A 57,010-nucleotide genomic window follows, 5' to 3' on the forward strand; every position below is an offset into this window, starting at 1 on the left:
CGCACCACGCCTTCAGTAGCGGAGCAGGAAGGACAGCTGATAGAAATGGAAGCCACTGGAGCACCTCAAAAACACCATCATACACTAAATCAGTAAGTTGGCAGCATCACCATAAAAGACACTTAATTATTGCCGAGGTATTTATCTATTACATTGACCAATCTTTTGATATACATCTCTTTAACTACCTTTTCATTAATCCCTTAATGTTTCAGGCATGAATATTAATTTTTACTTATGTTTAGCGACAACGCATTTACGTCGGCAGCACCTCTCCCTCCGCAGTGAGCAAGAAGCAGTGAATACCATTGCATCACGGCGATATAATTAGCCAATAAAACCACAATAACTAAAATTCATAGTTTTTTTAACCATCAGTATTTTTAAATCGCGTTACGTGCTTATACATTGTGCTGTATAGATAAATTGCATTTCTTCAAGCCCCATCCTTCAAATCTCGCTTAAGCAGGAGTACATTGTGGCGGTGCGCTTCCACGGCAGGACGCGAAATTAACAACAAAGGTCGAAGCTTCATGTCCCCCATCGAAAAATCCAGCAAACTTGATAATGTCTGTTATGACATCCGTGGCCCGGTACTCAAAGAGGCAAAACGCCTTGAAGAAGAAGGCAACAAAGTGCTTAAGCTCAACATCGGCAACCCCGCGCCGTTCGGTTTCGAAGCGCCGGATGAAATCCTTGTTGATGTGATCCGTAATCTTCCAACCGCCCAGGGATATTGCGACTCCAAAGGGCTTTTCTCTGCCCGTAAAGCCATCATGCAGCATTATCAGGCTCGTGGGATGCGGGATGTCACTACGGAAGATATTTATATCGGGAACGGCGTTTCCGAACTGATCGTCCAGTCGATGCAGGCGCTGCTAAACAGCGGTGACGAAATGCTGGTTCCCGCGCCGGACTACCCGCTTTGGACAGCTGCCGTTTCTTTGTCCAGCGGCAAAGCCGTGCATTATCTGTGTGATGAGAGTTCTGACTGGTTCCCGGACCTCGACGATATCCGCGCTAAAATCACCCCACGCACGCGCGGCATTGTGATTATTAACCCAAACAACCCTACCGGCGCCGTTTACTCCAAAGAGTTGCTGTTAGAGATTGTCGAGATTGCACGCCAGCACAATCTGATCATCTTTGCCGATGAGATTTACGACAAAATCCTTTATGACGATGCCGAGCATCACTCGATCGCAGCCCTGGCACCGGATCTGTTAACCATTACCTTCAACGGCCTGTCAAAAACCTATCGCGTGGCCGGTTTCCGTCAGGGTTGGATGGTGCTCAACGGGCCGAAGAAACACGCTAAAGGCTATATTGAAGGTCTGGAGATGTTAGCCTCTATGCGCCTGTGCGCCAACGTCCCTGCCCAGCATGCTATCCAGACAGCGCTGGGAGGATACCAAAGCATTAGCGAGTTTATCGTGCCTGGTGGCCGCCTGTACGAACAGCGTAACCGTGCCTGGGAATTGATCAACGAGATCCCCGGCGTCTCCTGCGTTAAGCCTCGTGGGGCGCTGTACATGTTCCCGAAAATTGACGCAAAACGCTTCAATATTCATGACGACCAGAAAATGGTGCTGGACTTCCTGCTGCAGGAAAAGGTTCTGCTGGTTCAGGGTTCGGCATTTAACTGGCCGTGGCCGGATCACGTGCGTATTGTCACTCTGCCGCGCATTGATGATCTGGAAATGTCGATAGCTAAGCTGGGACGTTTCCTCGGACACTACCATCAGTAAGCCGTTCGGGGGCATTTGCAATGCCCCCTTTCTCCCCGCACAATGACGTCACCAAGTTGTTACCGCGAGAACGTCATGAGTCAGAGCCATTTCTTTGCCCACCTCTCCCGCCTGAAACTGATTAGCCGCTGGCCACTAATGCGGAATGTCCGCACCGAGAACGTGTCTGAACACAGCCTGCAGGTCGCCATGGTTGCCCACGCCCTTGCCGCTATCAAAAATCGCAAGTTTAACGGCAACGTAAATGCCGAACGTATTGCGCTGCTGGCGATGTATCACGACGCCAGCGAGGTGCTGACCGGGGATCTCCCCACGCCGGTAAAATACTTCAATTCGCAAATCGCACACGAATACAAAGCCATTGAAAAGATTGCGCAGCAGAAGCTGATCGAGATGGTGCCGGAAGAGCTGCGTGATATCTGGGCGCCGCTGATTGATGAGCACAGCTACAGTGAAGAAGAGAAAGCGCTGGTGAAGCAGGCCGATGCGCTATGCGCTTATCTGAAATGCCTGGAGGAGCTGTCGGCCGGGAACAACGAGTTTCTGCTGGCGAAAAGTCGCCTGGAAAAAACGCTGGCCGACCGCCACAGCCCGGAAATGGATTATTTTATGCAGGTCTTTGTGCCGAGCTTCCAGCTTTCGCTGGATGAAATCAGCCAGGATTCGCCGCTTTAAACACGTCCATCTGCCGAAGCGAAATCAGGATAATGTTTTCCCCTTCTCCCTTACAGGGAGGAGGCCGGGATGAGGGTAAATATCAGAACGGGAACAGCATCGGTACCATCACCACGCTCACGATCATCACAATGACCGTAAACGGCACGCCGAGCTTCACGAAGTCGCTGAACTTATAGTTTCCTGGCCCCAGCACCAGCGTGTTCACTGGTGAAGAGACTGGCGTCATAAACGCCGCAGAAGCCGCCATCGCCACAATCATCGCAAACGGATACGGCGACACCCCCATTGATTTAGCCGCAGCCAGCGCAATAGGCGCCATCAATACTGCCGTGGCGGTATTAGAAATAAATAACCCGATAGCCGCACACATCACAAACAGGCACACCAGCATGATATATGGGCCGTAGCCACCGCCAAACTCCATCAGCCCATGAACGATCAGATCCACCCCGCCGGTTTTCTGCAGCGCTAAAGCGAAAGGCATCATCCCGACAATCAGAATAATGCTCGGCCAGTGAATCGCCTTATAGGCACTTTCCATATCAATACAGCGGAATTTGCCCATCAACAAACAGGCGATAATCGCGGCGATTGGATTGGGTATTTCGTCGGTCAGCATCAGCGCCACCATCAGCGCCAGGCAGAAAATCGCATGAGGTGCCTGGCTGTGGGCCGGGGAGGCATCCTGCTCTTCCACAGGCAGACTCAGCACCAGGAAATCACGGTTCTGCTGTGAAAGCTGGTTGATCAGCTTCCAGTCACCAACCACCAGCATAATGTCGCCCAACTGGATAGGTTCATCCACCAGCAATCCTGCCATGGCTTCACCCGCCCGCCGCAGTCCAACAACGTTAAGGCCGTAGCGGGTTCGGAAAGCCATTTCTCGCAAAGTCTGCCCGGTAAGCCCTGACTCTGGCAGCAGAGAAACTTCTGCCATCCCCACATCCAGCGCCTGATCGGAAAAATACTCCCCCCGCAGGATCATTGGCTCCAGCATTTGCTCCCCGCAAAACTCTCGCAAATCAACCTCTGAGGCCGACATGTCAATCAGCAGTACATCGCGGGCGCGGAATTCCGTACCGCCGGTCACGTTGACAATAACGCGCCGAAAGCGGCGCCAGCGCTCCAGGCCAATCACGTTCGCGCCGTAGCGTTCACGTAGCTTTAAATCGTCCAGACGATGGCCAACCATCGGTGAGCCAGGACGAATAGCCAACCGGCGAGCCCGCCCGGTCAGGCGATATTCTTTTATCAGATCGCGAAATGAACGGCGCTTCCAGCTCTCTTTGCCAGCCTCTTCGCCCTGGCCTTTGAGCGCAAAACGCGCCACCAGCATATAAAGGATGCCCAGCACCAGCACCGCCAGGCCAATCGGCGTCACGCTAAAGAACTGGAACCCCTCCAGCCCTTCACGAAGCAGTTCGCTGTTGATCACCAGGTTAGGCGGCGTCGCAACCAGCGTCATCATGCCGCTTATCAGCCCGGCAAAACTGAGCGGCATCATCAGCCGGGAAGGTGAGATTTTCATGCGCATAGAAACGCTGAGCACCACCGGAATAAAAATCGCCACCACGCCGGTGGAGCTCATAAATGCCCCCAACCCGGCCACCGTCACCATCAGCAGGACCAGCATTTTGGTTTCGCTGCTGCCCGCCACGTCCACCAGCCAGCTTCCCATCTTGGTGGCTACACCGGTGCGCACCAGCCCGTCGCCAATAATGAACAGCGCGGCAATCAGAATCACGTTGGGATCGCTAAAGCCGGAAAATGCTTCGCTGAGGCTTAATGTTCCGCTGAGCACAAAAACGACAATCACCAATAACGCCACCGCGTCCATACGCATTTTTCCTGTGGCGAACAGCAGAACGGCAACCGCCAGTAACGACAACACCCAAATGAGTTCCGAATTCAAAACGAGTCCCTGAATGGCTGAATATTGGTGAATTGAATGTAGACGAGAATGCCATAAAAAAACCCCGCAAATGCGGGGTTAAATCATGGGATTAGTGTTTTCTTAACACTTCGACGACTCCGTCCGGGGATTTCTGGACGAGCAGTTCGGTGAGGGACGTCAGAACGTAATCCACGTGCTCAAGCCGGGGTGTATCCGCCGGGGCATTAACGGCTATCACGTGGCAACCGGCAGCCAGCCCTGAAAGCACGCCTGCTGGCGCGTCTTCAACGACCACGCACTCTTCCGGCTCCAGGCCAAGCAGCTGCGCTCCCAGCAAATAGGCATCCGGCTCAGGCTTACCGCGTGCGACGCGTTCCGCCGTCACAAACACGTCCGGTTCTGGCAGCCCACCGGCCAAGCGACGAGCGGATGCCACCGGCACGGAACCTGAAGTGACAATGGCCCACGGAATACCCGCTTCGTTAAGATGCGCCAGCAGCTCCGCAGCTCCCGGCAGCGCGACAATGCCGTCGGTATCTTCAGACTCAAGCTTTTCCAGACGCAGGAACTCTTGCTGAATCTCTTCCTCAGAAGCTCCGGCCATGAAGTGGCGCAATGAAGTAATCGCCTGCTTGCCGTGGATGAAGCCTAATACTTCTTCCGGGGAAATATTAAAACGCTTTGCCCAGTTTACCCACGCGCGTTCAACGGCAGGAAGGGAGTCAACCAGCGTACCATCCAAATCAAACAAGAAACCTTTACACTTCACTCCGCGTCTCTCCTCAGGCGTTAATGATCTGCGCAATCTCGTTGGCGCTTAAGTGATACTGACGTGGGCAGGCGTGCCACACTTTCAGCATTCGTTGGTATTTGTCCCACATTGGGGTTTGGGCGTTGAAACCGTGGGTGTCGGCATCAAAATGGGTATAGCGGCCTTCAATATTCACCATAAAGCGAACATAGCCGAGGAAGCGGGCTTCGGTGGCGGCATCAAAGCCCATAAAGGCGACGCGGCGTTCATCGATTTCTTTGCCGTCTTTCAGGTTTGTCCAGGAGACATGCATCGCGTGATACATTTCCATGATGTCGATAACGATGCGGCATGTTTCTTCTTTTAGCTCGCCAAACTCGCGATCCAGCTCACGCATTTGCAGGCCATAGCCGCGTTCGATGATGGTCTGCAGACGACGATAGCGTTCGGCGTTATCCGGGTCCATCATCGTCATCATCTTATACTGGTTAGATAAAATCAGACGTTGCGCGTGGGTCATTTCCATTTCCTGGCTCCTTTGGTACATGGAAAAATGCAGGTTACGACGAGGATAACCTGTAAGAAAGTGTGCCTTCCTTTATATGCGCAACCGCAGGGTAATTACAAATCATCCAGGAAAGTTTTATCCAACTGCTTAAACGCGCGCTTCAGCACATCCGCCAGCGCCTGGTAGTCTGGCTTACCTTCCACCGGTGCCAGCGCCTGCCCGGCTTCCTGAAGCTTCATGCGAACGTCATAAAACCACTGTAACGTCGACGGCGGTAATGGCGTGACCGAGCGCTTACCCAGCCACCACAGCCCCTGCATCGGCAGGCTACACGCAAAGAGTGCCGTCGCCACCGCAGGACCAAGCTGGCCACCCAACGCGATCTGCCACGTCAGGGTAAATACCGCCAGCGGCGGCATAAAGCGGATGGCATAGCGGGTGGCGCGTATCACACGGTTTTCGATAAATACCGGCGCCAGACGCTTATCCAGCGGCCAGGTCTTTGAGTAGTGTTGCCCACGTCCGAACAGGCTAAACCAGCTTACATGGCTATTCTGGGGTGTCGACATGGCTCATACCTCAACTCTACGTATAAAAAATAAAATAATACTGTAACTCAACAACTCTAAATGACATCGTTCAAAAAATTTTGTCTTTCCGAGCCGCTATCTGCTACCCTGTGCCGGCCTTTGATGGCCGTAGTTGGGGAAACCACAAGCTGTCAAACATTCTTTTACATCGCCGTGACCTGCAGCTTCAGGAATATGGCGTAAACTCTGAGTAATTTTATTCGCCATGCCGAAAAACGCTTCCGGCATGACGTTAATCATAAATGTCCGCGTCATCATGCGCTACGCTGATAGACTCACTGACGTTTTTTTAGCCACGTATCAAAAATAGGTACTTCCATGTCGAGTAAGCTAGTACTGGTTCTGAACTGCGGTAGCTCATCCCTGAAATTCGCAATTATCGATGCTGTAAACGGTGAAGAGTACCTTTCTGGTTTAGCAGAGTGTTTCCACCTTCCTGAAGCCCGTATCAAGTGGAAGCTGGACGGCGCTAAACAAGAAGCGGCTCTGGGTGCAGGTGCCGCTCACAGCGAAGCTCTTAACTTCATCGTTAATAAAATTCTGGCAGAAAAACCAGAATTGTCCGCTCAGCTGACCGCAATTGGTCACCGTATCGTACACGGCGGTGAAAAATACACCAGTTCCGTAGTTATCGATGATTCCGTGATTCAGGGTATCAAAGATTCAGCCTCTTTTGCACCGCTGCATAACCCGGCTCACCTGATCGGTATCGCTGAAGCCCTGAAATCCTTCCCTAACCTGGCTGATAAAAACGTTGCCGTGTTCGACACCGCGTTCCATCAGACCATGCCGGAAGAATCTTTCCTCTACGCTCTGCCGTACAAACTGTACAAAGAGCACGGCGTTCGTCGCTACGGCGCACACGGCACCAGCCACTTCTACGTGACTCAGGAAGCCGCAAAAATGCTGAACAAGCCGGTTGATGAACTGAACATCATCACCTGCCACCTGGGCAACGGCGGTTCCGTTTCTGCAATCCGTAACGGCAAATGCGTTGATACCTCCATGGGTCTGACCCCGCTGGAAGGTCTGGTGATGGGTACCCGCTCCGGCGACATCGACCCGGCTATCATCTTCCACCTGCACGATGCCCTGGGCATGAGCGTAGAAGACATCAACAAAATGCTGACCAAAGAGTCTGGCCTGCTGGGTCTGACCGAAGTGACCAGCGACTGCCGCTACGTTGAAGACAACTACGCAACTAAAGAAGACGCTAAACGCGCAATGGACGTTTACTGCCACCGTCTGGCGAAATACATCGGTTCCTACACCGCGCTGATGGACGGTCGTCTGGACGCCGTTGTCTTCACCGGCGGTATCGGTGAAAACGCCGCGATGGTGCGCGAACTGTCCCTGGGCAAACTGGGCGTACTGGGCTTCGATGTTGATCACGAGCGCAACCTGGCTGCACGTTTCGGCAAGTCTGGCTTCATCAACAAGGAAGGCACCCGCCCTGCGGTGGTTATCACCACCAACGAAGAGCTGGTCATCGCTCAGGATGCATCCCGCCTGACCGCCTGATTCCCTCACCGCCAGCCTTAGCTGGCGGTGTTGTTTTCTGAGTCGAGTGAGCATATCTGCTCGCGAAAACGAAAGAGGTTATACCGTGTCCCGTACTATTATGCTGATCCCTACCGGAACCAGCGTCGGCCTTACCAGCGTAAGCCTTGGCGTTATCCGTGCTATGGAACAAAAAGGCGTTCGCCTGAGCGTGTTCAAACCTATCGCCCAGCCGCGTACCGGTGGCGATACGCCGGACCAGACCACCAGCATCATCCGTGCTAACTCCACCATCCCGGCCGCTGAGCCGCTGCACATGAGCCACGTTGAGTCTCTGCTGTCCAGCAACCAGCAGGACGTGCTGATGGAAGAGATCATCGCCAACTACCACAACAGCAGCAAAGATGCTGAAGTTGTACTGGTTGAAGGCCTGGTCCCAACCCGCAAACACCAGTTTGCGCAGGCGCTGAACTATGAAATCGCCAAAACCCTGAACGCAGAAATCGTCTTCGTGATGTCTCTGGGCAATGATTCTCCGGAGCAGCTGAAAGAGCGTATCGAACTGACTCGCAGCAGCTTCGGCGGCAGCAAGAACACCAACATCACCGGCGTCATCATCAACAAGCTGAACGCCCCGGTTGATGAGCAAGGCCGCACCCGTCCCGATCTGTCTGAAATCTTCGACGACTCCAGCAAAGCAAGCATCGCTAACATCGATCCTAAGCTGCTGTTTGCCGACAGCCCACTGCCGGTTCTGGGCTGCGTGCCGTGGAGCTTCGAGCTGATTGCCACCCGCGCAATCGACATGGCTCGCCACCTGAACGCAACCATCGTTAACCAAGGCGACATCAACACCCGCCGCGTGAAGTCCGTTACCTTCTGTGCGCGCAGCATTCCGCACATGCTGGAACACTTCCGCCCTGGCTCTCTGCTGGTTACCTCCGCAGATCGCCCGGACGTGCTGGTTGCTGCCTGCCTGGCCGCCATGAATGGCGTGGAAATCGGCGCTATCCTGCTGACTGGTGGTTACGAAATGGACCCACGCATCAGCAAGCTGTGCGAACGTGCTTTTGCTACCGGCCTGCCGCTGTTCATGGTTGAAACCAACACCTGGCAGACCTCTCTGAGCCTGCAGAGCTTCAACCTGGAAGTCCCAACCGACGACCATCAGCGTATCGAAAAAGTGCAGGAATATGTGGCCAGCCACATCGATGCTAACTGGATCGAATCCCTGACCGCGACCTCCGAGCGCAGCCGTCGTCTGTCTCCTCCAGCTTTCCGTTACCAGCTGACCGAACTGGCTCGCAAAGCCGGTAAACGCGTCGTGCTGCCGGAAGGCGACGAACCGCGTACCGTTAAAGCGGCAGCCATCTGTGCTGAGCGCGGTATCGCTACCTGTGTTCTGTTGGGTAACCCGGATGAAATCACCCGTGTTGCTGCGGCGCAGGGCGTTGAGCTGGGTGCAGGCATCGAAATCGTTGATCCAGAAGTGGTTCGCGAAAGCTACGTTGCCCGCCTGGTTGAGCTGCGTAAGAGCAAAGGCATGACCGAAGCCGTTGCCCGCGAGCAGCTGGAAGACAACGTTGTGCTGGGCACCCTGATGCTCGAGCAGGACGAAGTTGACGGCCTGGTTTCCGGCGCGGTTCACACCACCGCCAACACCATCCGTCCACCGCTGCAGCTGATCAAAACCGCACCGGGCAGTTCTCTGGTCTCTTCCGTGTTCTTCATGCTGCTGCCTGAACAGGTTTACGTTTACGGCGACTGCGCGATCAACCCGGATCCAACCGCAGAACAGCTGGCAGAAATCGCGATTCAGTCCGCTGACTCCGCAGCCGCCTTCGGTATCGACCCACGCGTCGCAATGCTCTCCTACTCAACCGGTAACTCCGGCGCGGGTAGCGACGTTGAGAAAGTGCGTGAAGCCACCCGTATCGCTCAGGAAAAACGCCCTGATCTGGTCATCGACGGTCCACTGCAGTACGACGCTGCGGTTATGGCTGACGTGGCTAAGTCTAAGGCACCAAACTCTCCTGTTGCGGGCCGTGCGACCGTGTTCATCTTCCCTGACCTGAACACCGGGAACACCACCTACAAAGCGGTACAGCGTTCTGCAGACCTGATCTCCATCGGGCCAATGCTGCAGGGTATGCGCAAGCCGGTTAACGATCTGTCCCGTGGCGCGCTGGTGGACGATATCGTCTACACCATCGCGCTGACCGCGATTCAGTCCGCTCAGCAAGCGTAAGCTCACTGAGACGCAAAAAAGGCAGCCATCTGGCTGCCTTTTCTTTTTCTGTCACCTTTAACCGCTACAGCAGCTCTTTCGCCGCCTGCACGATATCTGCCGCCGTCAGGCCATACTCCTGCTGCAGGAAGTCCTGAGTCCCGACCTGGCCGTAACGCTCCTTCACGCCCACTCTGCGCATCGGCACCGGGCAGGTTTCCACCAGCACTTCCGCCACCGCTGAGCCCAGCCCGTTGTGAATACTGTGGTTTTCACAGGTCACAATTCGGCCGGTTTTTTCGGCGTAGTTCTTCACCAGCATGCGGTCGATAGGCTTGAGGGTAAACATGTCGATGACCGCCGCGCTAACCCCTTCCTGCTCCAGCTGCTGAGCCGCTTTCAGCGCTTCCGCAACCATAATTCCGTTGGCGATTAGCGTGATATCCGTTCCCTCACGCAGCACATTACCTTTGCCGATGGTGAAGGTTGAACCTGCCTCATAAACCGTCGCCGCCTGCTTGCGAATAGTCCGCACCCAGTAGAAGCCTTCCAGCTCGATTAACTGACGCAGAATGTCTTTAAACATCACCGCATCAGTCACTTCCAGCACAACAGAATGCGCCAGCCCGCGAACAATGCCCATATCTTCAAACGACATATGGGTTCCACCGTTATGGCAGGCCGTCACCCCGGCGTCGGAAGCAATCACCTTGACGTTATTCCGCTGGTAATCCAGCGACATAAACAGCTGGTCAAAGCAGCGGCGGCTGGCGAAGGCGGTAAAGGTGTGGACGAACGGTTTGCGGCCGGTCAGCGACAGCCCGGCCGCCACGCCAATCACGTTGGCTTCCATGATGCCGCAGTTAATCACATGCTGCGGGTTATCTCGCTGCACGCCATCCATCGCCATCGAACTCATCAGGTCAGCTTCCAGCGCAATGATCCCGCTGCCTTCGCCAATCTGCTGCTGAACAAACCCGGCGTAGACTTTACGCATCTCAACGGCGTCCTGGCCGCCGCTCTGACTTACCTTAATCATGTGCCGCCTCCAGTTGCGCGATGGCCTGCTCCAGCGCCTGTTTTGACTGCTCCGTCAGGCGGAGATGGTGGGAGTTCCCCAGTTGCTCAAGGTACGGCACCCCCTGCCCTTTAATGCTGTCGAGGATCACCAGCAAAGGGCGCTGTTCGCCGCTGCGAACGGGTTTCACCGCCGCCAGCAAACCGGGAATGTCATCGCCTTTCACCTGCACCACGTCAAACCCGAAGGCGCTAAACTTCTCTGCCAGATCGAAAGCACAGATGATTTCGTCCAGCTCGCCGTCCAGCTGCTGTTTGTTCCAGTCCACAAACACCGTCAGATTGTTAAGACGGTGATGAGCAATAAACTGGAAAGCCTCCCAGCACTGCCCCTCGTTCAACTCGCCGTCGCCGACAATGCTGAAGACCCGGTTGCGACGCTGCGCCAGTTTGTGGGACAGCGCCATGCCGGCAGCAATCGAAATCCCTTGCCCTAACGAACCTGTGGTCGCATCCACACCGCGCGTTTTCAGGCGATCGGGGTGGCTGGGCAGGCTGGTACCGTTCTGGTTTAGCGTGGCCAACTGCTCCGCAGGAAAATACCCTTTCAGCGCCAGCGTGCTGTACAGCGCCGGGCCAGCATGCCCCTTCGACAGCACAAAGTAGTCGCGTTCAGCCCAGTCAGGGTCGCCCGGATCGATATTCATCACGTCGCCGTACAGCACCGCCAGCGTCTCGACCACCGACATGCTGCCGCCGTAATGGCCAAACCCCAGTTGGGTGAGCGCTTTCAGCGTCTCTACCCGGATGTCGCGCGCAAACCGCGTGACGTCAGCCAGTTCATTCATTATTTAGCCCCCGTCTTGTCTTCAGTATGTACGGCAGGAGTGCCTTTTCCTTTGCCCAGATAGTTGAACCCGACCAGTACCGCAAACACGGCGACCACTACTGCGGTAATCGCCGCAGGTGACAGGAAGCGTGCAAGGTTGCCGAGGATAATCCCCACCACGCCAAAATCGGCGTCGGAGAAGGTTGTGTTGGCGAAGCCCAGCGCGCCCAGAACAGGCAGCAGCAAGACCGGCAGGAAGGTGATCAGCAGCCCGTTGGCAAAAGCCCCCACCATCGCGCCGCGACGGCCGCCAGTAGCGTTACCAAACACGCCCGCTGTCGCCCCGGTAAAGAAGTGAGGCACCACGCCCGGCAAAATCAGCACCAGCTTCATCTGCCCTAAAAGGAACAAGCCCACCAGACCGCCGAGGAAGCTGAACAGAAAGCCCACCAGCACGGCATTCGGCGCATAAGGGTAAACCACCGGGCAGTCCAGCGCCGGACGTGCATTAGGTACCAGCTTCTCAGAGAAACCGGTAAACGCCGGGACGATTTCCGCCAGAATCAAGCGCACGCCCTGCAGGATGATGAACACCCCGGCCGCAAAGGTAATCGCCTGAATAATGGAGTAAACCAGGAAGTTCTGGCCGCCGCTGAGTTTCTCTTCTACATAAGCCTGGCCTGCACAAATCGCGAGGATCATGTAGATGACAATCATGGTCAGGGAGATGGAGATTGAACTGTCACGCAGGAAGCTGAGGTTCTTCGGCAGGTTCATCTCTTCCGTTGAGCGCGAACCTTTCCCGCACTTGCTGCCGATCCAGCCGGACAGGACGTAACCCAGCGTACCGAAGTGGCCAAAGCCGATATCATCGGTGCCGGTGATGCGGCGCATATAGCGCTGCGCAATGGCCGGGAAGAACGCCATTATCAGCCCGAGGATCAGCGACCCGGTGAACACCAGCGCCACGCCTTCAAAGCCCGCCACGGTCAGGATGACGCTTATCATGCACGCCATGTAGAATGTGTGGTGCCCGGTCAGGAAGATGTACTTCAGGCGGGTAAAGCGAGCCACAATGATGTTCGCCACCATCCCGAAGGCCATGATCAGCGCCGTGGATGCCCCGTATTTCTCCAGTGCGATAGAAACAATCGCTTCATTATTCGGAATAATACCCTGGATATTAAAGGCGTGCTCAAACATACCGCCCAGTGGATTCAAAGACCCCACTAATACGGTGGCACCGCCGCCCAAAACAATAAAACCTAATACGGTTTTAATTGAGCCTTTCACCACATCAGAAAATGACTTCTTTTGCGCTACCAGACCAATTAAGGCTATCAGCCCGACGAGAATGGCCGGGACCTTCAGAATATCAACAATAAAATTCAGCGTGCCAAGGATAAACATATCCGCCTCCGCTTATTATTATGATTAACGACCGGCGAAATAAGCGCTCAGCTTATTTTCCAGCTCATTGATATCGATGATGTTGTTGATCACCACCAGTTGGCTATCCGGCAGGCGCGCGCTGGCGGCAATATCTTTCGCCATCACAAACACATCCGCCGCGTCCGGCGTGGCGGAAGATAAATCCGAGTGTTCAACCTCTGCCTCAATATTGAGTTTTTTAAGCACCTTTTTAATATTCATTTCAACCATAAAACTACTGCCGAGGCCGGAACCGCAGATTGCCATTATCTTCATTTTGTGTACCTTATATTTTTAGTAGAGTAAGAGCGCATCGCATTTTTCAATGCAACGTAAAAACCTATGGTGTTAAATTAAAAAATTAGAATCGATTAATGATTTTTTGTATTTCCTCCAGGTTATTGGCCTGATGCAGTAACGCCATGTCCTCGTCGCTGGAAAATAGCTCAGCGAGCGCAGAAATCATTTCAATATGGCTATGGCTGTCCGGGGCCGCCAGCATAATAATGACGTCCACCGGGTCGTTTCCCTCAGAATGAAAGCTCACGCCCCGCTTCAGCTTCAGCAGCGACAGGCCAAGCCCGGTCGCGCCCTCTTCCGGACGCGCATGCGGCATCGCCAGGCCCGGTGCCAGCACATAGTACGGCCCAAGCTTTTGGTGCTGCTGCATAATGGCCGTCAGGTAATGGGGGGCAATAATCCCCGCGTCCAGCAGCGGCCGGGCGCTAATCTCCAGCGCCTGCTGCCAGTTTGCGACCTCGTCCTGAAGCTGAATAGTCTGCGGATGCAGCCATTGGTTGAGCACGATAACCTCTCGAAATCGACATTGATGATGGGCAAACTTTATTCAACGGCCCTGGGTTTAACTGTGATTGATATCACAAAGATAGCGCTACCAATAACTATCACTCGATTTTGTGATAGCGCTATCAAATTGCAATCATTGTGTTAAATCGCATTTAGGCGCACGATTTCAGGCGTATACTTGAGCGATATTTCCCCTTCGTTTTCAGGGGCCAACGTCAGCCTGGCGTTTTTCAGGTCGAGAATCAGGAATCACAATGTCCATAACCCGAAAGCGGCGAAGTACCGGTAAGGTGACGCTTGCAGATGTGGCTCAGCTCGCCGGAGTCGGTACTATGACCGTTTCGCGAGCGCTAAGAACCCCGGAGCAGGTTTCCGACAAATTACGCGAAAAAATCGAAGCGGCGGTTTCCGAGCTGGGTTATATGCCCAACCTTGCGGCAAGCGCGCTGGCCTCCGCCTCCTCGTACACCATTGCAATGGTGGTCCCAAGCCTGGCAGAATCCGGCTGCAGTGAAATGTTTGCCGGCCTGCAGCAGGTGCTGCAGCCTGCGGGGTTTCAGATAGTCCTGGCAGAATCCCAGCACCGGCTGGAGCAGGAAGAGAAGCTGCTGGAAACCCTACTGGCGTCCAATATCGCCGCGGCGATCCTACTGAGCGTGGAACACAGCGACACGGTGCGAGGCTGGCTGAAACACGCCAGCATTCCTGTGCTCGAAATCGGTGCCACCCGCGCCGATCCGCTGGACATGAATATCGGCATTGATAACGTCGCCGCCATGTTTGAACTGACGGAAATGCTCATCCACCGAGGCTATCAGAATATCGGGCTACTGTGCGCGAACCAGGAACAGTGGATTTTCCAGCAGCACCTTCAAGGCTGGTACAAAGCGATGCTGCGCCACCATATGTCGCCCAACAGGGTGATCAACGCTGCCGCGCCGCCGAATTTCTCCACCGGGGCCGCACAGCTACCCGAGTTTTTGCTGGCCTGGCCGGAGCTGGATGCGCTGGTTTGCGTGTCGGATGAGCTGGCCTGCGGCGCGCTGTACGAATGCCAGCGCAGGCGCATCAAAGTGCCTGACGACTTAGCCATCGTCGGGTTTGGCGACAGCGACGTGAGCCGCGTGTGCCAGCCAGCGCTGACCACCATTGCGGTACCGCATCGTAAGATTGGGATTGAAGCCGGGCGAGCGCTGTTGGCAAGAATTAACGAAGAAGAATGGGACAGAAGCCCGACTATCGCGTCATCGCTGTGTATGCGGGAGAGCTGCTGATTTTCCCTCACCCAGGTCCCCTTCTTGCTGGAAAAGGATCGGGGTGAGGGCCAACAATTACTCGCTTTCTTCGCTTTGTGACTCGTTTTTGGCGTTGCGGGTCATCCACAGCGCCAGCGCCTTCAGCGAATCAGGGGTAAATTCGTCACAGCGCGCGGTGATCTCTTCCGGGGACATCCAGCTCACTTCGCTGACTTCTTCTTCCTGCAGCGCGAAAGGCCCGTGGGACACGCAGCTAAAAAGCCCGCCCCAAACGCGGCAGCTATCGTCTTCGAAGTAGAACTGCCCGTGTTCCGCGAACGGCACGCCGGCAATACCCAGCTCTTCTTCAGCCTCGCGGCGAGCTGACTCGAGCATTTGTTCATCCGCCTGTACTACGCCGCCTGCGGTAGCATCCAGCATGCCCGGCATGAAGTCTTTAATTTCGGTGCGACGCTGCACCAGAATTTTGCCCATGCCATCGTGAACAACAATATAGGTCGCGCGATGACGCAGCCGCTGCGCACGCATTTGCTCGCGGCTTGCCTGCGCGATGACCTCATTGTCCTCATTAACAATATCTACCCATTCCGTGCCGACAAAATGACTCTGTTCCACCATCAGGGAAACCTTATTCAGGGGCGCTCTTACGGCGCGTTATTGGATTAACCTGTCAACGTTACGGGGTAATACGCACCTGTGCAATAACCCCATCACTCTCCAGCGTGCGAACGGTCAGAACACCATCATCCAGCATCCCGTAACTGGCCTCAAAACCGCCCTTCGGTATGCTGACAGAGCCTGGATTAAACAAATAGATCTGTTCGTGCTTTTCTGCAACCGGAAGATGCGTATGGCCGAAAATCAGAACATCGCCAGCGGACAGCGGCGGCAAATGCCCAGGATGATAAAGATGCCCGTGGGTCAGAAAAAGCCGCTGCTCCGCCAGCAAAACCTGCTGCCAGGGCGCGGTAATCGGAAACTGGAGCAGCATCTGGTCCACTTCGCTGTCGCAGTTTCCGCGCACCGCGATAATCTTATCGGCAACGCTATTCAGGCACTGCGCCACCGCTGGAGGATTATAGCCTTCGGGCAACGCGTTCCGAGGACCGTGATTCAGTAAGTCGCCCAGAATAACCAGCCATTTCGCGCCGCTGTGTGCAAAACGTTCGAGGACTTTTTCCGTAGCGGGTAGCGAACCGTGAAGGTCCGAAGCAAACATCAGTTTCATTTATCCCTGGCTCCAGTAATGACAATCCGCCAATGATAACGAATTCCCCGCCCGCTATCAGCCTGCGTTTTTGGCCGACTGTGCCAGCCAAAGCTGCACCGACGCGCGCTGCCACTGAAAGCTCGCATACTCTTTCAGCCGCTCAGGCACTTCATCCCCGTTCAGGATCAGACGGTTGAGCATCAGCGCCAGGTCGGTGTCGGCGATAGACCATTCACCAAACAAATTCTGCTGCCCTTGCGGGAGCAAATGCTCTGCGGTAGCGATTAACTTCTCTGCAGCCCGTTGGCCCGCCGGGCTTAGCGCCGGTTTCTTCTCGCCGGCAAAGACCACGGCCGTGGAGCGCTCTTCCCGAATGGGCATTAAGTCGCTGCGCAGCCACGCCTGCACCTGCCGCGCCCGGGCGCGTTTTTCAATGTCATGAGGATAAATGCGTTCCCACGTCGGCGGCGCAAAACGCTCTTCCAGATATTCATCAATGGCGGAGGATTCGCTGAGCACAAAATCGCCAACCGCCAGCACCGGCACGCGGCGAGTCAGATCAAACCCCTTCCAGCCAGGCTTTAAATTCTGGCCACTGGCGAGGTCGATGGTTTGCAGCGCAAAGGCGAGTCCTTTCTCTTTCAGCGCAACAAAAACGGAAAGCACATAGGGGCTGAAACACTGGCTATCGGTCCACAACGTAATGGCAGGCTGGCTCATCATATCCTCACTTATTCGCGCGACAGGTTATTGAACATAGAGCGAAAAAAGCGTTTTGTCATCCGCTTAAAACGCACCATTGCGGTGCAGAAATAGCAATAACTTCTATACTCGAAACATTTGCCAAAATGGACTAACCCCTGGAGTGACCATGATCGAACTTTATTATGCGCCTACCCCAAACGGCCATAAAATTACCCTGTTTCTGGAAGAGGCCGGCCTGGAGTACAAAATCCACCGGGTCGATATCGGCAAAGGCGAACAGTTTCGCCCGGATTTTTTGGCTATCTCGCCGAATAACAAAATTCCTGCCATCGTGGATAACAAACCGGCCGACGGCGGCGAGCCTTTAAGTCTCTTTGAGTCCGGCGAAATTTTGCTTTATCTGGCGGATAAAACCGGGTTACTCCTCAGCAAAGAACTGCGCGCCCGCCATGCCACGCTGCAGTGGCTTTTCTGGCAGGTCGGCGGCTTCGGCCCGATGCTGGGCCAGAATCACCATTTCAACCACTTTGCTCCGCAGCCCGTCCCTTATGCTATCGAGCGCTACCAGGTTGAAACCCAGCGTCTTTACGGCGTACTCAATAAACAGCTGGAGAAAGCCCCGTGGCTTGGCGGCCACGATTACAGCATTGCGGACATCGCGACTTATCCCTGGGTGGTGTCCCATGAGCGCCAGCGCGTTGACCTCGCCAATTTCCCGGCGGTAAGGAACTGGTTTGAGCGGATCCGCACCCGGCCTGCCACCGTGAAGGCTTATCAGCGGGCAGAGAAGGGATAATCCCCGGTTCAGGTTTTTTCCCGCGCTGGTGTATCCTGTGGCGGGAAAAGACTAATAAGGAACCTGCAATGTCATCCATGCAACCAGACGCCATTATTCGCATTAAAAACCTGCGCCTGCGGACTTTTATTGGTATCAAAGAAGAAGAGATCGCCAACCGGCAGGATGTCGTGATTAACGTCGCTCTCCACTACCCAGCGGGCAAAGCCAGGGAGAGTGAAGACATCAACGACGCGCTGAACTACCGCACCGTGACCAAAGACATCATCCAGCTGGTTGAGAATAACCGCTTCTCCCTGCTGGAAAAATTAACTCAGGATGTGCTGAACATCGCATGCGCCCACCCGTGGGTGACATATGCTGAAGTAGAGATCGATAAACTTCACGCGCTCCGCTACGCCGACTCGGTATCCATGACCCTGAGCTGGCGGCGATAAGCGCGTCCAGGTGGGAGGAAAGTATGGAGATCCTGATTACCGGCGGCAGCGGGCTGATTGGCCGCCACCTGACAGCTCGCCTGCTCGAGCTGGGCCATACTGTTTCGGTCGTCACACGTGAGCCGGAAAAGGCCCGCAAGCGGCTGAATAATCGCGTCGTACTGCTCAAAGGACTCGACGGCTTACAGAATCTCGACGCCTTTGACGCGGTCATCAACCTGGCCGGGGAGCCGATCGCCGATAAGCGCTGGAGCGAGGAGCAAAAGCAGCGCCTGTGCCAGAGCCGCTGGCAAATCACCGAGCGGCTGGTCGAGCTGTTTAAAGCCAGCCAGCAGCCGCCCAAAGTCTTCATTTCCGGGTCAGCCACCGGCTATTACGGCGACCTTGGCGAAGTGGTCGTTACCGAAGACGAACCTCCCCACAACGAATTTACCCACAAGCTTTGCGCCCGCTGGGAGCAAATCGCCTGTGGTGCGCAAAGTGAAAAGACGCGAGTTTGCCTGTTACGTACCGGCGTTGTTTTAGCCCCCAAAGGCGGAATTCTGGCCAAAATGCTGCCGCTGTTCCGGCTGGGGCTCGGCGGCCCCATCGGCAATGGCAGGCAGTATCTGGCGTGGATCCACGTCGACGATATGGTAAACGGCATTCTCTGGCTGCTGGATAACGACCTGCGCGGGCCGTTTAATCTGGTTTCCCCTTACCCGGTTCGTAACGAACAGTTTTCCCATGCTCTCGGCCATGCCCTCAAGCGCCCGGCGATACTTCGCGCCCCGGCCACGGCCATTCGTCTTCTGATGGGGGAATCTTCGGTGTTAGTGCTCGGCGGGCAGCGGGCGCTGCCTAAACGCCTTGAGGAATCCGGCTTTGGCTTCCGCTGGTTTGATTTAGATGAAGCTCTGGCGGATGTGATTCGCTAACGGCAAAAAGCCGGGTTTATCCCCGGCTTTTTCATTTTATTGCTCTACAGGGCTCATTTTCCCCGCGTCAGCTTTATCCTTCACCCTTTTCGGCTGCGGAACTTTGATGATAAACGTCAGCACGCCCGCGAACAGATACAGCCCGGTGTACGCCCAAACTACGCCCACAATGTCGAAAAACGGCAGGATCAGTGACGCAATAGCCGGTGCCACAAAGTTGCTCATCCCCGCCGACAGATTATAGATGGAAATGGCCGCCCCGCGATGATGCGGCTCCAGGGTTGGAAACACCGCCGTCATCGGCACAAACGCCGCGACAAAAGTGCCGAGCATGACCGCCGGGATCAGCGCCACCCAGAAGTTATGCCCCACCCACACCGGCAGGTAATAAAACGTCAGGCTGGAGATCGCCATACCTAAACAGCCGAACCAGCGAACCTGTCGGATCCAGCCGATGTACTCCCCCATGATTCCCCAAAAGATATTGGTGAAAATGGTGACGAAGAAGAACACCGCCCAGATTTGCAGCCATTCTGAAATCGTAAAACCGAGACGGTCAACAAACAACAGCGGCATCACTATCGCAAAGCCAAACAGCGACAGCGTGTTAATAATGCGGATAAGACAGGCGTAAAACACGTCACGATTGCTGAACAGAATGGTCACGGCCCGCGACATCTCCGTCATTTTCTCTTTCAGCGGCAAATTAACCCGCGAACGGTCAACCGGCACATTACGCAGGCTGAAGAAGGCGATAAGCCCCCCGCCCGTGACCCAGGCAATAGCCATCCACAGCGTCCCCGTTTCGCCAAATGCCGGGATAGTCAGGCTGGGCAGATAGCTCCCTACCACGCCGATGCCGATAGAGTACATCGCCCAGAACCAGCCCGTTGCCGCCGCCAGCCTCTCACGCGGTACCACCTGCACCAACATCAGCATGAAGGAGTAGATAAACAGCGGATAAGCCAGGCCGCGAATGCCGTAAAACAGAAGCATCAGCGGGTAGTTACGCATCCCGAGGCCAAGCGTCATAAACAATGCATGCATCACGACCCAAGTCACAAAACCAATCAGCATTGCTTTTTGCGGGGTGATAAGCTCAGCGACTACGCCGGAAGCCCAGGCCGCCAGACCTGCCGCAAGGCCATACAGAGTAAACACCATCGCCGATTCCGCGGGCGTAAAGCCCATGTCGGTAATGTGTTTAGACAAAAACGCCATCTCGAAACCATCGCCGCTCATAAAAATAGCGATGGCGACAAATCCCCACAGCAGATGTTTAGGTAAACCAAACCAGTAGTGTTTAGATTGCATCACACTCTTCCTCGTTCACGGGTACAGGGGTTTCCGGCGGTAGAGAGGCCGCCGGAAGGGCCGTCAGGGCAGCAGCTTACGAGCGGCTTTTTGTTGTTGGTAAAGCAAATGGAACACGGACAACCGCTGCTGCAGCACACTTTGCAGTTTTTTACGCGGCGTGAAGCGCTGTTGAACAGGAGGCTTGCGGCAAACAACTTCTTCTACGCCGCCGTCGGCCAACCAGCCAAGGCGAGCAGCACCGAGCGCTCCGGAGGAACTCGCCGGATGGGTCACAATCGGCACATCCAGCACGTCGGCAATCAGCTGCGCCCAGATAGCGCTACGCGCCCCTCCGCCGGTCAGGCTGCATTGGGTAATCTGGCTGCGGGACGTCTCCAGCACCGCCATGCCGTCCGCCAGGCCAAAAGTCACGCCCTCAATCACCGAATACCCCAGTAAGGCACGGCTGGTTTCATGGTTGAGTGCGAAGAAACTCCCCATGGCGTGAGCATCGTTATGCGGCGTGCGCTCCCCAGACAGATAAGGCAGGAAAACTGGCGCATGCTTTTTCTGCTCGTCGCTCAGATCTGCCATTTCCTCCATAAGCTGGCTTTCGGTGACCGACAGCAGATTGCACACCCAGCGCAGGCAACTGGCGGCGCTGAGCATTACGCTCATCTGGTGCCAGCGCTGAGGTAGAGCGTGGCAAAAAGCATGCACGCCGGATTCAGGGCGGGTTTGCAGCTCGTCGTTTACCACGAAGATAACGCCAGACGTGCCGAGCGAAATAAACGCATCGCCGCTGTTCACCGCGCCAACGCCCACTGCCGAGGTAGCATTATCGCCACCGCCGCCGGCGATATTAACGCCGGAGCTAAGCCCCCACTCGGTCGCCAGGGCGGAACGTAAAACGGCGCTGACTTCGCTGCCCTCTACCAGGCGCGGCATCTGGCTGCGGGTTAGTCCGGTCGCCGCCAGCAGTTTGTCTGACCAGTCACGTTTTGCCACGTCCAGCCACAGCGTTCCGGCGGCGTCCGACGGGTCAGAAACGAACGCGCCGCTCAGCCGCCAGCGCAGGTAGTCTTTCGGCAGCAGCACCTTATCCACGCGGGAAAAGATTTCCGGCTCGTGCTCCGCCACCCAGCGTAGCTTCGGGGCGGTAAAACCGGGCATCACCAGGTTGCCGCTGATGGTCAGAAATTTAGGGTGTTCTGCCGTGAGCCGAGCGCATTGTTCGGCGCTGCGCGTGTCGTTCCACAGAATGCAGGGACGCAGCACTTTTCCCTGGTCGTCCAGCAGCACCGCGCCGTGCATCTGCCCGGACAAGCCAATAGCGCGAATTTTCGCCCAGGCATCAGGTATTTGCTGGCGCAGCGTAGAGACCACCTGCTGCGTCGCCTGCCACCAGGCCTCAGGATCCTGCTCCGCCCAGTGCGGATGCGGGCGCTGAACGGTTAATGCCGCGTGAGCAGAGCCTAAAATTTCACCCTGCCCGTCAATCAGCAAAGCCTTTAGTTCAGAGGTGCCGATATCGATACCAAGATACATAGCGCCTCCTTAAGCTGCTGCCAAAGGCGATTGAGGAGACTTGATCCACGCCTCAAGGCGAGTGACCGTCCGCGCCATCAGCTCATGGAAAGCGGAGGAATGCGCGAGTTCAGCAAACAAAGTTTCGTCGCTGACAAAGGCTTTGAGCGGCTCAGGAGCGGCGAACAAGGCCCGAATCGCGTCGTCCTGCATGACGCCATCCTGGTACTCATAAGGCAGTTGACCTTGCACCCAGCGCTGCAGGAAGAGGAAGAACAGTGCGGGCAGAACCGCCGTGGCCGCAGGCTCCTCACCTCGCTGATAGCACTCCATCAGCGTCGGGGTAATAAAGCCAGGGATCTTGGACAGGCCGTCGGCCGCTACGCGCTGGTTGGTGTCTTTGATATAGGGATTACTAAAGCGGGCCAGCACCACATCCCGATACTCAGCCAGATCCAACGGGCTTGGCGACAGTGAAGGAATAACATCCTCCGTGACGTAGTCCCATGCCATCTGCCTAATCGGCTGCTGCACGGTACTTTCATCAATGTAGTTCAGCCCGGTCAGCGTCCCCGCCCAGGCTATGCAGCTGTGGCTGGCGTTCAGAATGCGAATTTTTGCCTCTTCATACGGCAGCACTGATTTCACCATTTCGACGCCAACGTTCTCAAGCGGCGGGCGACCGTTGATAAAGTCGTCCTCGATAACCCACTGAATAAAAGACTCCCCCATCACCGGCACCTTATCGTCGAACCCCGTCGCCGCTTTCACCCGTGGAGCAATGTCTGCCGTAGGGCGAGGGGTAATACGGTCAACCATGGTGTTAGGCGACACGGTGTGGGTGCTCACCCAGTCAAACAGCGCGTGGTCACCCTTCGCCTTCAGGAACGACAGAAAGCCGTGGCGGAAGCGTTCGCCGTTGTGGCGCAGGTTATCGCAGTTGAGCAGCGTTACCGGCTCACCGCCGTTGCTCATACGCCGATGCAGAATGCGGCTGAGCGCGCCGTAAAGCGTGGTCATGCCCCCGGCAAGATCGGCTTTGACATCCGGCTGATGAACGTCCAGCTCGTGCTGCGGCGTGAGATAATACCCGGCTTCGGTGACGGTGAAGGCGATCACGCGGGTCGACGCTCTGGCCCCCTCTTCAACCAGGGCTGTAATCTCTTTATCCCACGGCAGCACTTTTCGGATAGAGGCAATCTTTTCGTAGGCTCGGACACCTTCCGGCGTAACGGTTTCCAGCACGTATTCGCCGTGCTGCGCCGCCAGTTGACTCAGCAACTCGCCGGCATCATCGCGGATGTTGCCCAGCGAAATACTCCAGCCGTCATCGCCCTGCTCGCGCAGCTGATTGAGATACCACGCCTGATGGGCACGGTGGAAAGAACCTGCGCCAATATGCATCCATACCGATTTCGTCGTCATGATTCACCTCAGAATTAAGCATTTGTCATTTTCATGGGCATTTGCCCGATTGTTATAGTCTAGTTGCGGCAGGTGCCGTCTTTCTGAGATCAAACTCACACAGACAACATTTGCCCATCAAAAAGACTTTTGCCCAATTACCAACGAAACGCGCGCGGAGTAGAATGTGTTTCAAAGAGTCACAAGGTGTCGCCATGAGCAGAGAAGAGAAAAAACAAGAGCAAGCCGCACGCGTTGCCTGGATGTATTACGTGGCAGGTATGACGCAGCAGGATATTGCCCGCGAACTGGGCATTTCGCGTCAGGTCGCTCAGCGGCTGGTTTCTTCCGCACGCGAGCAGGGTATGGTAACGGTGAAAATTGCCCATCCGGTCGCCCGCTGCCTGAAGCTGGCGCAGCAAGTCCAGGCGCGTTTCGGCCTGGAAATCTGCCGCGTGGTGCCTTCGGAAGGGCTGGATGACGAAGCTATCCAGCAGATGCTGGCGGTGGAAGGTGCCGAAGTGATGTCACAGTTTATCGCTGACGAGCAGCCGCAGGTTTTCGGCATCGGCTCCGGGAAAACGCTGCGCTCAATCATCGACGTGCTGCCGTGGATCGAACGCCCGCAGCACCACTGCGTCTCAATGATTGGGGCGATTGCGCGCGATGACTCGGGTACGCGCTATGACATGCCGCTAAAAATGGCGGAAAAAATGCAGGGCAAATATTATTTCATCCCCGCCCCTCTGTACGCCGACAGCGAAGAAGACAGAGACATGTGGTGCCGGCATAAAGTGTACCAGCGAGTAACAGACCGGGCGCTGGCGGCCAATGTCGCGTTCCTCGGTGTTGGCGAGGTGGACATCAGCTGCCCGCTGAACGCCGAGGGTTTTATTACCGACGAGCAGGTCAACATGCTGCACCGCCAGGGCGTTGCCGGTGAAATGCTGGGGCATTTCTTTGACCACGGTGGCCAGCGCGTTTACAGCGAGCTGGATGCTCTGCTGACCAGCGTGCCGCTGCAAAGCGATAACCCACGTAAGATCATCGCTTTTTCCGGTGGAGCGCGAAAATTTGCCGCCATCAAAGCAGCATTGACCGGTCGCTGGATGTCAGGCCTGGTAACGGATGAGAGTACGGCGGTAAGGTTGTTGGCTGAGAGGTGAGGCGTTATTCACCCTGACCCCGGCCCTCTCCCCGAGGGAGAGGGGGAAAACAATGAATGCCCACTCCGATTGGGAAGGGAGAAAACCATCAGTCCCCTCTCCCTTTGGGAGAGGGTTAGGGTGAGGGATTACTTCAACGAACCAGAAAGGAACTGCTGCAGGCGAGCGCTCTTAGGGCTGCCAAACAGCTCGGCTGGCGGGCCTTCTTCTTCAATGCGCCCTTGATGCAGGAAGATAACGTGGCTGGAAACATGCCGGGCAAAGTCCATCTCGTGGGTGACCACGACCATGGTTTTACCCTCCTCCGCCAGCTTCTGCATAATGCGTAACACTTCGCCCACCAGCTCCGGGTCGAGCGCCGAAGTAGGCTCGTCAAACAGCAGCACTTCCGGCTCCATCGCCAGCGCACGGGCAATGGAAACGCGCTGCTGCTGGCCACCGGACAGATGCACCGGGTATTTAACGTACTGACGCTCGTCGATGCCGACTTTGGCCAGGTACTTAATCGCCCGTTCTTTTGATTCCTGCTTGCTCAGCCCAAGCACCTGAATAGGCGCTTCCATCACGTTTTCCAGCACCGTCATGTGGCTCCACAGGTTGAAGTGTTGGAACACCATCGTCAGGCGAGTGCGCAGCAGGCGCAGCTGGTTTTTGTCGGCCACTTTGAGCTGGCCGTCTTTGTCCCGCACCAGATTGATGTTCTGGTTGCTGACCACAATCGTGCCTTCGCTGGGTTTTTCAAGGAAGTTAATGCAGCGCAAAAAGGTACTTTTGCCCGAGCCAGATGAACCGATGATGCTGATCACATCCCCGGCGTTAGCCTTCAGAGACACCCCTTTGAGCACTTCATGTTCGCCGTAGCGTTTGTGCAGATCCGTTACGTTTAATTTAATTTCAGCCATCAGAAGTCACTCAGTGCGAAGCGGGTTTAACGTGCTGCAGCCAGCGCTTTTCCGCTTTGCGGAACAGGCTTATCAGCACATAAGAGATAATCAAATACAGCACGGCCGCGATGCCAAACGCGGTAAACGGCTGGTAGGTTGCGGAGTTGATATCACGGGCAATCTTGAGCAGATCCGGCACCGTGGCGGTAAACGCCAGCGCCGTAGAGTGCAGCATCAGGATCACTTCGTTGCTGTAGGCCGGCAGCGCGATACGCAGCGCGGAAGGCAGAATAATACAGCGGTACATTTTCACTTTTGAGAAGCCGTAAGCGCGCGCCGCTTCAATATCACCGTGCGGAACCGAGCGAATAGCACCGGCGAAAATCTCCGTGGTGTAGGCGCAGGTGTTGAGCGTCAGCGCCAGTACGGTACAGTTCAGGCCGCTGCGGAAGAACGCGTTCAGCAGCTCCGTCCCTTTGACTATCTCCAGCGTGTACATCCCGGAATAGAACACCAGCAACTGCACGTAGAGCGGCGTGCCGCGAAATACGTAGGTAAAGAGCCAGATGGGGAACGAAATAAATTTGTTGCTGGACACGCGCCCAATGGCGAGGAACAGCGCCAGAATCCCGCCCATCACCACCGACGTAATCAACAGCCACAGCGTAATGGCGACGCCCGTAAAGCGGTAACCGTCCGTCCACAGCAGCGACTGCCAGTAATCGTGAATAATATCGATCATAGCTCGGCCCTCTTGACGCCAACGGAATAGCGGCGTTCAAGCCAGAGCAGCACTCCGTTTGAAACCGTGGTAAAGACCAGGTAGATAATCCCGGCGACAATCGCAAAGTAGAACGGCTGCCAGGTGCTTTTCCCGGCGAGCTGCGTGGCTTTCACCACGTCTTCCAGGCCAAGCAGAGAAACCAGCGCGGTGGCTTTGAGGATCACCTGCCAGTTGTTACCTATGCCCGGCAGCGCGTAGCGCATCATGGCCGGGAACAGAATACGGCGGAAAGTTTGTGACCCGGTAAAGCCAAAGGCGGTGGCCGCCTCAATATGGCCCTTCGGCACGGCAAGATAGGCCCCACGGAAGGTTTCGGTGAAATAAGCCCCGTAGATAAAACCGAGCGTGATGATCCCGGCGATCATTGGGTCGATATCAAACTGCGCCATTCCCAGCGCATCTGTAATGCTGTTGAGCAGCATCTGCAGCCCGTAGAAAATTAACAGCATCAGCACCAGATCAGGCACGCCGCGAATCAGCGTGGTGTAGCCTTCAAACAGCAAAGCGAGCGGGCGATTTTTGGACAGTTTTGCGCCAGCACCGGCAAGCCCAATCAGCACGGAAAGGACAACCGAGGCGAGCGCCAGCTCAAGCGTAACCAGAGCCCCTTTGAAAATTACTTCGGAAAAGCCATACAACATGGTGCGTATCCTGTCGTCAGTGTTTGCTGCTTATTGGGCCCCGTCTGACGCGGGGCCTTTGTCACCGGTAAGGCTTATTCACCATACACATTAAAATCAAAGTACGGCTTCGCTAACTTGTCGTAGGTGCCGTCTTTACGCATCTCCGCGAACGCCTTGTTCAGCGCCTCACGCAGTTCGTTATCTTCTTTACGCAGGCCCATGCCGGTGCCCACGCCAAACAGCTTGTCGTCTTTGATGGACGGGCCACCGAACTGATAGTTTTTGCCCACCGGCTGCTTCAGGAAGCCTTCGCTGGCGGCGACTTCATCCTGGAAGGCGGCGTCAATACGTCCGGCAGCCAGGTCGGCGTAAATGGAATCCTGCCCCTGATAGGAGACAATTTCGATGCCTTTTGGCGCCCAGTGTTCATTGCCGTAGGTTTCCTGAGTGGTGCCCTGCAGCACGCCGACGCGCTTGCCTTTCAGCGACTCAAGGGTCGGCTGAATCGGGGAACCTTTGGCCACCACCAGGCGAGAATCTGCCGCGTACAGCTTGTCGGTAAAGGCGATTTCCTGCTGGCGTTTTTCGGTGATGGACAACGAAGACATGATGGCGTCGATCTTCTTCGCTTTCAGCGAAGGGATCAGTGCATCCAATGGGTTTTCAACGAAGGTACATTGGGTGTTAATGCGCTTGCAGAGTTCTTTCGCCAAATCGATATCAAAGCCGATCAGCTGGCCCTGAGCATTTTTGGATTCAAATGGCGCATAGGTTGGGTCCGTGCCAATCCGCAGGGTTTTCGGAATGGCAGCGAATGCTGTGGTCACGCTGGAAAACGCCAGCACCAGAGAAAGAGACAAAACCAGCTTTTTCATAATTATCCTCAATAGACTGTCCGTTACTTAAGGCTCACACCCACTACAAACAGGGAAAACTTACGCAACACGTTGCGAAAAAACCGTTTTCGCACCATAACGGTGCAGCCGGAACGGGGCTGCACCACTGCATAGTTATCCTGCCCGGTTAAGAATATATTCAAAACCGGGCTACAGACTAAGGGATAAACTTATTCGCCGTAAACATTAAAGTCGAAGTACTTTTTCGCCAGTTTGTCGTAAGTCCCGTCTTTACGCATTTCAGCCAGCGCTTTGTCGAACGCGGCCTTCAGCTCGGTGTCATCTTTACGCAGGCCGATCCCGGTCCCATCGCCGAAGTATTTTTTGTCCTTCACGGACGGACCGGCAAAGGCATAGTCTTTCCCGGCAGGCTGTTTCAGGAAGCCTTCGCTCCCGGCAACTTCGTCCTGGAATGCCGCATCCAGGCGCCCTGCAGCGAGGTCAGAGTAAATCAAATCCTGGTTGGCGTAGGCCACCACATCAACGCCTTTCGGGCGCCATTCAGCGTTGCCGTAGGTCTCCTGAATGGAGCCCTGCAGCACCCCAACGTGCTTGCCTTTCAGCGATTCGAGCGTCGGCTGAATCGGGGAACCTTTGGCCGCGATCAGGCGGGAATCCGCCGCGTACAGTTTGTTGGAGAAAAGGATCTCCTGCTGGCGTTTTTCAGTGATCGACAGAGACGAGATAATGGCGTCAATTTTCTTCGCTTTCAGCGACGGGATCAGGGAATCAAAGTCGCTGCCAACCCAGGTACATTTGGTCTGAATGCGCTTGCAAAGTTCGTTACCCAGATCGATATCAAACCCAACAAAATCGCCTTTCGCGTCTTTCGAAGAGAATGGCGCGTAGGTCGCGTCGGTACCAATGCGGACGTTTTGCGGAATCGCTGCAAACACGCTGGCTGCGCTGGACAGGCCGAGCAGTAAAGACAGTGCAAGAACCGACTTCTTCATACGATACCCTCAAGTTTGGCTTTCTTATTTGTGATGTCTTGTTGTGTGGTAATGCCTTTGCATACGGAGAGTTGCAGTTCTCATGCCACTTTTCCCTGCGTGGAAAAAAGCCGCTGATTTATGTTAATAAAACGTTGCAACTTCGCGCTAGTTTGAAAGATAGCAGGTCTGGGAAGCGGGACTAGAGGGGAAGGCGGTTTTCGAGGATTAAATCTTCTAAAAGCGATCGGCGTTGCAGAATTGCCCCATAATGAGGCAATCATTTTGTGATGCACCGCAGCAGTGCATTACTTGTGTTCACCCCAGCGAACGAACAGATCTTTGGGCAGCTCAAGGTCAAACTGATCCAGCACCCGGTTGACCGTCTGGTCGACAATATCCTGCAGCGTTTGCGGGCGATGATAAAAAGCCGGCACTGGCGGCATGATCACCGCGCCCAGCTCGGACGCCTGGGTCATCAGGCGCAGGTGACCGAGGTGCAACGGCGTTTCGCGAATGCAAAGCACCAGCGGGCGACGCTCTTTCAGCACCACGTCCGCCGCACGGGTCAGCAGCCCGTCCGTATAGCTGTGCACGATGCCGGACAGCGTTTTAATCGAGCACGGCAGCACCGCCATCCCCATGGTCTTAAACGAACCAGAGGAGATGCTGGCGGCGATATCCCGTGAGTCGTGCACAACATCCGCCAGGGCCTGCACATCACGCAGCGAGTAATCGGTTTCCAGCGCCAGCGTCTGGCGCGCCGCATTGCTCATCACCAGGTGGCTTTCCACCTCCGGCAGCTGCTGGAGGAGCTGCAGTAAACGCACCCCGTAAATGGCGCCGCTTGCGCCGGAAATACCGACAATCAGTCGTTTCATTCATCACCTTTTCTCACCCTTTCAGGATGACCATTTCGACTCAACTCGCAACCCGGCCGCCTGCCAGCCAGGAAAACCATCATCCACGCGCTGCACCATAAAGTCTTTCTGGCGCAGAAACGCCACTGCCTGTCTGGAAAGTACGCAGAAACGCCCGCCGCAGTAGGCCAGAATATCCCTGTCGCGAGGTAAATCAGACAGGTGCTGCTCCAGCTTCTCCAGCGGAATATTCAGCGCACCGGGAATATGGCCGGCGGAATAATCTTCCGCGGAGCGAACATCCAGCAACAACGCGCCCTGCTCCAGCCTGGCCAGCAGCGCTTCAATGGAAACCCCCTCCAGCCGCTGCGGGTTGTAGAGACTCTCCGTCGCAACGCGCTGCATTTCGCTGTGCTGCCAGGTATTAAAATTGTGCAGAGCAGAAAGCACGTTTGCCACCGGCCCTTCGCCTTCGCGGTAAAAAACCTGCTTCCCGACGCGCCGCGACTGTACGAACCCGGCCCGCCTGAGCTGCTGTAAATGCTGGGAGGTATTGGTCACGGAAAGGCCGGTTGTCTCTGCCAGTTGCTCAACTGAACTTTCGTGCTGAAAAACGGCCTCCAGCAAGGCAAGACGATGGGGATGCGCCATCGCGCGAGCAAGACCTGCCAGTATTTCTAGTTGGCCCTGCGGGCTCCCCATCACTTTTTTCATCCACGCTGCCCGTTATCCGCCAAACGCCGCCGATGTTAGCATTGCCGCCCCTAAAGTGACAGATATCACCTGGCCTGCCGACTCAGACGTATTGCTAAAAGCGTCGCACCGGCCGGCGCCAAAGCGAAGACCCCAAACAACGCCATACTGGCCGCGCTGGCCCCTTCAACCCCTCCGGGTGAAGTGATGCCGGCCCCGTTAGTAATAACCCCGGCCAGGGCGGCGGCGAGCGCCGTCGCGTAAAGCTGCACGGTAGTAATGGAGGCGGACGCCAGCGTTTCTTCCCCGGGCGGTGCCGCCTGAAATACCTTCGTTAAAAGATGAGGCCAGGCAAGACCAATCCCGAACCCAACGCCCGCCAGCGCCGTACCGCAGGCAACCACGCCCGCCGGGCCGTTAAAAGGTGTCGGCATAATAATGGACAGCGTGACCAACGACACAAGCACCACCAGCGGCCCGACGCAGATTATCCGCTGCGACATTTTTGCACTGACTGAAGCGCTACAAAGCGCCGCCAGCGTCCAGCCCCCGGCCATCATTGCCGTCAAATAACCGGCAGACAACGGGCTGAATAGATGGATGAGCTGCAGAAAGTATGGCACGTATATTTCCGTCGTCAGGCCAATGACCAGCAGCGCCATCATCGCATAAAGCAGGCCAATACCGCGCGTCGGGGAATAAGCGCCGCGAGGCAGCAATTTTGCCGCCTCCGGCCTGCTGTCCAGGCGAGCGATGAGCCACCCTAGCCCCAGACCAACAGCTATTCCGGAGATATTCAGGGCCAAAGAGCCGCCCAGCCCGGCGAGGGAAATGGCTAGCACAGACAGGACCAACAGCGAGATGGTAAGTACGGGCAATCGTGCCTCACCGGCTTCAGGCTTCGACATGCTTCTAAATTGCACCATCACAATCAGGGCAAGCACTGCGGCTATCGGCAGCAACGCCCAAAACGCAAGGCGCCATTCGCCGATCTCCGCGAAAACACCGCCGATCGCCGGGCCGCATAGGGTTGCGATACCCCACATGCCGGAAACCAGCGCCATAGCCCGGGACCATAGCGGAGCCTCAAAGGCGACGCGGATCAGCGCGTAGCTCAGCGCAAACAACACACCACCTCCGAGTCCCTGCACCACTCTCCCCAGGAGCATGACCGGCATGGAGGGTGCCAGCGCGCAGATTACCGCCCCGCAGGAAAACAGCAGCAGGGCCGACAGGTAGGCCATCGCCGCGCCCTGGCGCGCAATCAGTTTCGCAGAGATGGCGGAGCCTACAATCGACGCGGCGACAAAGAGCGTGGTGTTCCACGCATACCAGGCCAGGCCGCCAATCTCCTGAATGACGGTCGGCAAAATCGTGGTGACGATATAAATATTAATGGCATGCAGCGCCACGCCGCCGGCGAGGGCCAGGGATCGCAGCCCGTTATGGCCGCTAAGCAGCGTGGCCCAGGAGGCATTTTGACTCGTAATGTCTGACATTCACTCTTCCATCTATCATTCCATAAAGTAATGGAATGATAGAATGAAAAACCAACCACAATTTGTCTCTCTGTGCATCGGGCATAAAAAAGCCCACGGGGTAAACCGTGGGCCTGTAAACGAGGGCGGCTTAGCTTAGCCTTCGTTGTGCATCTCTAAGTTTTCCACTTCGTTCTGACGCGCCAGCGCTTTGGAGTCGTCGTTACGCAAGGATTCGAGATACTGCAGGTATTTGTGGTCAACGTCTTTCGTCACGTAGATGCCGTTAAAGACGGAGCATTCGAACTGGGTGATGTCCGGGTTTTCCACGCGTACCGCTTCGATCAGATCGTCCAGATCCTGGAAAATCAGGCCGTCGGCGCCGATGATCTGGCGAATTTCATCCACTTCGCGGCCGTGAGCAATCAGCTCGTTGGCGCTCGGCATATCAATGCCGTACACGTTAGGGAAGCGAATTTCCGGCGCAGCGGATGCCAGATAAACCTTTTTGGCACCGGCTTCACGTGCCATCTCGATAATCTGCTCAGAGGTGGTGCCACGCACGATGGAGTCATCCACCAGCAGCACGTTCTTGTCGCGGAATTCAGCGCGGTTGGCATTCAGCTTACGGCGCACGGATTTACGGCGCAGCTGCTGGCCCGGCATGATAAACGTGCGGCCCACGTAGCGGTTTTTCACAAACCCCTGGCGGTACGGCTTCTCAAGAATGCGGGCGATTTCCAGCGCGATGTCGCAGGAGGTTTCTGGAATCGGAATGACCACGTCGATATCCAGGTCTTCCCATTCACGGGCAATTTTTTCGCCAAGCTTTTTCCCCATCTCAACGCGCGCGCTGTAGACGGAAATCTTGTCGATGAAGGAGTCCGGGCGAGCAAAGTACACATACTCGAACAGGCAAGGATTGCTGACCGGATTGTCGGCGCACTGGCGGGTGAACAGCTGGCCTTTCTCGGTAATGTAAACTGCTTCGCCCGGCGCGATATCACGCAGGAATTCAAAGCCCAGAGTGTCCAGCGCCACGCTCTCGGAGGCCACCATGTATTCGGTGCGGCCATCGCCCAGATCGCGTTTGCCGATCACCAGCGGGCGGATGCCGTTCGGGTCGCGGAAGGCAACCATGCCGTGGCCGATAATCATCGCCACGCAGGCGTAAGCGCCGCGAATCTGGCGGTTAGTGGCGGCGATAGCAGCAAAAATGTTGTCTGCTTCCAGCGGATAATGGCGGAAGTTATCCAGCTCGCTGGCAAAGATATTGAGCAGGATTTCAGAATCAGAAGTGGTGTTAATGTGGCGGCGCTTTTCTTCGAACAGCTTTTTGCGCAGCTCGTGAGCATTGGTCAGATTACCGTTATGCGCCAGCGTAATCCCGTAAGGCGAGTTGACGTAGAAAGGCTGAGCTTCAGAAGCGCTGGAACTGCCGGCTGTGGGGTAACGCACGTGGCCAATACCCATATTCCCCTGCAGACGCTGCATGTGACGGGCTTCAAACACATCGCTCACCAGGCCATTCGCTTTACGCAGACGGAAGCAATTTAACGCGTCGATGGTGACGATGCCTGCGGCATCCTGGCCACGGTGCTGAAGCACCGTTAACGCATCATAAATCGACTGGTTTACCGGCATGAAACCGGCGATACCGACAATACCGCACATGTTGTCTTTTCCTCATTAAGCCACATCCCCACTACGATTAGCGGGGCAAGAAACTTGACGAGCTTTGCAGATAGTCAAAGAACCATCTGATGATGAAACTGAATTGCGGGATAAGCTGCGACTTTTGCCAGTCATCGCTTTTCGAAAAACCGGTAAAGGTATCCAGGAAGAACAGAATGGCGGAGACGATCAGTACGCCACGCAAGGCGCCAAAACAGATCCCCAACACCCTGTCTGTACCCGACAGGCCGGTTTTTTGCACCAGCGCGCTAATCACATAATTGACTATCGCACCAACAATCAGCGTCGCGATAAACAGCACCGCGATAGCTATCCCATTACGTACCAGTTCGTCTTCAAAGCCAGTGAACCAGACTGACAGATAAGTGTAGTAATGACTGGCGACAAAGAAAGCACATCCCCAGGTCACAAGCGATAACGCTTCCTTCACAAACCCACGTATTACGCTTACCAGACAAGAAAAACCGATAACCGCAATGATGGCGTAATCTATCCAGATCATGAAAAAATCTCGTGATAAATTGCCCTGACGTCCAGTTCGGGGCGAATTCTAACAGAAAAAGAAAACGTTTGCGTAGGGATTTCCTTCCCCCGCGTAAATAAATAATGGCGTTGAAAAAAGCATCAACGCCATTAAAAAAGTGCCTGTTTTGCCTTCACTCCGTTGGGGGGAAGCGACGATGTACCGTCGTTTTTCCCCTCACCCTACCCCTCTCCCCAAAGGGGCGAGGGAACAGCATGGTGCGATATTTTTCCCCCTCTCCCTTCCAGGGAGAGGGCCGGGGTGAGGCTCACTGGCGACTACCTTGGCGAATAATTCATCACCACGCCGTTCAGACCAGAAAGCGAATTCAGTTCGCCCAGCGAAGACTTCAGCTTATCTTTCGAGGCATCCGGCCCGACCAGAATACGGGTAATTTTCCCCTGCACAGGCGTGGTCGGCGAGGTGTAAACCTTGAACCCGGCCCCACGCAGTTTACCAACAATTTCATTCACTTTGTCCGCATTTTTCAATGCGCCAAGCTGCACCACATAGGCTTGCCCGGTCGGGGCTTTGTCGGCAGTTTTTTCCGCCTTCGACGCCTGTTCGGAGGCCATCGCAAGCTGCTGACCAGTGTTATCATCAGCGGCAGGTTTAGGCTGCGGTTTTTCCACCGGCTTAGGCTTTGGTTTTTCCTGCACGGGCTGCGGCTTAGGCTGTTCGCGCGCGACAGGCACTTCGTCAACGCCCGCAGAGCCTTCGTTCGGGATAGCCCCGCTGTTCAGCCCCGGCGGTACGGAAGCGCCCGCCCTTACCTCTTCCGCCGCGCCTTCCGGCGGCTGCGCTGGCAAAGCCTGAGTAGCCGCCGGCAGCATATCGGGCTCGTCGCTGTCTCCAGGTTTTGGCACCAAAGGAATGGCCGCGAACTCATCCTGATAATGTTTTTTCTGCCCGTCCAGCAGACCCGGCAGCACAATCACGCCCAGTGCGACCAGAATAATGGTTCCGACTAATCGGTTTTGAAACTTACTCGCCACCTGCTCTCCCCGCGTCCAGTACTTCCATTACATGGGCTACCGTGTGGAACGAACCACACACCAGCACGGTATCTTCTGCCGTTGCTTCCGCCATGGCGGCATGCCATGCGTCCGCCACGGTTGCAAATGCTTTGCCGTGACCAAGATGGGCCATAAGCTGCTCTGCGCTTGCGCCTCGTGGCCCTTCCAGCGGAGCACAATACCAGCTATCGACCTGAGGCGACAAACAGGCAAGCGTTCCGGCTATGTCTTTATCGTGTAGCATGCCAATCACCGCCAGCACACGACCCTGTTTTGGTAGCGCCGCCAGGCGACCCGCAAGATAAGCCGCCGCGTGAGGGTTATGGGCAACATCAAGAATCACGCGCGGTGCCTGAGACACAATCTGGAAACGCCCCGGCAGCGTGGCATGTTCGATGCCGTAGCGTATCGCGTTTTCACTCACGTTCAGTTTGCTGGCACGTAAAGCGGCCAGCGCCGTGGCGACATTGGGCTGTGGAACCAGCGGCAGCGGCAGATCTTTAAGCTCGCCGTTAGCGTCCCGGAACGTCCAGCCTGTGCCGTTAACTTCATAATCCCAGTCAACGCCGCGGCGCAGTAATTGCGCGCCCTTCTCCTGCGCCACATCGGCAATCGTCTGCGGCATATCTGGCTCGCCCACAACCGCAGGGTTATCTCTGCGGAAGACGCCGGCTTTTTCACGGCCAATGCTCTCACGGTCCGGGCCAAGCCAGTCGGTGTGATCGAGCGCAATGCTGGTGACCACAGCCACATCGGAATCCACAATATTGGTGGCATCCAGACGCCCGCCAAGGCCAACCTCAAGAATCACCACGTCTACCGCCTGCTGCTTAAACAATAGCAAGGCCGAGAGCGTTCCGTATTCAAAATAGGTTAAGGAAATATCTCCGCGAGCGGCCTCAATTTCGGCAAACGAGGCGGTATGCAGGGCTTCAGGCAACTCTTCACCCTGAATGCGCACGCGCTCGGTGTAACGCACCAGATGCGGAGAGCTATAAACCCCTACTCGATAGCCGTCGGCCATCAGCGCGGTTTCAAGCGTACGGCAGGTGGTGCCTTTCCCGTTCGTGCCGGCCACGGTAAAAACCGTTGGCGCAGGTTTCAGCACATCGAGCTTGCGCGCAACGTTGCTGATGCGCTTAAGGCCCATATCGATAGTGGTGGAATGAAGGTTTTCAAGATAGCAAAGCCACGTGGCCAGGGGCGACGTGGCTTGAGGAATAAGGTCTTTGTCCATGATGCCCACTTAACATGCACATAAAGAAAAGGGCAGAACCTGCTGGCCTGCCCTTAGTTGCGAATCAGGCCTCTTGACCCTGTTCCGGTGCTGGCGGAACCACGATAGGCTCACGCGGGGCTTCCGGGTTTGGCGCTGGCAGATTCATGAACTTCGCCAGGATGCTCGCCAGTTTCAGGCGCATTTCCGGACGACGAACGATCATGTCGATAGCGCCTTTTTCGATCAGGAACTCACTGCGCTGGAAGCCCGGCGGCAGTTTTTCACGAACGGTCTGCTCGATAACGCGTGGACCGGCAAAGCCAATCAGCGCTTTCGGCTCGGCAATGTTCAGGTCACCCAGCATCGCGAAGCTTGCGGAAACGCCGCCCATGGTTGGGTCAGTCAGCACGGAGATGTACGGCAGACCGCGTTCCTGCATTTTTGCCAGCGCAGCGCTGGTTTTCGCCATCTGCATCAGCGACATCAGCGCTTCCTGCATACGCGCCCCGCCGGAAGCGGAGAAGCACACCATCGGGCAGTTGTCTTCCAGCGCCTGCTCAACGGCACGAACAAAACGCGCGCCAACTACGGAGCCCATTGAGCCGCCCATAAAGGCGAACTCGAAGGCCGCAGCCACAACAGGCATACCGTGCAGGGTGCCTTTCATGACAACCAGCGCGTCTTTCTCGCCGGTCTCTTTCTGCGCGCTAACCAGACGATCTTTGTACTTCTTGGAGTCACGGAACTTCAGCAAATCTTTTGGCTCAAGCTCGCTCCCCAATTCCACCATTGTGCCTTCATCTAACAGGCTATGCAGGCGATCGCGGGCCGACATACGCATGTGGTGATCGCACTTAGGGCAGACACCAAGATTGCGTTCCAGCTCGGCGCGGTACAGGACCTGGCCGCAGCTGTCGCACTTGGTCCACACCCCTTCAGGGATGCTCGCCTTGCGGGTGGGAGTAATATTGCTCTTATTGAGAATTCGTTCAATCCAGCTCATTGATGACCTTTCTGCTTGAACCTGGTCGATACCAGCTTTTCTGCGGCAGTTTTCCCTGCCCCAGACCATAAATGGTGCTCATTAAAACACAACGGCCCGCTACTTTGGATAAAAAAGTGGTCGAACCGCTGCCACGTATTATTTTGACTGCCGCGACGCCGCGCGTTTGTGGCGGATAACTTCCACCACGCCAGGCAAAATCGACACCACGATAATTGCCACAATCAGCAGCTTCAGGTTTTCCTGTACCACCGGCAGGTTACCGAACAGATAGCCCGCGTAGGTGAACAGCAAGACCCACAGCAGTGCGCCGACCACGTTATAGAACGCAAAATGGCGATAGGACATGTGCCCCATCCCGGCGACAAACGGTGCGAAGGTTCGCACAATCGGCACGAAGCGCGCGAGGATAATCGTTTTTCCGCCGTGACGCTCGTAAAAAGCGTGAGTTTTATCGAGATAACTGCGGCGGAAGATTTTTGAATTCGGATTACTGAACAACTTCTCACCAAACAGCCGCCCGATAGTGTAGTTCACCGCATCGCCGATGATGGCGGCAATCACCATCAAAATGACCATGTAATGCACGTTCAGGTCGTTGGTTTCCAGCGACGCCAGCGCGCCCGCCACAAACAGCAGTGAATCACCCGGTAAAAACGGCGTAACTACCAGCCCGGTTTCGCAGAACAAAATCAGGAACAGAATAGCGTAAACCCAGACACCGTATTGTGCTACTAGCTCGGCCAGATGCACGTCGATATGCAAAATGAAGTCGATGATAAAACGGATGAAATCCATCAAAGTATCCTTTCTTAAGCAGCAATCAATCGGCTAAAAAAAGCGGCCCCATCGGCAGACGCGGCAGCGCAAAGTGGTCGGGGTAATCCACCGACACCAGGTACAGCCCTTCCGCCTTCGCGGTGGCAGCGGCCTTAGTGCGGTCCTTCATTGCCAGCAGATCGGCCATCCAGGTTTCAGCCTGGTTGCCGCAGCCGACTTCCATCAGGCTACCGACGATGTTGCGCACCATGTGGTGCACAAAAGCGTTGGCCTTAATGTCCACCACGATGTAAGCGCCGTAGCGGTTTACCGTAATGTGCATCATATTGCGCCATGGGGTGCGGGACTGGCACTGCACCGCACGGAACGAGGTAAAGTCATTTTCCCCCAGCAGGCTCTGCGCGGCGCGGTGCATTTTATCCGCATCCAGAGGCAGATGAAAATGGGTTACGCCCTGCTGCAGAATGGCCGGACGCAGGCGGTGATTATAAATCACGTAGCGATAGCGGCGAGCCGTGGCGCTAAAGCGGGCATGGAACTCAGACGGCACATCTTTTACCCAGCGCACGGCGATGTCACCAGGCAAATTCGTATTGACGCCCATCGTCCAGGCCGCATCTTTGCGCACCGCGCTGGTTTCAAAATGCACCACCTGGCCCGTGGCGTGAACGCCCGCATCGGTGCGCCCTGCGCAAAACACGTTAATCGGCTCATTGGCCACCTGAGACAGCGCTTTTTCCAGTTTTTCCTGCACGCTGCGCACTTCGTTTTGGCGCTGCCAGCCGTAATATTTACTGCCGTCGTACTCAATGCCGAGCGCGATTTTATGAAGCGGAATTTCGCTTAGCACTTCGGACATCAGTACATATACTCCTGCACGAGTTTCTCAGCGGTTTTTATCGCCATCAGCGCGCCGCCAAAGCGAACGTTATCGGCGACTGACCAGAACTGGATTTGCTCCGGCATACCGTAATCGTTGTGTACGCAGCCAATAGAAAGATGGCCGCTACCGGACGCATCCGCCACCTGAGTCGGGAATTCTCCTTCTTCAGACAGCTCAATATCTTCTGCCTGAGCAAACGCATCGCGGGCTTCTTCTGCCGCCAGCGGGCGCAGCGCTTCAAAGTTGACGATTTGGGCATGGCCATAGAACACCGGCGACTGCACAAGGCTGGCGGAGATCATTAAGCCATCGTCCTGCAGCACTTTACGCACTTCATTCACCAGGCGACGCTCTTCCCGCACGCTGCCTTCGGCGTCCGGCACCAGCGGCAGCATGTTGAACGCCAGCTGGCGGCCAAACAGGTCTTCTTCATCAATAGGAATGCCGTTCAGCAGACGGGCGCTTTGCCCGGCCAGCGCGTCTACGGCCACTTTGCCGCGCGCAGAAGCAGACAGCAGGCTGGTCACCTGAATACGTGACAGGCCACCCTGCTCAATCAACGGTTTCAACGCGCTCAGCAGTTGGCTGGTCAGGCTGTCCGCCACTGCCACCAGATTACGGTTACGGTAATCACTCAGCACGAACGGGTTCACATCCGGCACAACCAGCGGCACGTCCGGCTCCAACGAGAAAAGACCGCTTGAGTCAATCACCAGACAGCCCGCATTGGTCGCTTCTTCCACATAGCGAGCGGAGGCTTCAACGCCCGCGACGAAGAACGCCAGCTGAGCCTGCGTCCAGTCAAACTCTGCCGCGTCCTGCACCAGGATAGTTTTGCCTTCATAACGCAGATTTTCACCGGCGCTCTCGCCGCGCGCCAGGGCATACAATTCACCAACCGGGAACTGACGTTCAGCAAGCAGTTCAAGCAAAGCTGAGCCTACGGCACCGGTGGCGCCTAAAATGGCAATATTCCAGCCTTCGGACATGTTGGTTTACTCCAGAAAATAGAACAGATGCTCCCCGGGACGTCGCCCCAGGGAGCCAGAAGATATTGCTTAGCGAAGCGGGTGATGTGCCGCGCTAAAGCCAAGTTTTTGCAGCATGCCTGCCGCGTCGGCATCGTCACACTGCACATACAGCGATGACCACTCGCGGCGCTCCAGGTAGTTCTTACGCAGCTTGTCGAATTCACCAGGCTGACCGGCTACCTTTCGCAGCGGCGCGTCGTCGCGGCGCACATCATACACCAGATGCACCAGTCTTTTGAGCGTGGGCTGATCGAGCGGGCCTGCCAGCGTGATGCGGCCAAACTCCGGCGCAGGCAGAAGTGAATCCAGAGCCACTGTCTGAGACTGGCCGATAAAATCGCTAAAGGCTTCAAAGACCTGAGTAGTACCGCGAGCCTTACCTTCAAGCGTATAGCCCGCAATGTGCGCCGTGCCAATATCGACCTTGTCGAGCAACTCGACGTTGAGATCCGGCTCCGGCTCCCAGACGTCCAGCACAACGCTGAGATTCTGCCCTGCTTTTAAGCATTTCAGCAATGCGTTGTTGTCCACTACCGGGCCACGACAGGCATTAATCAGAATAGCGCCAGACTTCAGGCGGCTAATCAGCGCCTCGTCCGCCAGATGCAGCGTTTTATACTCGCCGGATTTAAACAGTGGCGTATGGAAGGTGATGACGTCGGCTTCCTGCACCAGCGTTTCCAGCGAAAGGAAATCGCCTTCATCACCGCGATCGGCTCGCGGCGGGTCGCACAGTAAGGTGCGCACGCCCCAGGCTTCCAGACGAGCCTGAAGACGGGCACCAACGTTACCCACGCCGACGATGCCGACTGTCCGGTTTTTCAGCTCAAAACCATCACGTTCGGCCAGCATCAATAAGGAGGAGAACACATACTCAACCACGGCAATCGCGTTGCATCCAGGAGCGGCAGAGAAAGCCACCCCGGCACTTTGCAAATACGCTTCATCAACGTGATCGGTTCCGGCCGTGGCCGTCCCGACAAATTTGATCCCTTTACCGTCCAGCAGTTCGGCATTCACTTTGGTGACCGAACGAACCATCAACGCGTCAGCATCCGTTAACGCATCCACCGGAATCGGACGTCCCGGCACGGCAGTCACCTCGCCCAGGCGGCTGAAAAGTTCGCGGGCATAGGGCATATTTTCATCAACGAGGATTTTCACCTGAGTACCTGTCTGTTAATCGTCGAGATAAGGCCGGATAGTGTGCCATAATCTGACGTCCGGGCATAACGAACTACTTGCGAATGTTTTGTCGCACTTAAGGATCATTTAATAATGCAACCCATTCAGGGCGCCACGCCGCGTCCTCCGGGGGAACCTCCCTCCGCACCGTCTGCCGCCGGCGAACAGCCGCTTTCCACCCAGCAACGTACCGTGCTGGAGCGCCTGATCACCCGGATCATTGCGCTTAGCCAACAGCAGAGCGCTGAAGTGTGGGCGGGCCTTAAGCACGATCTGGGACTCAAAAGCGAGACGCCGCTGCTGTCTCGGCATTTCCCTGCCGCTGAGCAGAACCTGAATCAGCGCCTGACCAGTGCGCAAACCACGCTGGCAACGCGTCAGATCATTCAGCAACTGAGCGATTTGCTGCCCCAGGGCAATAACCGCCAGGCGGTGAGCGACTTTATCCGCCAGCAGTTTGGCCAGACGGCGCTGAGCCAGCTCACGCCGGACCAGCTCAAAACCGTGCTGACGCTGCTGCAAAACAACCAGCTCGCCATCCCTCAGCCGCAGCAGCGCCCGGCCACCGACCGCCCGCTGCTCCCCGCCGAGCACAACAGCCTGAACCAGCTTGTCACCAAACTCGCCGCGGCAACGGGCGAGTCCGGCAAACAAATCTGGCAGTCAATGCTGGAGCTGTCCGGCGTGAAAACCGGTGAACTCATTCCGGCTAAGCACTTTGCTTTGTTGACAACCTGGCTCCAGGCAAGGCAAACGCTGAGCCAGCAGTCTGCGCCTACTTTGCACAGCGTGCAGGCGGCCCTAAAGCAGCCGCTTGAGCCGCAGGAGTGGAAAGAGATGGTGGATTACAGCCAGCAGCGCTTCCAGGCCACGCCGCAAACGATACTGACGACCGCGCAGGTACAGGACATTCTCAATCAGGTGTTTTTAAAACGCGCCGAGCGACAGCCAGCTACGATTGAAGTGCGTGATATTCAGCCGATCTACAACCCGATGTTTAGCGCAATTATCGAGCCGATAAAGGCGCTGAGCGCGAGGCCTGGTCTGGCGTTGATCGCGCTGGTCGTGGTGGTGATTTTGCTCTGGCTGGTGATCTAGTTCCTCACCCCAACCCTCTCCCAAAAGGAGAGGGAAAAAACGGGCAACAAGCAAACCTACTTCCTGAACGCCACCAGCGTCACGGCAATCCCCAGCACCGCAGAAACGGCCCCGGCCATAAACACCGACGAATAGCCCATAGACGTTGCCAGAATTCCGGTCAGCGGCCCGGTGACACCGTATGAAATATCCTGGAAAGCAGCATAGCCGCCCAGCGCCGTGCCGCGCACCTGAGGCGGAACACGCTTAACCACTTCAACGCCAAGCGCGGGGAATATAAGCGAACAACCGCAGCCGGTCAGCGCCGCACCCAGCAGCGCGCTCCAGGCTCCAGGCGCGTGCCAGAGCAGCAGCAAGCCCACGGTTTCAACCGCAAGGGAAAACAGCGCCACGCGCACGCCGCCGTAGCGATCGGGCATCCAGCCAAACAGCACGCGCACCAGTACGAAAGCGCCGCCAAAAGCCGTCAACGTGAAGCCTGCATGGGCCCAGCCGTTTGCGGCAAAATAGAGCGAAACAAAGGTGCCGATAACCGCAAAGCCGACGCCCTGCAGCGCGAGACCCAGCCCCGGCTGCCAGATAAGTCCGATCACAGTCAATAACGAAGGCCGCTCGCCTTTATGGGCCGGAACAGGTTTCACGGTGCCGTTAAACAGCAGCCCAATCAGCGGCAAAGCAATGGTTGTCACGCCCAGCGCCACAAAACCCCACTGGCTGTTAAGCATCAACCCCAGCGGTGCACCGGCAGCCAGCGCGCCATAAATCGCCATCCCATTCCAGGACATCACCTTACCCGAACGCCCAGGGCCAACCAGCCCCAGTCCCCAGGTCAGGTTGCCGGTCAGCAGCTGGCTTTCGCCGAAGCCAAGAATCAACCGCCCAACGATCAGCAAGGCAAACTTCACCGCTGGCTCTACCGGCAATAGCGCGGCGAGCAGGTAGGCAGCGCCCGCCAGTCCGCAGGCAAACATCCCTTGCAGGACGGAGCGTTTAGCGCCCATCTGGTCGGCGAGTCGCCCCGCGTAACCCCGGGTCAATACGGTGGCGAGAAACTGAATGCCCACCGCCACGCCAACCATCATGTTGCCGTAGCCCAACTGCTGGTGAACAAAAAGCGGGATAACGGGCAGCGGCAGGCCCACCGTCATATAGGTCAGAAAGACCGCAAAAGTAATTCTGAAAAGCGACGTATTTGCCGATTTCGACGTTTTAAGAGTGGAATCAGGTACTGCAGACATACTGCTTACTCCATAAATTCAGAGCAAGGCGCAAGTTACCCCGCGCCCTTTCCTCTGAGTGTTCAGATGACAGGGTGCGTTGGTTAACGTTAAACGCTTACGCATTATCAATAATGATAATGGAGGGGAATGCATAGTGCCTTTCGGTTAACCGACTGTCAATGCTGAACAATGGGCAAAAAAATGGGGCCCCCGCAGGTGCCCCATTCCGAATGATTATGGCGATTAAGCGTTCAGCTTACGCATCACCAGCGTGGCGTTAGTGCCGCCGAAGCCGAAGCTGTTGGACATCACGGTGGTCAGCGCTGCATCCGTCGCTTTAGTGACGATGTTCAGGCCAGCAGCCTGTTCGTCCAGCTCTTCCACGTTAATGCTTGGCGCGATGAAGCCGTGTTCAAGCATCAGCAGAGAATAGATGGCTTCCTGTACGCCCGCGGCGCCCAGAGAGTGGCCGGTCATGGCTTTAGTCGCAGAGATCGCCGGGCTGCGATCGGCGAACACTTCACGAATCGCACCCAGCTCTTTCACGTCGCCTACCGGAGTAGAAGTACCGTGGGAGTTCAGGTAGTCGATTGGGGTATCAACGCCGTGCATCGCCATCTTCATGCAGCGCACCGCGCCTTCACCGGATGGGGCAACCATGTCCGCGCCGTCAGACGTTGCGCCGTAGCCAACGATTTCAGCATAGATGTGTGCGCCACGAGCCAGAGCGTGCTCCAGTTCTTCAACCACAACCATACCGCCGCCGCCTGCAATGACGAAGCCGTCGCGGTGCGCGTCATAGGTACGGGAAGCTTTTTCTGGCGTTTCGTTGTACTTGGTGGACAGCGCGCCCATCGCATCAAACTCACACGCCATTTCCCAGCCCAGTTCTTCGCCGCCGCCGGCAAAGACGATGTCTTGTTTACCGAGCTGAATCTGCTCTACCGCGTTACCGATACAGTGGGCGGAAGTTGCACAGGCGGAGCTGATGGAGTAGTTCACCCCATGAATTTTGAACGGCGTTGCCAGGCAAGCGGAAACCGCAGAGCCCATGGCTTTGGTCACCACGTAAGGACCCACGGCTTTCAGGCCACGCGGGCTACGCATGGCGTCAGCACCAAAGACTTGCGCTTTAGAAGAGCCGCCGGAACCGGCAATCAGACCAACGCGTGGGTTGTTCTGGTAAACCTCTTCGCTCAGGCCTGCATCGGCAATCGCTTCACGCATGGAGAGATAGGCATAGATAGAGGCATCGTTCATGAAACGAACCACTTTACGGTCAATCAAACCAGTGGTATCCAGCTTGACGTTACCCCAGATGTGGCTACGCATTCCCGCGTCTTTAAACTCTTCCGAGAAAGTGATCCCTGAGCGTCCTTCTCGCAGAGATGCCAGGACTTCCTGCTGGTTATTACCAATGCTGGAAACAATGCCCAGGCCAGTAATCACTGCACGTTTCATTCAAATACCTCGTTCACTGCACTATGTAGGATTTCGTGTCGCACAATAGCGTACAGTTGTAAGCCGAACAAGTCCGATCAGCCAAATTGTGCGGAAATTTGCGCCGCTCCGCTCACGCCGTTATGATCGTGCCACTGCCTGTCAGACGAGCAACTTACGTGAAACATTCCCCTATACAATCCGCCAACCTCGGTTTTAACGAAGAAGGTACACCTGTATCCCGAGATTTTGACGACGTTTACTTCTCTAACGATAACGGACTGGAAGAGACGCGATACGTCTTCCTCGGCGGAAACCATCTCCCTGAACGCTTTGCAACCCACGAAAGACCGCTTTTTGTGGTCGCAGAAAGTGGGTTTGGTACCGGCCTTAACTTTTTGACTTTATGGCAGGCGTTCGATGAATTTTGTGTGAAACGTGAAGATGCCTGCTTAAAACGGCTGCATTTTATCAGTTTTGAAAAATTTCCCCTGACCGCCGCCGATCTGGCGCTGGCCCATCAGCACTGGCAAGAGCTCAGTCGCTTCGCCACCGAGCTTCAGCAACAATGGCCGCTGCCGATTCCCGGCTGCCACCGCCTGCTGCTGGACAATGGCCGCATCACGCTTGACCTGTGGTTTGGCGATATTAACGAGCTGATATCTCAGTTAGATGACACCCTTAATCAGCAGGTCGATGCCTGGTTCCTGGATGGCTTCGCGCCCTCTAAAAACCCGGATATGTGGACGCAGCAGCTCTTCCAGGCCATGGTTCGCATGGCTCGCCCTGGGGGCACGCTGGCGACCTTTACTTCCGCAGGCTTTGTACGCCGTGGCTTAATTGAAGCGGGCTTCACCGTGACACGCAGCAAAGGGTTTGGCCGCAAACGCGAAATGCTAGTTGGATCTCTACAACAGCCCGTGGATACTCCTGCCCGCACCCCCTGGTACGCTCGCCCTGGCACAAGTGAACGTGAAACCGCGATTATTGGCGGCGGCATTGCCAGCGCCCTGCTCGCCCTGGCGCTGCTGCGTCGAGGCTGGAAGGTCACCCTGTATTGCGAGGATGAAGCCCCAGCCCAGGGCGCATCCGGCAACCGTCAGGGCGCACTTTACCCGCTGCTAACCGCGCATGATGCGGCGCTAACCACCTTTTTCCCGGCGGCATTCACCTTCGCGCGCCGACTGTACGATGCCCTTCCGGTAACTTTTGATCATGCCTGGTGCGGCGTAACCCAGCTCGCCTGGGATGAAAAAAGCGCCCATAAAATCGAACAGATGCTCGGTCTGAACCTGCCAGACTTACTGGCGAAGACGGTGGATGCTGATACTGTGGCGGAAACCTGTGGCGTGGACACGCAGTGCGGTGGCATCAGCTATCCGCTGGGCGGCTGGCTCTACCCGGCACAGCTTACCGCCGGCGCTCTTGCGCTAGCCGAACAGCAAGGGTTGAAGATTCATTATGGATACCGGGTGACCGACTTAACGGCCGCGAAAGGCGGCTGGAAGATAGATTTTGCTCAGCAGGATACCGCCCAGCATGCCGCCGTCGTGCTGGCCAACGGACATCAAATAAGTCGGTTTTCTCAAACTCAGAACCTGCCTGTTTATTCAGTCGGCGGCCAGGTCAGCCATATTCCTACCACGCCGGGATTAAGCCAGCTCCGCCAGGTGCTGTGCTACGACGGCTATCTGACGCCGGTCAACCCGCACAACCAGCAGCATTGTATTGGCGCCAGCTATCACCGTGGCCGGGATGAAATGACCTGGAATGCAGAAGATCAGCAGCATAATCGCCAGCGCCTGCTCGGCTGCCTGCCGAATGCCGAATGGGCAAAAGAAGTGGACGTTTCAGCCAACGAAGCCCGCTGCGGCGTGCGCTGCGCTTCACGCGACCACCTTCCAATGGTGGGCAGTGTGCCAGATTATGACGCCACGCTTGAGCAATATATCGGGCTGGCCGAGGATCGTGCAAACGCAGAGCCTGCACCGGTTTACGACAATCTTTATATGCTGGGTGCATTGGGCTCACGCGGGCTGTGTAGCGCGCCGCTGGCTTCTGAGATTCTGGCAGCGCAGATGAGTGAAGAACCTATTCCGCTGGATGCAGTCACGCTCGCGGCGCTGAACCCGAATCGGCTTTGGGTAAGGAAGCTATTGAAAGGAAAAGCGGTGAAGTGATGTTCCCCTCATCAGCTTCTCTGTAACGCTTTTATCCCCTCTCCCTTTTAGGGAGAGGGTTAGGGTGAGGGTTAAAACTTCGCCTTCTCGAAAAGCGTTTCCCACATGCCCAACACCAGCGCCTGGTCGCGCGGGGAAAGCTCACCGGCCTGAATCGCCTTTTGCAGGCTATCGCTCACCACCACATGCAGCGCGTCTGGCGTATGGTCGTCGCCGTTTTCCAGTTCGGCTACCGCCAGAGTCAGGTGCCCACGCAGATAACCGCTGGCAAACAGGTCGTCGTCACTGGCGTGCTCCACCATCTCATCAATCAACGCCAAAATACGTGACTCAAATTCCGCGATCATCATACATCCTCTTCATACAGGTGATTTTTAGTTTAGGTCTTCTGGCCAGGCAAACTGCCCGGCTTCGAGCGCAGGGGTGCCATAATACGCCCTTAACGCGTCAATCAAACGAGCCGGGCGCTCGGGGATCCCGTCTTTCAGATAAGTCATAACCTGGGCATGAACCCGGCGCTGAAACGCAATGCGGTCAGGCTCAAAATCGCCGCTCAGGTTGTCGCAGCTGACGTTAAACGGGAAGCCCGCGGCGGTGCTGAGCATCCACTCCAGCGCCTGCGGCTTCACTTCCACATCTTCGAACTTGCCCTGGGTTTCGGCGTCTCGCCCGTCCGGGCAATACCAGTAACCGAAGTCCACCAGCTTGCGGCGCTCTGCGCCCGCCACGCACCAGTGGGAAATCTCATGCATTCCGCTGGCGTAATAGCCGTGCGCGAAGACGATGCGGTTATACGGCAATTCGTCATCCGCAGGCAGATAAATAGGCTCGTCATCGCCCTTGATCAAGCGGGTATTAAACTCTGCCAGGAAGCAGCTATCGAACACGTCAATCAGTTCCTGGTAATGGTGTTGTTTGCTCATAGTAACATCATTCATTTCAGGCTATCCCTAACCAATGGAGAATTTCCGGTCCGTGGCTGTCATACAGCAGCTTGGCGCTCATTACCGCCGAAACAACGACAATCATTGGGCGAATCAGCTGCTGCCCTTTACTTAAGACGAGGCGCGAACCCGCCCTCGCCCCTAAAAATTGCCCGGCCATCATCACAAAGCCGGTGCCCCAAATCACCTTGCCGCCGATGATAAACAGCAGCAGCCCGCCAAGATTGGAGGTGGCGTTCAGGACTTTCGCGTGGGCGGTGGATTTGGCGAGGTTGAAGCCGCAAAGCGTCACAAAGGCCAGCGCGTAAAACGACCCGGCGCCGGGGCCAAAGAAGCCATCATAAAAACCGACGCAGCCCCCGGCAATTAACGCGAACGGCAAACCGTGCAGGCGGCGCTGCCGGTCTTCTTCCCCGAGCTTTGGCATCAGCAGGAAATAGAGCCCGATGCCGATAATCAGCAGCGGCAGGATCTGGCGCAAAATATCGGACTTCACGTGCTGCACCAGCAATGCGCCGCAGGTAGAGCCGATAAAGGTCATCAGAATATTGAGCTTCTGATCGGCAAGGCTGACCACCTTGCGGCGAATGAAATAGAGAGAGGCTGAAACCGAGCCGCCGCAGGCCTGTAGCTTGTTGGTTGCCAGGGCCTGAGCCGGAGACATGCCTACCGCCAGCAAAGCAGGGACCGTCAGTAACCCGCCGCCGCCCGCAAGGGCATCAATAAACCCGGCCAGCATGGCGACAAAAAACAGCGCCAGCAGCAGCAGCGGGGAAACCATAAACCATTCCATTTACAGAGCGTGCTCATCCAGTAATGCCTGACAGGAGGCGGGTAGCGGCGGTGGCGTTGTCTTTTTCGGCGGCGTGCTGCCTGGTGCAGGCGGCGCGAACCAGCTTTGCAGCTCGGCCCCGCAGCCGTCTCCCGGAGGAGGCAGAGGCTGATCCTCACACTCAAGGCTGTTAGCCGGGCAGCGCAGGCGAACGTGCATGTGGGCGCGGTGGGCAAACCACGGGCGCACCTTACGCAGCCAGTCGCGGTCAGCGCCCGCATCTTCGCAAAGCCGCTGCTTAATAGCCGGGTTCACGAAGATGCGCGTCACCTCGTTATCTTTAGCCGCGAGCTTAATCAGGCTGTCGATTTCCGGTTTCCACAGCGAAGGCACCACGCGCTTGCCGTCGGCAGCAACCAAATCCAAAGCCTGAGGGCGCAGCAATTGCGCCGACGTCCAGCGAGTTTTTGGCAGTTGCAGGAAAATGTCGACATCAAGCCCGGTCTGATGGCTGGCGTGGCCGGAGCTAAAACGCCCGCCTGCCGCCATGCCCATGTCACCAATCAACACTGTCCCCAGGCCGAGCTGATTTACCTGATTACTCAGGCGCTGAATAAACATCACCAGATCGGGATGACCAAAGTAGCGACGCTGATCCGGGCGCATCACCTGGTAGCGGGCGTCCTCAAGCGGCAACGCGTGAGCCCCGACGATGCAGCCGTTGGAAAACGCGCCAATAGACTGCGCGCTACCGGCAATCGGGTGGTCGATTTTTTGCCACGGCGTCGCCGCTAGAGCCTGGGCGCTGGCGGCCAGCGCCAGCATCCCGATCAGGAGTTTGTTCATCGTCTTACCAGCGAGGCAGCGGGGAAGAAACGTCAGCGTTCTGAGCGCGCTGGCGCAGCAGGTGATCCATCAGCACGATAGCCAGCATTGCTTCTGCGATCGGCACAGCGCGGATCCCCACGCAAGGATCGTGACGCCCGCGGGTGATCATCTCCACTTCTTCGCCTTCGCGATTAATGGTTTTGCCCGGCACGGTAATGCTGGAAGTTGGTTTCAGGGCCATGTTAGCCACGATCTGCTGACCGCTGCTGATGCCGCCCAGAATGCCGCCCGCGTGGTTGCTCTGGAAGCCTTGCTGGGTGATTTCATCCCGGTTCTGGCTGCCGCGCAGGTTCACCACGCCGAAGCCTTCGCCAATTTCCACGCCTTTCACCGCGTTGATACTCATCAGCGCGTGGGCAATGTCTGCGTCCAGGCGGTCAAAGACCGGCTCACCGAGGCCCGGCGGCACGTTGTCAGCCACAACGGTCACTTTCGCGCCGATGGAGTCGCCCTCTTTTTTCAGGCCTCGCATCAGCTCGTCCAGCGCGTCGATTTTATCCGGATCCGGGCAGAAGAACGGGTTCTGCTCAACCTGATCCCAGTCTTTGATTTCCAGCGGAATATCGCCCATCTGCGTCAGGCAGCCGCGAATTTTAATGCCGAACTTCTGCTCAAGGTATTTCTTGGCAATGGCGCCCGCTGCAACGCGCATGGCGGTTTCACGGGCAGAAGAACGGCCGCCGCCGCGGTAGTCGCGCAGGCCGTATTTTTGTTCGTAGGTGTAATCCGCGTGTCCCGGACGGAACACGTCTTTGATGGCGCTGTAATCCTGGGAACGCTGATCGGTATTTTCAATCAGCAGTCCAATGCTCGTGCCGGTCGTCACGCCTTCAAACACGCCGGAGAGAATTTTGACCTGGTCAGGCTCACGGCGTTGAGTGGTGTAGCGCGAGGTGCCCGGACGGCGGCGATCGAGATCGTGCTGCAGGTCGGCCTCCGTCAGCGGGATGCCCGGCGGGACGCCGTCAACAATGCAGCCCAGCGCGATGCCGTGAGATTCACCAAATGTCGTTACGCGAAAAACCTGTCCAATACTGTTACCAGCCATCACGGCTCCTTAATCACCGTTCTAGTTATTGTGTTGTGCGCGGGAAGTAAAACGAGCCCGAAGGCTCGTCTACGTTCGGCAATTAATCTTTGTAGATACTGAAGTACTCGCGAGCGTCAATCAGCTGCGCTTTAGTCAGCATAAATACGCCGTCGCCGCCGTTGTCGAACTCAAGCCAGGTGAACGGCACCTCCGGGTACTGTTCCATCAGGTGTACCATGCTGTTCCCCACTTCACAAATCAGGATCCCGCCGTCGGCCAGGTAATCCGGCGCGCAGCCAAGAATACGACGAGCCAGCTTCAGACCATCGCTGCCGGCCGCCAGGCCCAGCTCAGGTTCGAAGTGGTATTCGCCCGGCAGATCCGCCATGTCTTCTTCATCAACATACGGCGGGTTCGTCACAATCACGTCGTACTGCACTTTAGGCAGGTCGCGGAACAGGTCAGAGCGGATCGGCGTGACGTTGTGGTCCAGGCCGTGCTCGGCAATGTTCTGCTCGGCCACGGCGATAGCGTCAGGGGAAATATCAACAATATCCACTTCCGCATTCGGGAATTCATAGGCGCAGGCAATCCCGATGCAGCCGCTGCCGGTGCACATATCCAGAATGTGCTGCGGCTCGTGGTCGAGCATCCCGGCAAAGCGGTTGTTAATCAGCTCTCCAATCGGCGAGCGCGGCACCAGTACACGTTCGTCCACGTAGAACTCGTGGCCGCAGAACCAGGCTTTATTGGTCAGGTAGGCAACCGGAATACGTTCGTTGACGCGGCGAATCACGCGTTCGACGATGCGGTGACGCTCGCTTGGGGTCAGACGCGCGGTGCGCATGTCTTCAGGAATATCCAGCGGCAGGTACAGACTTGGCAGAACCAGCTGAACGGCTTCATCCCATGGATTGTCGGTGCCGTGCCCATACCAGATGTTGGCGGCGCTAAAGCGGCTGACCGACCAGCGCAGCATGTCCTGAATGGTATGCAGCTCGTTTACTGCCTCATCGACGAAAATTTTATCCACGTGCCCTCCGCAGGCGACTCACGCTAGTTCAATAATAATCGGCTAGTTTGCCATGAAGGAGGCGACAAATCAGCATTCATCGACGCCGGGAAGCCGCGAAATTTGCGTTTTCTTTATTGCTGCCGGGTAAAGCAGGTAAACTGGCCGCAAAGCGAATGCGAGATGAGAGATGAGAGAAACATGAAAAAAAAATCACCGCTCAGTTCCGAAGATGAGGCGCTGTTTCGCGGCCTGATGGGCGGCACGAAAAAACTGGCTCAGGACACGATTGTCCACCGCCCGGTGCGCAAGAAAATAACGGAAGTGCCCGTGAAGCGTCTGCTGCAGGAGCAGGCTGATGCCAGCCACTATTTTTCCGATGAGTTTCAGCCACGCCTGGCGACCGAAGGGCCAATGCGCTACGTGCGCGAAGGCGTGAGTCATTTTGAACTGAAGAAACTGCGTCGCGGGGATTATTCTCCGGAGCTATTTCTTGATTTGCACGGTCTGACCCAGCTTCAGGCCAAACAGGAGCTGGGCGCGCTGATAGCCGCCTGCCGCCGCGAGCATGTTTTTTGTGCCTGCGTGATGCACGGCCACGGTAAACACGTCCTAAAGCAGCAAACGCCGCTCTGGCTGGCGCAGCATCCGCATATTGTGGCGTTTCATCAGGCACCGAAAGAGTACGGCGGCGATGCCGCGCTGCTGGTGCTGATTGAGATTGAGGAGTGGCAGCCGCCGGAGCTGCCATAAGCTCAGCGCAAGGGATTCCCCTCACCCCGGCCCTCTCCCATAGGGGGAGGGGGAAAACGATCGGGAGCAGTCCCCTCGCCCCTTTGGGGAGAGGGTTAGGGTGAGGGGGAAAATCCTGAGCACCTTAAAAGCAAAAAGAGCCGCGTTCGCGACTCTTTTTTTCATGCTCACAGCAATCAGATAGCCTTAGCCACCTTGAAGTTGCAGGGGCTCATCTGCCAGTTAAACACACCTTTACCGGAATCCGGGTCCAGCGTGACGTTGGCAATGGCCGAAGTCGTAAACATCGGCGGAGCCTCTTCCGGGCAAAGCTCGGAAACCAGATAACCCACGAGCGGCAGGTGGGAAACCACCAGCGCAGATTCAACACCTTGACTTGCCAGCGCCAGCAGGTAATCCCCCACCAGGCCTACATCACCGCAGGGCCGCAGCTCTGGCAGGATGTCTTCTTTTTCCGGGAGGTTCAGCGCTTCCCGCACCACGTCCAGGGTCTGTTCAGCTCGCAGGTAAGGGCTCACCAGAACACGTTCGATACTTGCCACTTGACCCGTTAACCAGGTCGCCATCAGACGGGATTCATCACACCCACATTGGGTTAAGGGACGAACCGAGTCGCTGGCAGCATCGAGTGCTGCGTCGCCGTGACGCATGATAAAAACTTGCATATTGCACCGCTTTTGTTAACCAGGAACGCCTGAACCCGCACGCTGAAAAAGTGGGGTTCACGGCAGCCGGGCATTGTGCCTTATCCGTACATCGAATGAAACGCTGTCTTTTACCTCAATGCTGCAAGTATAGTCAATATCTGTTTACAAAATGACCTTGCAGCGTACATTTACCGGTTTTAGCTCAGCGCTTCGTCAAGCTCGGTCACCGGCTGCGACGTCAACGCGGGCCAGAAACTAAGGTGTTGTTCAGCCATAATAATCAGCCTTTCACAGGGGCTGAACCGCTCCCCGTACTGGCTCGCTAAACGCTGTAATTTTGCCACCACATCGGCGGCCCCCAGGCTGTCCATATACCTGAACGGCCCGCCTAAAAACGGCGGAAAACCAATGCCGAAAACGCCGCCAATATCGCCATCACGTGCGCTTCTGACCACACCCTCATCGAGGCAGCGAGCGGCCTCGTTGAGCATCATCATGACGCAGCGCTCGGCGATGTGTTCCGGGGTCTGACGCCCGTTCGGCGTCACGCCTAATAGCGTGTAAATCGCTGTGTCAGGCTGTTTCTTGCTTTTACGCCCTTTTGCAGGATAAAGATAGAAACCGCGACCATTTTTTCTTCCTTTGCGATCGTCCTTCAAGATTGCATCCACGGTATCAGGCGCGGCAAAGCGATCGCCGAAAGCCTGCTGCAGAATCGGGATAATCTTCGTGCCGACGTCTATCCCAACCTCATCCAGCAATTGTACCGGCCCCACCGGAAAACCGAACTTCACCAGCGCATCGTCAATACGCTCGATCGGCTCACCTTCCGTGAGGCAGCGCAGCGCTTCATTAACATAAGGCGCCAGAATGCGATTGACGTAAAACCCGGCGCTGTCGCCTACCACAATCGGCGTTTTGCCCTGTTTTTTCGCCAACTGCACGGTCGTGGAAATGGTTTCCGCGCTAGTCCCTGCATGAGGAATCACTTCGACCAGCGGCATTTTGTCTACAGGGCTGAAGAAATGCAGGCCAATAACCTGCTGCGGGCGCGCTGCCTGAGCGGCAATATCGGCAATCGGCAGCGAAGAAGTATTCGAGGCAAAAACGGTGTGCGGTGCAGTATACTGTTCAACCTCAGCCACCATTTTTTGCTTCAGCGCCAGATCTTCAAACACGGCTTCCACCACGATATCTCGCTGGCTAAAGCCGTGGTAATCGGTTCCAACGGAGATACGTGCCAGTTCGCGCTGGCGCTCAGCAGGCTTCATATGGCGGCGACGGACTTTCTTCTCCAGCAGATCCCAGCTGTATTTCAGCGCGTGGTTAATGCCTTCGTTGTTAATGTCCTTAATGCGCACCGGAAGCTTGCCTTTGGTGGCCGTCACATAGGCGATCCCGCCGCCCATTAATCCCCCCCCCAGCACGCCGACAGAATTTAGTTTGCCGGGCTTTGCTTCACCGCCATACTCTTTTTTCAGCTCCGTACTGGCAAAGAACAGGCCGCGCAAAGCGGCAGATTCGGGAGACATGGCCAGCTCACCAAACGCTTTGGCTTCGGCCTCATAGCCGCTTTTGCTCCCTTGCTCCAGCCCGGTGCGGATAACCTGGATAATGCGGCCCGTTGCCGGGTAATTGCCCTGCGTCTTCTCTTCGGTCTTCTTGCTGACCATGCTGAACAAGAGCGAGCGCCCCAGCGGCCCGGCGAGTACGCGTTCTTTTACCGGCAGTTCACGCGAAGGTTTCCGCCCTTTAAGCGCCAGCTCAACAGCGGCCTCAAGCAAAATAGATTCGGGCACCACGTCATCCACCAGCCCCAGCTTCAGGGCCTGACGCGGGCGCAGCTGCTTGCCGGTCAAAATCATGTCCAGCGCATTGCTGACGCCTATCAGGCGAGGTAAACGCTGAGTGCCGCCCGAGCCCGGCAGCAGGCCCAGTTGCACTTCCGGCAGGCCAAGCAGCGTTTTAGGTGAATCGGTACAGATGCGGACATGGCAGGCAAGCGCCATCTCCAGGCCGCCGCCCAGGCAGGCGCCGTGAATCGCGGCCACCACCGGGATCGGCAGCGCGGCGATTTCTGCCATGATCTGCTGCCCCTGTCGCGCCAGCTCTTGCGCTTCTGCAGCCGTTTTGCAGCCGCCTATCATGTTGATGTCGGCCCCGGCGATAAAGTTGTCCGGCTTGCCGGAGATAAATACCAGCCCCTGCACGCTCGGGTTGTCGCGCAGTTTTTTTATAATGCTGTGTACCTGCGCCCCAAATTCGGCCTTCAGGGTATTCATTTTTTCGCCCGGAACGTCGATGGTCACTACGGCAACGTTATCCAGTCGGATGTGTAAATCGAATGCGCCTTGCTGTGCCATCACTCCACCTCCAGAACCATTGCCGCACCAAGCCCACCGGCCGCACACGCGGTAACGAGGCCAAAGCCTCCCCCGCGGCGACGCAGTTCATGCAGCGTCTGGGTAATCATCCTTGCGCCCGTCGCCGCAAACGGATGCCCGTAGGCGATCGACCCTCCCAGCACGTTAAATTTCGCGTCATCGACTTCGCCCGTGGCGTGAGCCCGGCCCAGCACATTGCGGGCAAAGTTTTCACTAGAAAGCATTTTCAGGTTGGCTAACGTCTGCGCGGCAAAGGCTTCGTGCATATCAAACAGGGTCAAATCATTCAGCGTAATGCCCGCGCGCTCAAGCGCCAGCGGCGTCGCCCACGCCGGGCCAAGCAGCATATCCTGCCAGACATCAATGGCGGTGAACGCGTAGCTGCGCAGGAAACCGAGCGGCTTGAGGCCAAGCTCTTTTGCCCGGGATTCGGTCATCAGGATCACGGCCGCAGCGCCGTCCGTCAGCGGCGTACTGTTAGCCGCGGTCACGGTGCCGTGCTTGCGGTCAAACGCCGGACGGAGTTTTGCATAATCGGCGAGGCTGGAGCCTTTACGCACGTTGTTATCTTCAGCGAACGGCTGACGATAGGGAGGAATAAACGCCGTCATCACTTCATCGGCCAGCTTTCCTTCCTGCCAGGCCTGGGCGGCACGCTCGTGGGAACGATGTGCCAGCGCGTCCTGCTGTTCGCGAGTGATGCCGTGAGTTTTCGCCATCTGCTCAGCGGTATCCCCCATACGCAGACCGGTAGAATATTCAGCCACGGCGGGAGGAACTGGCAAAAGATCGCGAGGACGTAATTTGGAAAACAGTTTCAGCCGCTGCCCAAGCGTGCGCGCTTTGTTCACGTCCACCAGCGTACGGCCCAGCTTTTTGCTGACGCCAATAGGCAGCACGGAAGAAGAATCTGCGCCACCTGCAATCCCGGCGCGAATGGTGCCGGCCATCAAACTTTCGGCTACGTTTGCAACGGCCTGGAAACTTGTGGCGCAGGCACGGCTGACGCTGTAGGCATCGGTATGGACGCTCATGCCGGTCGCCAGCACGATTTCACGGGCAATGTTTGGCGCTTCCGGCATTTGTACCACCTGGCCAAAGACCAGTTGCTCAATCGCCTCGGGCGGCACTTCGCTGCGGGCCATCAGCTCGCTCACCACCATATTGCCGAGATCGACGGCGGGAATACCATGAAAAGCCGTGGCCTGACGGGCAAACGGCGTGCGTAAACCACTGACAATGGCAATACGATCGCCCTGGCGGGTAATCAACGGCAGTGCCTGACTCATAACGCTCCCCTGCTAAAAAAAGTGAATACAGACAAAAAGTGGTCTGACCTGATCACAGTCTTAACTAAAAATTCACATCCAGCCAACCAGCGGGCGAGAAAAATGGGAGAAGCGACACGAATTATTACATAACGAAATGAACGCCCCCGCTTTACACGGGGGAATTAGAGAGCG

The 57,010-nt window shown here is 56.3% G+C and carries 55 protein-coding genes; 12 read left to right on the top strand and 43 right to left on the bottom strand.

What is annotated here, in order from left to right:
- Positions 1–533: 533 nt before the first annotated feature.
- Together alaA and yfbR are read left to right on the top strand one after the other, a co-directional pair.
- Complete coding sequence (gene alaA, locus WFN87_RS16895) at positions 534–1,748, top strand: alanine transaminase AlaA (protein WP_166990928.1); 1,215 nt, start codon at positions 534–536, stop codon at positions 1,746–1,748.
- Between the two features lie 75 nt (positions 1,749–1,823).
- A complete protein-coding gene (gene yfbR, locus WFN87_RS16900) occupies positions 1,824–2,423 on the top strand; it encodes a 5'-deoxynucleotidase (protein WP_008459769.1) in 600 nt (199 codons plus the stop codon).
- Positions 2,424–2,505: 82 nt separating this feature from the next.
- Here the strand turns inward: yfbR and WFN87_RS16905 are convergent, their stop codons facing one another.
- The 4 genes from WFN87_RS16905 to yfbV all read right to left on the bottom strand — a co-directional run bounded on the left by WFN87_RS16905 (position 2,506) and on the right by yfbV (position 6,148).
- The gene (locus WFN87_RS16905; protein ID WP_336983408.1) at positions 2,506–4,338 is read right to left on the bottom strand and encodes an SLC13 family permease; all 1,833 of its coding nucleotides are present in this window, start codon (positions 4,336–4,338) and stop codon (positions 2,506–2,508) included.
- 91 nt (positions 4,339–4,429) lie between these two features.
- Positions 4,430–5,125: a sugar phosphatase gene (locus WFN87_RS16910; protein ID WP_205246337.1), complete on the bottom strand. Its 696-nt coding sequence runs from the start codon at positions 5,123–5,125 to the stop codon at positions 4,430–4,432.
- Complete coding sequence (locus tag WFN87_RS16915; protein WP_336983409.1) at positions 5,103–5,597, bottom strand: YfbU family protein; 495 nt, start codon at positions 5,595–5,597, stop codon at positions 5,103–5,105. Before WFN87_RS16915 ends, WFN87_RS16910 begins: the two co-directional genes overlap by 23 nt.
- Before the next feature lie 95 nt (positions 5,598–5,692).
- A complete protein-coding gene (gene yfbV, locus WFN87_RS16920; protein WP_008459760.1) occupies positions 5,693–6,148 on the bottom strand; it encodes a terminus macrodomain insulation protein YfbV in 456 nt (151 codons plus the stop codon).
- A gap of 339 nt (positions 6,149–6,487) precedes the next feature.
- On the opposite strand from yfbV, the gene ackA reads away from it, so the two are divergent.
- Together ackA and pta are read left to right on the top strand one after the other, a co-directional pair.
- Complete coding sequence (gene ackA / locus WFN87_RS16925; protein WP_008459758.1) at positions 6,488–7,690, top strand: acetate kinase; 1,203 nt, start codon at positions 6,488–6,490, stop codon at positions 7,688–7,690.
- Positions 7,691–7,775: 85 nt separating this feature from the next.
- Positions 7,776–9,917 (top strand): phosphate acetyltransferase, encoded by a 2,142-nt coding sequence (gene pta / locus WFN87_RS16930; RefSeq protein ID WP_166872182.1) that lies wholly within the window; start codon positions 7,776–7,778, stop codon positions 9,915–9,917.
- Positions 9,918–9,981: 64 nt separating this feature from the next.
- Here the strand turns inward: pta and WFN87_RS16935 are convergent, their stop codons facing one another.
- The 5 genes from WFN87_RS16935 to WFN87_RS16955 all read right to left on the bottom strand — a co-directional run bounded on the left by WFN87_RS16935 (position 9,982) and on the right by WFN87_RS16955 (position 13,978).
- Positions 9,982–10,935, bottom strand: coding sequence for a transketolase family protein (locus tag WFN87_RS16935; RefSeq protein WP_008459755.1), 954 nt, complete (start codon positions 10,933–10,935; stop codon positions 9,982–9,984).
- Positions 10,928–11,761, bottom strand: a complete 834-nt coding sequence (locus WFN87_RS16940; protein WP_336706914.1) for a transketolase — start codon at positions 11,759–11,761, stop codon at positions 10,928–10,930. The genes WFN87_RS16935 and WFN87_RS16940 overlap by 8 nt, the downstream gene beginning before the upstream one ends.
- Positions 11,761–13,152, bottom strand: coding sequence for a PTS ascorbate transporter subunit IIC (locus tag WFN87_RS16945; protein ID WP_008459752.1), 1,392 nt, complete (start codon positions 13,150–13,152; stop codon positions 11,761–11,763). Before WFN87_RS16945 ends, WFN87_RS16940 begins: the two co-directional genes overlap by 1 nt.
- 24 nt (positions 13,153–13,176) lie before the next feature.
- Complete coding sequence (locus tag WFN87_RS16950; RefSeq protein WP_008459751.1) at positions 13,177–13,449, bottom strand: PTS sugar transporter subunit IIB; 273 nt, start codon at positions 13,447–13,449, stop codon at positions 13,177–13,179.
- 85 nt (positions 13,450–13,534) lie between these two features.
- Positions 13,535–13,978: a PTS sugar transporter subunit IIA gene (locus WFN87_RS16955; RefSeq protein ID WP_008459750.1), complete on the bottom strand. Its 444-nt coding sequence runs from the start codon at positions 13,976–13,978 to the stop codon at positions 13,535–13,537.
- Between the two features lie 256 nt (positions 13,979–14,234).
- On the opposite strand from WFN87_RS16955, the gene WFN87_RS16960 reads away from it, so the two are divergent.
- Positions 14,235–15,254: a LacI family DNA-binding transcriptional regulator gene (locus tag WFN87_RS16960; RefSeq protein ID WP_336983410.1), complete on the top strand. Its 1,020-nt coding sequence runs from the start codon at positions 14,235–14,237 to the stop codon at positions 15,252–15,254.
- A 57-nt stretch (positions 15,255–15,311) separates the two neighbouring features.
- Here the strand turns inward: WFN87_RS16960 and yfcD are convergent, their stop codons facing one another.
- From yfcD to yfcF, 3 genes are read right to left on the bottom strand one after another with little or no spacing between them, the layout of a single operon-like run.
- Entirely contained in the window at positions 15,312–15,854 is a 543-nt protein-coding gene (gene yfcD, locus WFN87_RS16965) for an NUDIX hydrolase YfcD (protein WP_039305105.1), read from the bottom strand.
- Between the two features lie 58 nt (positions 15,855–15,912).
- Positions 15,913–16,464 carry a phosphodiesterase gene (gene yfcE, locus WFN87_RS16970; protein WP_008459747.1) on the bottom strand — a complete coding sequence of 184 codons (552 nt, stop codon included), beginning with the start codon at positions 16,462–16,464 and terminating at the stop codon, positions 15,913–15,915.
- Between the two features lie 57 nt (positions 16,465–16,521).
- On the bottom strand, positions 16,522–17,166 hold the full coding sequence (gene yfcF, locus WFN87_RS16975; RefSeq protein WP_008459745.1) for a glutathione transferase: 645 nt from the start codon (positions 17,164–17,166) through the stop codon (positions 16,522–16,524).
- A 151-nt stretch (positions 17,167–17,317) separates the two neighbouring features.
- On the opposite strand from yfcF, the gene yfcG reads away from it, so the two are divergent.
- The 3 genes from yfcG to WFN87_RS16990 all read left to right on the top strand — a co-directional run bounded on the left by yfcG (position 17,318) and on the right by WFN87_RS16990 (position 19,301).
- Positions 17,318–17,947, top strand: coding sequence for a GSH-dependent disulfide bond oxidoreductase (gene yfcG / locus WFN87_RS16980; RefSeq protein ID WP_336706909.1), 630 nt, complete (start codon positions 17,318–17,320; stop codon positions 17,945–17,947).
- A gap of 77 nt (positions 17,948–18,024) precedes the next feature.
- Entirely contained in the window at positions 18,025–18,384 is a 360-nt protein-coding gene (gene folX, locus WFN87_RS16985) for a dihydroneopterin triphosphate 2'-epimerase (protein ID WP_192810979.1), read from the top strand.
- A gap of 23 nt (positions 18,385–18,407) precedes the next feature.
- Positions 18,408–19,301 carry a TIGR01777 family oxidoreductase gene (locus WFN87_RS16990; protein WP_166990901.1) on the top strand — a complete coding sequence of 298 codons (894 nt, stop codon included), beginning with the start codon at positions 18,408–18,410 and terminating at the stop codon, positions 19,299–19,301.
- Between the two features lie 36 nt (positions 19,302–19,337).
- Here the strand turns inward: WFN87_RS16990 and WFN87_RS16995 are convergent, their stop codons facing one another.
- From WFN87_RS16995 to dalD, 3 genes are all read right to left on the bottom strand, one after another.
- A complete protein-coding gene (locus WFN87_RS16995; protein ID WP_336706905.1) occupies positions 19,338–20,615 on the bottom strand; it encodes an MFS transporter in 1,278 nt (425 codons plus the stop codon).
- 63 nt (positions 20,616–20,678) lie between these two features.
- Positions 20,679–22,145, bottom strand: a complete 1,467-nt coding sequence (xylB, locus tag WFN87_RS17000; RefSeq protein WP_336983411.1) for a xylulokinase — start codon at positions 22,143–22,145, stop codon at positions 20,679–20,681.
- A 9-nt stretch (positions 22,146–22,154) separates the two neighbouring features.
- Entirely contained in the window at positions 22,155–23,549 is a 1,395-nt protein-coding gene (dalD, locus tag WFN87_RS17005) for a D-arabinitol 4-dehydrogenase (protein ID WP_166990892.1), read from the bottom strand.
- A gap of 194 nt (positions 23,550–23,743) precedes the next feature.
- Between dalD and WFN87_RS17010 the strand changes: the two genes are divergently transcribed.
- Positions 23,744–24,694 carry a sugar-binding transcriptional regulator gene (locus WFN87_RS17010; RefSeq protein WP_336983412.1) on the top strand — a complete coding sequence of 317 codons (951 nt, stop codon included), beginning with the start codon at positions 23,744–23,746 and terminating at the stop codon, positions 24,692–24,694.
- Between the two features lie 128 nt (positions 24,695–24,822).
- On the opposite strand, the gene hisP is transcribed toward WFN87_RS17010, so the two are convergent.
- The 17 genes from hisP to pdxB all read right to left on the bottom strand — a co-directional run bounded on the left by hisP (position 24,823) and on the right by pdxB (position 41,158).
- A complete protein-coding gene (gene hisP / locus WFN87_RS17015; RefSeq protein WP_008459737.1) occupies positions 24,823–25,596 on the bottom strand; it encodes a histidine ABC transporter ATP-binding protein HisP in 774 nt (257 codons plus the stop codon).
- Positions 25,597–25,606: 10 nt separating this feature from the next.
- Positions 25,607–26,320, bottom strand: a complete 714-nt coding sequence (locus WFN87_RS17020) for an ABC transporter permease (protein ID WP_039305135.1) — start codon at positions 26,318–26,320, stop codon at positions 25,607–25,609.
- Positions 26,317–27,003 (bottom strand): histidine ABC transporter permease HisQ, encoded by a 687-nt coding sequence (locus WFN87_RS17025; RefSeq protein ID WP_008459735.1) that lies wholly within the window; start codon positions 27,001–27,003, stop codon positions 26,317–26,319. Before WFN87_RS17025 ends, WFN87_RS17020 begins: the two co-directional genes overlap by 4 nt.
- Before the next feature lie 74 nt (positions 27,004–27,077).
- The gene (gene hisJ, locus WFN87_RS17030) at positions 27,078–27,860 is read right to left on the bottom strand and encodes a histidine ABC transporter substrate-binding protein HisJ (RefSeq protein ID WP_008459733.1); all 783 of its coding nucleotides are present in this window, start codon (positions 27,858–27,860) and stop codon (positions 27,078–27,080) included.
- Between the two features lie 191 nt (positions 27,861–28,051).
- A complete protein-coding gene (gene argT / locus WFN87_RS17035; protein WP_039295568.1) occupies positions 28,052–28,834 on the bottom strand; it encodes a lysine/arginine/ornithine ABC transporter substrate-binding protein ArgT in 783 nt (260 codons plus the stop codon).
- Positions 28,835–29,121: 287 nt separating this feature from the next.
- Positions 29,122–29,694 carry a UbiX family flavin prenyltransferase gene (locus WFN87_RS17040; RefSeq protein ID WP_336983413.1) on the bottom strand — a complete coding sequence of 191 codons (573 nt, stop codon included), beginning with the start codon at positions 29,692–29,694 and terminating at the stop codon, positions 29,122–29,124.
- Positions 29,695–29,715: 21 nt separating this feature from the next.
- Complete coding sequence (locus tag WFN87_RS17045) at positions 29,716–30,387, bottom strand: ArsR/SmtB family transcription factor (protein WP_166862568.1); 672 nt, start codon at positions 30,385–30,387, stop codon at positions 29,716–29,718.
- Positions 30,388–30,452: 65 nt separating this feature from the next.
- Positions 30,453–31,865 carry an MFS transporter gene (locus WFN87_RS17050; RefSeq protein WP_336983414.1) on the bottom strand — a complete coding sequence of 471 codons (1,413 nt, stop codon included), beginning with the start codon at positions 31,863–31,865 and terminating at the stop codon, positions 30,453–30,455.
- 135 nt (positions 31,866–32,000) lie between these two features.
- Positions 32,001–33,518, bottom strand: coding sequence for an amidophosphoribosyltransferase (gene purF, locus WFN87_RS17055; RefSeq protein ID WP_008459723.1), 1,518 nt, complete (start codon positions 33,516–33,518; stop codon positions 32,001–32,003).
- A 37-nt stretch (positions 33,519–33,555) separates the two neighbouring features.
- Entirely contained in the window at positions 33,556–34,041 is a 486-nt protein-coding gene (gene cvpA, locus WFN87_RS17060; protein ID WP_008459721.1) for a colicin V production protein, read from the bottom strand.
- Positions 34,042–34,340: 299 nt separating this feature from the next.
- A complete protein-coding gene (gene dedD, locus WFN87_RS17065; protein WP_336819261.1) occupies positions 34,341–35,057 on the bottom strand; it encodes a cell division protein DedD in 717 nt (238 codons plus the stop codon).
- Positions 35,047–36,315 (bottom strand): bifunctional tetrahydrofolate synthase/dihydrofolate synthase, encoded by a 1,269-nt coding sequence (folC, locus tag WFN87_RS17070; protein ID WP_336983415.1) that lies wholly within the window; start codon positions 36,313–36,315, stop codon positions 35,047–35,049. The genes dedD and folC overlap by 11 nt, the downstream gene beginning before the upstream one ends.
- A gap of 64 nt (positions 36,316–36,379) precedes the next feature.
- Positions 36,380–37,300 carry an acetyl-CoA carboxylase, carboxyltransferase subunit beta gene (accD, locus tag WFN87_RS17075; protein ID WP_008459714.1) on the bottom strand — a complete coding sequence of 307 codons (921 nt, stop codon included), beginning with the start codon at positions 37,298–37,300 and terminating at the stop codon, positions 36,380–36,382.
- Between the two features lie 138 nt (positions 37,301–37,438).
- On the bottom strand, positions 37,439–38,098 hold the full coding sequence (locus WFN87_RS17080) for a DedA family protein (RefSeq protein WP_008459711.1): 660 nt from the start codon (positions 38,096–38,098) through the stop codon (positions 37,439–37,441).
- A 25-nt stretch (positions 38,099–38,123) separates the two neighbouring features.
- Positions 38,124–38,939, bottom strand: coding sequence for a tRNA pseudouridine(38-40) synthase TruA (gene truA, locus WFN87_RS17085; RefSeq protein ID WP_008459710.1), 816 nt, complete (start codon positions 38,937–38,939; stop codon positions 38,124–38,126).
- Positions 38,939–39,952: an aspartate-semialdehyde dehydrogenase gene (locus WFN87_RS17090; protein ID WP_039305160.1), complete on the bottom strand. Its 1,014-nt coding sequence runs from the start codon at positions 39,950–39,952 to the stop codon at positions 38,939–38,941. Before WFN87_RS17090 ends, truA begins: the two co-directional genes overlap by 1 nt.
- A gap of 69 nt (positions 39,953–40,021) precedes the next feature.
- The gene (gene pdxB, locus WFN87_RS17095) at positions 40,022–41,158 is read right to left on the bottom strand and encodes a 4-phosphoerythronate dehydrogenase PdxB (protein WP_336983416.1); all 1,137 of its coding nucleotides are present in this window, start codon (positions 41,156–41,158) and stop codon (positions 40,022–40,024) included.
- 114 nt (positions 41,159–41,272) lie between these two features.
- Between pdxB and flk the strand changes: the two genes are divergently transcribed.
- Positions 41,273–42,277, top strand: a complete 1,005-nt coding sequence (gene flk / locus WFN87_RS17100) for a flagella biosynthesis regulator Flk (RefSeq protein WP_166990871.1) — start codon at positions 41,273–41,275, stop codon at positions 42,275–42,277.
- A 56-nt stretch (positions 42,278–42,333) separates the two neighbouring features.
- Here flk and WFN87_RS17105 read toward each other — a convergent pair whose 3' ends face one another.
- Together WFN87_RS17105 and fabB are read right to left on the bottom strand one after the other, a co-directional pair.
- Positions 42,334–43,515, bottom strand: a complete 1,182-nt coding sequence (locus tag WFN87_RS17105) for an MFS transporter (RefSeq protein ID WP_336983417.1) — start codon at positions 43,513–43,515, stop codon at positions 42,334–42,336.
- A 225-nt stretch (positions 43,516–43,740) separates the two neighbouring features.
- A complete protein-coding gene (fabB, locus tag WFN87_RS17110; RefSeq protein ID WP_008459695.1) occupies positions 43,741–44,958 on the bottom strand; it encodes a beta-ketoacyl-ACP synthase I in 1,218 nt (405 codons plus the stop codon).
- Between the two features lie 158 nt (positions 44,959–45,116).
- Between fabB and mnmC the strand changes: the two genes are divergently transcribed.
- Complete coding sequence (mnmC, locus tag WFN87_RS17115; RefSeq protein WP_336983418.1) at positions 45,117–47,117, top strand: bifunctional tRNA (5-methylaminomethyl-2-thiouridine)(34)-methyltransferase MnmD/FAD-dependent 5-carboxymethylaminomethyl-2-thiouridine(34) oxidoreductase MnmC; 2,001 nt, start codon at positions 45,117–45,119, stop codon at positions 47,115–47,117.
- 71 nt (positions 47,118–47,188) lie between these two features.
- On the opposite strand, the gene WFN87_RS17120 is transcribed toward mnmC, so the two are convergent.
- From WFN87_RS17120 to prmB, 6 genes are all read right to left on the bottom strand, one after another.
- Positions 47,189–47,464 carry a YfcL family protein gene (locus tag WFN87_RS17120; protein ID WP_008459691.1) on the bottom strand — a complete coding sequence of 92 codons (276 nt, stop codon included), beginning with the start codon at positions 47,462–47,464 and terminating at the stop codon, positions 47,189–47,191.
- Positions 47,465–47,491: 27 nt separating this feature from the next.
- A complete protein-coding gene (locus WFN87_RS17125; RefSeq protein ID WP_008459689.1) occupies positions 47,492–48,040 on the bottom strand; it encodes an elongation factor P hydroxylase in 549 nt (182 codons plus the stop codon).
- Between the two features lie 16 nt (positions 48,041–48,056).
- Positions 48,057–48,854: a sulfite exporter TauE/SafE family protein gene (locus WFN87_RS17130; RefSeq protein WP_008459687.1), complete on the bottom strand. Its 798-nt coding sequence runs from the start codon at positions 48,852–48,854 to the stop codon at positions 48,057–48,059.
- Complete coding sequence (mepA, locus tag WFN87_RS17135; protein WP_008459685.1) at positions 48,855–49,679, bottom strand: penicillin-insensitive murein endopeptidase; 825 nt, start codon at positions 49,677–49,679, stop codon at positions 48,855–48,857.
- 4 nt (positions 49,680–49,683) lie between these two features.
- Positions 49,684–50,769, bottom strand: a complete 1,086-nt coding sequence (gene aroC, locus WFN87_RS17140) for a chorismate synthase (protein WP_008459684.1) — start codon at positions 50,767–50,769, stop codon at positions 49,684–49,686.
- A gap of 82 nt (positions 50,770–50,851) precedes the next feature.
- Positions 50,852–51,784 (bottom strand): 50S ribosomal protein L3 N(5)-glutamine methyltransferase, encoded by a 933-nt coding sequence (gene prmB / locus WFN87_RS17145; protein ID WP_336983419.1) that lies wholly within the window; start codon positions 51,782–51,784, stop codon positions 50,852–50,854.
- 180 nt (positions 51,785–51,964) lie between these two features.
- Here prmB and smrB point away from each other — a divergent pair, with 180 nt between their 5' ends.
- Complete coding sequence (smrB, locus tag WFN87_RS17150; RefSeq protein WP_008459682.1) at positions 51,965–52,516, top strand: endonuclease SmrB; 552 nt, start codon at positions 51,965–51,967, stop codon at positions 52,514–52,516.
- Between the two features lie 176 nt (positions 52,517–52,692).
- Here the strand turns inward: smrB and sixA are convergent, their stop codons facing one another.
- The 3 genes from sixA to fadI all read right to left on the bottom strand — a co-directional run bounded on the left by sixA (position 52,693) and on the right by fadI (position 56,836).
- Complete coding sequence (sixA, locus tag WFN87_RS17155) at positions 52,693–53,181, bottom strand: phosphohistidine phosphatase SixA (RefSeq protein WP_008459681.1); 489 nt, start codon at positions 53,179–53,181, stop codon at positions 52,693–52,695.
- A gap of 179 nt (positions 53,182–53,360) precedes the next feature.
- Entirely contained in the window at positions 53,361–55,526 is a 2,166-nt protein-coding gene (fadJ, locus tag WFN87_RS17160; RefSeq protein WP_336983420.1) for a fatty acid oxidation complex subunit alpha FadJ, read from the bottom strand.
- Positions 55,526–56,836: an acetyl-CoA C-acyltransferase FadI gene (gene fadI / locus WFN87_RS17165; RefSeq protein ID WP_008459679.1), complete on the bottom strand. Its 1,311-nt coding sequence runs from the start codon at positions 56,834–56,836 to the stop codon at positions 55,526–55,528. The genes fadJ and fadI overlap by 1 nt, the downstream gene beginning before the upstream one ends.
- Positions 56,837–57,010 lie beyond the last annotated feature (174 nt).

This window comes from Cedecea sp. AS113, from assembly GCF_037152415.1.
Classification (GTDB): domain Bacteria; phylum Pseudomonadota; class Gammaproteobacteria; order Enterobacterales; family Enterobacteriaceae; genus Cedecea.

Excerpts from the sequence above, each read along its gene's own strand:
- accD (WP_008459714.1), bottom strand. The coding sequence starts at position 37,300 with ATGAGCTGGATTGAACGAATTCTCAATAAGAGCAATATTACTCCCACC.
- WFN87_RS17090 (WP_039305160.1), bottom strand. The coding sequence starts at position 39,952 with ATGTCCGAAGGCTGGAATATTGCCATTTTAGGCGCCACCGGTGCCGTA.
- WFN87_RS17125 (WP_008459689.1), bottom strand. The coding sequence starts at position 48,040 with ATGAGCAAACAACACCATTACCAGGAACTGATTGACGTGTTCGATAGC.
- WFN87_RS17130 (WP_008459687.1), bottom strand. The coding sequence starts at position 48,854 with ATGGAATGGTTTATGGTTTCCCCGCTGCTGCTGCTGGCGCTGTTTTTT.
- WFN87_RS16995 (WP_336706905.1), bottom strand. The coding sequence starts at position 20,615 with ATGCAATCTAAACACTACTGGTTTGGTTTACCTAAACATCTGCTGTGG.
- mepA (WP_008459685.1), bottom strand. The coding sequence starts at position 49,679 with ATGAACAAACTCCTGATCGGGATGCTGGCGCTGGCCGCCAGCGCCCAG.
- fadJ (WP_336983420.1), bottom strand. The coding sequence starts at position 55,526 with ATGGCACAGCAAGGCGCATTCGATTTACACATCCGACTGGATAACGTT.
- smrB (WP_008459682.1), top strand. The coding sequence starts at position 51,965 with ATGAAAAAAAAATCACCGCTCAGTTCCGAAGATGAGGCGCTGTTTCGC.
- yfcG (WP_336706909.1), top strand. The coding sequence starts at position 17,318 with ATGATCGAACTTTATTATGCGCCTACCCCAAACGGCCATAAAATTACC.
- argT (WP_039295568.1), bottom strand. The coding sequence starts at position 28,834 with ATGAAGAAGTCGGTTCTTGCACTGTCTTTACTGCTCGGCCTGTCCAGC.
- yfcE (WP_008459747.1), bottom strand. The coding sequence starts at position 16,464 with ATGAAACTGATGTTTGCTTCGGACCTTCACGGTTCGCTACCCGCTACG.
- dalD (WP_166990892.1), bottom strand. The coding sequence starts at position 23,549 with ATGACGACGAAATCGGTATGGATGCATATTGGCGCAGGTTCTTTCCAC.
- WFN87_RS17020 (WP_039305135.1), bottom strand. The coding sequence starts at position 26,320 with ATGATCGATATTATTCACGATTACTGGCAGTCGCTGCTGTGGACGGAC.
- yfbV (WP_008459760.1), bottom strand. The coding sequence starts at position 6,148 with ATGTCGACACCCCAGAATAGCCATGTAAGCTGGTTTAGCCTGTTCGGA.
- WFN87_RS17120 (WP_008459691.1), bottom strand. The coding sequence starts at position 47,464 with ATGATCGCGGAATTTGAGTCACGTATTTTGGCGTTGATTGATGAGATG.
- purF (WP_008459723.1), bottom strand. The coding sequence starts at position 33,518 with ATGTGCGGTATTGTCGGTATCGCCGGTTTCATGCCGGTAAACCAGTCG.
- flk (WP_166990871.1), top strand. The coding sequence starts at position 41,273 with ATGCAACCCATTCAGGGCGCCACGCCGCGTCCTCCGGGGGAACCTCCC.
- hisJ (WP_008459733.1), bottom strand. The coding sequence starts at position 27,860 with ATGAAAAAGCTGGTTTTGTCTCTTTCTCTGGTGCTGGCGTTTTCCAGC.
- yfcF (WP_008459745.1), bottom strand. The coding sequence starts at position 17,166 with ATGAGCCAGCCTGCCATTACGTTGTGGACCGATAGCCAGTGTTTCAGC.
- WFN87_RS17080 (WP_008459711.1), bottom strand. The coding sequence starts at position 38,098 with ATGGATTTCATCCGTTTTATCATCGACTTCATTTTGCATATCGACGTG.
- WFN87_RS17040 (WP_336983413.1), bottom strand. The coding sequence starts at position 29,694 with ATGAAACGACTGATTGTCGGTATTTCCGGCGCAAGCGGCGCCATTTAC.
- WFN87_RS17050 (WP_336983414.1), bottom strand. The coding sequence starts at position 31,865 with ATGTCAGACATTACGAGTCAAAATGCCTCCTGGGCCACGCTGCTTAGC.
- truA (WP_008459710.1), bottom strand. The coding sequence starts at position 38,939 with ATGTCCGAAGTGCTAAGCGAAATTCCGCTTCATAAAATCGCGCTCGGC.
- fadI (WP_008459679.1), bottom strand. The coding sequence starts at position 56,836 with ATGAGTCAGGCACTGCCGTTGATTACCCGCCAGGGCGATCGTATTGCC.
- yfbR (WP_008459769.1), top strand. The coding sequence starts at position 1,824 with ATGAGTCAGAGCCATTTCTTTGCCCACCTCTCCCGCCTGAAACTGATT.
- sixA (WP_008459681.1), bottom strand. The coding sequence starts at position 53,181 with ATGCAAGTTTTTATCATGCGTCACGGCGACGCAGCACTCGATGCTGCC.
- WFN87_RS16940 (WP_336706914.1), bottom strand. The coding sequence starts at position 11,761 with ATGAATGAACTGGCTGACGTCACGCGGTTTGCGCGCGACATCCGGGTA.
- WFN87_RS17025 (WP_008459735.1), bottom strand. The coding sequence starts at position 27,003 with ATGTTGTATGGCTTTTCCGAAGTAATTTTCAAAGGGGCTCTGGTTACG.
- WFN87_RS17045 (WP_166862568.1), bottom strand. The coding sequence starts at position 30,387 with ATGAAAAAAGTGATGGGGAGCCCGCAGGGCCAACTAGAAATACTGGCA.
- fabB (WP_008459695.1), bottom strand. The coding sequence starts at position 44,958 with ATGAAACGTGCAGTGATTACTGGCCTGGGCATTGTTTCCAGCATTGGT.
- folC (WP_336983415.1), bottom strand. The coding sequence starts at position 36,315 with ATGGACAAAGACCTTATTCCTCAAGCCACGTCGCCCCTGGCCACGTGG.
- WFN87_RS16950 (WP_008459751.1), bottom strand. The coding sequence starts at position 13,449 with ATGAAGATAATGGCAATCTGCGGTTCCGGCCTCGGCAGTAGTTTTATG.
- folX (WP_192810979.1), top strand. The coding sequence starts at position 18,025 with ATGCAACCAGACGCCATTATTCGCATTAAAAACCTGCGCCTGCGGACT.
- WFN87_RS17010 (WP_336983412.1), top strand. The coding sequence starts at position 23,744 with ATGAGCAGAGAAGAGAAAAAACAAGAGCAAGCCGCACGCGTTGCCTGG.
- WFN87_RS16990 (WP_166990901.1), top strand. The coding sequence starts at position 18,408 with ATGGAGATCCTGATTACCGGCGGCAGCGGGCTGATTGGCCGCCACCTG.
- WFN87_RS16945 (WP_008459752.1), bottom strand. The coding sequence starts at position 13,152 with ATGTTTATCCTTGGCACGCTGAATTTTATTGTTGATATTCTGAAGGTC.
- ackA (WP_008459758.1), top strand. The coding sequence starts at position 6,488 with ATGTCGAGTAAGCTAGTACTGGTTCTGAACTGCGGTAGCTCATCCCTG.
- WFN87_RS16935 (WP_008459755.1), bottom strand. The coding sequence starts at position 10,935 with ATGATTAAGGTAAGTCAGAGCGGCGGCCAGGACGCCGTTGAGATGCGT.
- aroC (WP_008459684.1), bottom strand. The coding sequence starts at position 50,769 with ATGGCTGGTAACAGTATTGGACAGGTTTTTCGCGTAACGACATTTGGT.
- cvpA (WP_008459721.1), bottom strand. The coding sequence starts at position 34,041 with ATGATCTGGATAGATTACGCCATCATTGCGGTTATCGGTTTTTCTTGT.
- WFN87_RS17105 (WP_336983417.1), bottom strand. The coding sequence starts at position 43,515 with ATGTCTGCAGTACCTGATTCCACTCTTAAAACGTCGAAATCGGCAAAT.
- alaA (WP_166990928.1), top strand. The coding sequence starts at position 534 with ATGTCCCCCATCGAAAAATCCAGCAAACTTGATAATGTCTGTTATGAC.
- WFN87_RS16960 (WP_336983410.1), top strand. The coding sequence starts at position 14,235 with ATGTCCATAACCCGAAAGCGGCGAAGTACCGGTAAGGTGACGCTTGCA.
- yfcD (WP_039305105.1), bottom strand. The coding sequence starts at position 15,854 with ATGGTGGAACAGAGTCATTTTGTCGGCACGGAATGGGTAGATATTGTT.
- hisP (WP_008459737.1), bottom strand. The coding sequence starts at position 25,596 with ATGGCTGAAATTAAATTAAACGTAACGGATCTGCACAAACGCTACGGC.
- xylB (WP_336983411.1), bottom strand. The coding sequence starts at position 22,145 with ATGTATCTTGGTATCGATATCGGCACCTCTGAACTAAAGGCTTTGCTG.
- WFN87_RS16915 (WP_336983409.1), bottom strand. The coding sequence starts at position 5,597 with ATGGAAATGACCCACGCGCAACGTCTGATTTTATCTAACCAGTATAAG.